Annotated in this window: 55 protein-coding genes and 3 riboswitches (1 of these 58 only partly in view); of the genes, 46 read left to right on the forward strand and 9 right to left on the reverse strand. The window is 35.2% G+C overall.

Annotated features, from left to right (window positions below; translation table 11 throughout):
- From AC1FXZ_RS10385 to tagD, 5 genes are all read left to right on the forward strand, one after another.
- A protein-coding gene (locus AC1FXZ_RS10385) for a bifunctional glycosyltransferase/CDP-glycerol:glycerophosphate glycerophosphotransferase (RefSeq protein ID WP_480053255.1) crosses the window boundary here: on the forward strand, nucleotides 1-1,377 show its 3' portion. 798 nt of this gene lie to the left of the window's left edge; 1,377 of the gene's 2,175 nt are visible here — the last part of the coding sequence; its start codon lies beyond the left edge, outside the window; its stop codon occupies nucleotides 1,375-1,377.
- On the forward strand, nucleotides 1,377-2,396 hold the full coding sequence (locus AC1FXZ_RS10390) for an NAD(P)H-dependent glycerol-3-phosphate dehydrogenase (protein ID WP_480053257.1): 1,020 nt from the start codon (nucleotides 1,377-1,379) through the stop codon (nucleotides 2,394-2,396). Before AC1FXZ_RS10385 ends, AC1FXZ_RS10390 begins: the two co-directional genes overlap by 1 nt.
- Nucleotides 2,397-2,423: 27 nt before the next feature.
- Entirely contained in the window at nucleotides 2,424-3,620 is a 1,197-nt protein-coding gene (locus tag AC1FXZ_RS10395) for a CDP-glycerol glycerophosphotransferase family protein (RefSeq protein ID WP_480053259.1), read from the forward strand.
- 49 nt (nucleotides 3,621-3,669) lie between these two features.
- A complete protein-coding gene (locus AC1FXZ_RS10400) occupies nucleotides 3,670-4,425 on the forward strand; it encodes a CDP-alcohol phosphatidyltransferase family protein (RefSeq protein ID WP_480053261.1) in 756 nt (251 codons plus the stop codon).
- Nucleotides 4,426-4,554: 129 nt separating this feature from the next.
- Nucleotides 4,555-4,950 carry a glycerol-3-phosphate cytidylyltransferase gene (tagD, locus tag AC1FXZ_RS10405; protein WP_480053263.1) on the forward strand — a complete coding sequence of 132 codons (396 nt, stop codon included), beginning with the start codon at nucleotides 4,555-4,557 and terminating at the stop codon, nucleotides 4,948-4,950.
- An 81-nt stretch (nucleotides 4,951-5,031) separates the two neighbouring features.
- Here the strand turns inward: tagD and AC1FXZ_RS10410 are convergent, their stop codons facing one another.
- Complete coding sequence (locus tag AC1FXZ_RS10410) at nucleotides 5,032-5,175, reverse strand: hypothetical protein (protein ID WP_480053265.1); 144 nt, start codon at nucleotides 5,173-5,175, stop codon at nucleotides 5,032-5,034.
- Between the two features lie 173 nt (nucleotides 5,176-5,348).
- Between AC1FXZ_RS10410 and cmk the strand changes: the two genes are divergently transcribed.
- Together cmk and AC1FXZ_RS10420 are read left to right on the forward strand one after the other, a co-directional pair.
- A complete protein-coding gene (gene cmk, locus AC1FXZ_RS10415; RefSeq protein ID WP_480053267.1) occupies nucleotides 5,349-6,029 on the forward strand; it encodes a (d)CMP kinase in 681 nt (226 codons plus the stop codon).
- 164 nt (nucleotides 6,030-6,193) lie between these two features.
- Complete coding sequence (locus AC1FXZ_RS10420; RefSeq protein ID WP_480053269.1) at nucleotides 6,194-6,787, forward strand: serine O-acetyltransferase; 594 nt, start codon at nucleotides 6,194-6,196, stop codon at nucleotides 6,785-6,787.
- An 85-nt stretch (nucleotides 6,788-6,872) separates the two neighbouring features.
- Here the strand turns inward: AC1FXZ_RS10420 and AC1FXZ_RS10425 are convergent, their stop codons facing one another.
- Together AC1FXZ_RS10425 and AC1FXZ_RS10430 are read right to left on the reverse strand one after the other, a co-directional pair.
- A complete protein-coding gene (locus tag AC1FXZ_RS10425) occupies nucleotides 6,873-6,995 on the reverse strand; it encodes a hypothetical protein (RefSeq protein ID WP_480053271.1) in 123 nt (40 codons plus the stop codon).
- Between the two features lie 41 nt (nucleotides 6,996-7,036).
- A riboswitch (cyclic di-GMP riboswitch) is annotated at nucleotides 7,037-7,125 on the reverse strand.
- Nucleotides 7,126-7,234: 109 nt separating this feature from the next.
- A complete protein-coding gene (locus AC1FXZ_RS10430) occupies nucleotides 7,235-8,134 on the reverse strand; it encodes an LCP family glycopolymer transferase (protein ID WP_480053273.1) in 900 nt (299 codons plus the stop codon).
- 178 nt (nucleotides 8,135-8,312) lie between these two features.
- Between AC1FXZ_RS10430 and AC1FXZ_RS10435 the strand changes: the two genes are divergently transcribed.
- From AC1FXZ_RS10435 to AC1FXZ_RS10595, 33 genes are all read left to right on the forward strand, one after another.
- A complete protein-coding gene (locus AC1FXZ_RS10435) occupies nucleotides 8,313-9,017 on the forward strand; it encodes a YveK family protein (RefSeq protein WP_480053274.1) in 705 nt (234 codons plus the stop codon).
- Nucleotides 9,018-9,716 carry a CpsD/CapB family tyrosine-protein kinase gene (locus tag AC1FXZ_RS10440; RefSeq protein ID WP_480053276.1) on the forward strand — a complete coding sequence of 233 codons (699 nt, stop codon included), beginning with the start codon at nucleotides 9,018-9,020 and terminating at the stop codon, nucleotides 9,714-9,716.
- A gap of 21 nt (nucleotides 9,717-9,737) precedes the next feature.
- Nucleotides 9,738-10,505 carry a tyrosine-protein phosphatase gene (locus AC1FXZ_RS10445; RefSeq protein ID WP_480053278.1) on the forward strand — a complete coding sequence of 256 codons (768 nt, stop codon included), beginning with the start codon at nucleotides 9,738-9,740 and terminating at the stop codon, nucleotides 10,503-10,505.
- 572 nt (nucleotides 10,506-11,077) lie between these two features.
- On the forward strand, nucleotides 11,078-11,980 hold the full coding sequence (gene galU / locus AC1FXZ_RS10450; RefSeq protein WP_480053280.1) for a UTP--glucose-1-phosphate uridylyltransferase GalU: 903 nt from the start codon (nucleotides 11,078-11,080) through the stop codon (nucleotides 11,978-11,980).
- Between the two features lie 120 nt (nucleotides 11,981-12,100).
- Complete coding sequence (locus tag AC1FXZ_RS10455) at nucleotides 12,101-13,921, forward strand: polysaccharide biosynthesis protein (protein WP_480053282.1); 1,821 nt, start codon at nucleotides 12,101-12,103, stop codon at nucleotides 13,919-13,921.
- 224 nt (nucleotides 13,922-14,145) lie between these two features.
- Complete coding sequence (locus tag AC1FXZ_RS10460) at nucleotides 14,146-14,778, forward strand: sugar transferase (protein WP_480053284.1); 633 nt, start codon at nucleotides 14,146-14,148, stop codon at nucleotides 14,776-14,778.
- A complete protein-coding gene (locus tag AC1FXZ_RS10465) occupies nucleotides 14,778-15,653 on the forward strand; it encodes an NAD-dependent epimerase/dehydratase family protein (RefSeq protein WP_480053286.1) in 876 nt (291 codons plus the stop codon). Before AC1FXZ_RS10460 ends, AC1FXZ_RS10465 begins: the two co-directional genes overlap by 1 nt.
- 1 nt (nucleotide 15,654) lies before the next feature.
- The gene (gene pssD / locus AC1FXZ_RS10470) at nucleotides 15,655-16,122 is read left to right on the forward strand and encodes a PssD/Cps14F family polysaccharide biosynthesis glycosyltransferase (RefSeq protein WP_480053288.1); all 468 of its coding nucleotides are present in this window, start codon (nucleotides 15,655-15,657) and stop codon (nucleotides 16,120-16,122) included.
- Nucleotides 16,119-16,598 carry a PssE/Cps14G family polysaccharide biosynthesis glycosyltransferase gene (gene pssE / locus AC1FXZ_RS10475; RefSeq protein WP_480053290.1) on the forward strand — a complete coding sequence of 160 codons (480 nt, stop codon included), beginning with the start codon at nucleotides 16,119-16,121 and terminating at the stop codon, nucleotides 16,596-16,598. The genes pssD and pssE overlap by 4 nt, the downstream gene beginning before the upstream one ends.
- Before the next feature lie 19 nt (nucleotides 16,599-16,617).
- Nucleotides 16,618-17,769: a glycosyltransferase gene (locus tag AC1FXZ_RS10480; RefSeq protein ID WP_480053292.1), complete on the forward strand. Its 1,152-nt coding sequence runs from the start codon at nucleotides 16,618-16,620 to the stop codon at nucleotides 17,767-17,769.
- A 55-nt stretch (nucleotides 17,770-17,824) separates the two neighbouring features.
- Complete coding sequence (locus AC1FXZ_RS10485) at nucleotides 17,825-19,024, forward strand: O-antigen ligase family protein (protein ID WP_480053294.1); 1,200 nt, start codon at nucleotides 17,825-17,827, stop codon at nucleotides 19,022-19,024.
- A 14-nt stretch (nucleotides 19,025-19,038) separates the two neighbouring features.
- Nucleotides 19,039-19,956 carry an ATP-grasp fold amidoligase family protein gene (locus tag AC1FXZ_RS10490; protein WP_480053296.1) on the forward strand — a complete coding sequence of 306 codons (918 nt, stop codon included), beginning with the start codon at nucleotides 19,039-19,041 and terminating at the stop codon, nucleotides 19,954-19,956.
- 23 nt (nucleotides 19,957-19,979) lie between these two features.
- Complete coding sequence (locus AC1FXZ_RS10495) at nucleotides 19,980-21,116, forward strand: CapA family protein (RefSeq protein WP_480053298.1); 1,137 nt, start codon at nucleotides 19,980-19,982, stop codon at nucleotides 21,114-21,116.
- A 285-nt stretch (nucleotides 21,117-21,401) separates the two neighbouring features.
- Nucleotides 21,402-21,929, forward strand: coding sequence for an acyltransferase (locus tag AC1FXZ_RS10500; protein ID WP_480053300.1), 528 nt, complete (start codon nucleotides 21,402-21,404; stop codon nucleotides 21,927-21,929).
- Nucleotides 21,930-21,979: 50 nt separating this feature from the next.
- Nucleotides 21,980-23,209, forward strand: coding sequence for a glycosyltransferase family protein (locus tag AC1FXZ_RS10505; RefSeq protein WP_480053302.1), 1,230 nt, complete (start codon nucleotides 21,980-21,982; stop codon nucleotides 23,207-23,209).
- A 109-nt stretch (nucleotides 23,210-23,318) separates the two neighbouring features.
- Nucleotides 23,319-24,599 (forward strand): UDP-N-acetylglucosamine 1-carboxyvinyltransferase, encoded by a 1,281-nt coding sequence (locus AC1FXZ_RS10510; protein ID WP_480053304.1) that lies wholly within the window; start codon nucleotides 23,319-23,321, stop codon nucleotides 24,597-24,599.
- The gene (gene murB / locus AC1FXZ_RS10515; protein WP_480053306.1) at nucleotides 24,589-25,467 is read left to right on the forward strand and encodes a UDP-N-acetylmuramate dehydrogenase; all 879 of its coding nucleotides are present in this window, start codon (nucleotides 24,589-24,591) and stop codon (nucleotides 25,465-25,467) included. The genes AC1FXZ_RS10510 and murB overlap by 11 nt, the downstream gene beginning before the upstream one ends.
- A 178-nt stretch (nucleotides 25,468-25,645) precedes the next feature.
- Nucleotides 25,646-26,959 (forward strand): oligosaccharide flippase family protein, encoded by a 1,314-nt coding sequence (locus tag AC1FXZ_RS10520; protein WP_480053308.1) that lies wholly within the window; start codon nucleotides 25,646-25,648, stop codon nucleotides 26,957-26,959.
- A gap of 79 nt (nucleotides 26,960-27,038) precedes the next feature.
- Entirely contained in the window at nucleotides 27,039-28,235 is a 1,197-nt protein-coding gene (locus AC1FXZ_RS10525) for an ATP-grasp fold amidoligase family protein (protein ID WP_480053310.1), read from the forward strand.
- 508 nt (nucleotides 28,236-28,743) lie between these two features.
- On the forward strand, nucleotides 28,744-29,757 hold the full coding sequence (locus tag AC1FXZ_RS10530) for an NAD-dependent epimerase (RefSeq protein ID WP_480053312.1): 1,014 nt from the start codon (nucleotides 28,744-28,746) through the stop codon (nucleotides 29,755-29,757).
- An 83-nt stretch (nucleotides 29,758-29,840) separates the two neighbouring features.
- Nucleotides 29,841-31,007 (forward strand): nucleotide sugar dehydrogenase, encoded by a 1,167-nt coding sequence (locus AC1FXZ_RS10535; RefSeq protein ID WP_480053314.1) that lies wholly within the window; start codon nucleotides 29,841-29,843, stop codon nucleotides 31,005-31,007.
- Complete coding sequence (locus AC1FXZ_RS10540; RefSeq protein ID WP_480053316.1) at nucleotides 31,007-31,483, forward strand: VanZ family protein; 477 nt, start codon at nucleotides 31,007-31,009, stop codon at nucleotides 31,481-31,483. Before AC1FXZ_RS10535 ends, AC1FXZ_RS10540 begins: the two co-directional genes overlap by 1 nt.
- A gap of 208 nt (nucleotides 31,484-31,691) precedes the next feature.
- On the forward strand, nucleotides 31,692-32,654 hold the full coding sequence (locus tag AC1FXZ_RS10545) for a ParB N-terminal domain-containing protein (RefSeq protein ID WP_480053318.1): 963 nt from the start codon (nucleotides 31,692-31,694) through the stop codon (nucleotides 32,652-32,654).
- Between the two features lie 208 nt (nucleotides 32,655-32,862).
- Entirely contained in the window at nucleotides 32,863-34,158 is a 1,296-nt protein-coding gene (locus tag AC1FXZ_RS10550; RefSeq protein WP_480053320.1) for a recombinase family protein, read from the forward strand.
- A gap of 367 nt (nucleotides 34,159-34,525) precedes the next feature.
- Entirely contained in the window at nucleotides 34,526-35,596 is a 1,071-nt protein-coding gene (locus AC1FXZ_RS10555; protein WP_480053322.1) for a dsDNA nuclease domain-containing protein, read from the forward strand.
- Nucleotides 35,589-37,271, forward strand: coding sequence for a hypothetical protein (locus AC1FXZ_RS10560; RefSeq protein WP_480053324.1), 1,683 nt, complete (start codon nucleotides 35,589-35,591; stop codon nucleotides 37,269-37,271). Before AC1FXZ_RS10555 ends, AC1FXZ_RS10560 begins: the two co-directional genes overlap by 8 nt.
- 186 nt (nucleotides 37,272-37,457) lie before the next feature.
- A complete protein-coding gene (locus AC1FXZ_RS10565) occupies nucleotides 37,458-38,429 on the forward strand; it encodes a hypothetical protein (RefSeq protein WP_480053326.1) in 972 nt (323 codons plus the stop codon).
- A gap of 53 nt (nucleotides 38,430-38,482) precedes the next feature.
- Nucleotides 38,483-40,177, forward strand: a complete 1,695-nt coding sequence (locus AC1FXZ_RS10570; RefSeq protein ID WP_480053328.1) for a hypothetical protein — start codon at nucleotides 38,483-38,485, stop codon at nucleotides 40,175-40,177.
- Nucleotides 40,178-40,363: 186 nt separating this feature from the next.
- On the forward strand, nucleotides 40,364-41,083 hold the full coding sequence (locus AC1FXZ_RS10575) for an ATP-binding protein (protein WP_480053330.1): 720 nt from the start codon (nucleotides 40,364-40,366) through the stop codon (nucleotides 41,081-41,083).
- 206 nt (nucleotides 41,084-41,289) lie between these two features.
- Nucleotides 41,290-42,291 carry a hypothetical protein gene (locus AC1FXZ_RS10580; RefSeq protein ID WP_480053332.1) on the forward strand — a complete coding sequence of 334 codons (1,002 nt, stop codon included), beginning with the start codon at nucleotides 41,290-41,292 and terminating at the stop codon, nucleotides 42,289-42,291.
- Nucleotide 42,292: 1 nt separating this feature from the next.
- A complete protein-coding gene (locus AC1FXZ_RS10585; RefSeq protein WP_480053334.1) occupies nucleotides 42,293-42,454 on the forward strand; it encodes a hypothetical protein in 162 nt (53 codons plus the stop codon).
- A gap of 77 nt (nucleotides 42,455-42,531) precedes the next feature.
- On the forward strand, nucleotides 42,532-42,723 hold the full coding sequence (locus AC1FXZ_RS10590) for a hypothetical protein (protein ID WP_480053336.1): 192 nt from the start codon (nucleotides 42,532-42,534) through the stop codon (nucleotides 42,721-42,723).
- Nucleotides 42,724-43,074: 351 nt separating this feature from the next.
- Nucleotides 43,075-44,676 (forward strand): tetratricopeptide repeat protein, encoded by a 1,602-nt coding sequence (locus AC1FXZ_RS10595; RefSeq protein WP_480053338.1) that lies wholly within the window; start codon nucleotides 43,075-43,077, stop codon nucleotides 44,674-44,676.
- A gap of 272 nt (nucleotides 44,677-44,948) precedes the next feature.
- On the opposite strand, the gene AC1FXZ_RS10600 is transcribed toward AC1FXZ_RS10595, so the two are convergent.
- Nucleotides 44,949-45,518, reverse strand: coding sequence for a hypothetical protein (locus tag AC1FXZ_RS10600; RefSeq protein ID WP_480053340.1), 570 nt, complete (start codon nucleotides 45,516-45,518; stop codon nucleotides 44,949-44,951).
- Between the two features lie 208 nt (nucleotides 45,519-45,726).
- Here AC1FXZ_RS10600 and AC1FXZ_RS10605 point away from each other — a divergent pair, with 208 nt between their 5' ends.
- A complete protein-coding gene (locus AC1FXZ_RS10605) occupies nucleotides 45,727-47,190 on the forward strand; it encodes a hypothetical protein (RefSeq protein ID WP_480053342.1) in 1,464 nt (487 codons plus the stop codon).
- A 389-nt stretch (nucleotides 47,191-47,579) separates the two neighbouring features.
- On the opposite strand, the gene AC1FXZ_RS10610 is transcribed toward AC1FXZ_RS10605, so the two are convergent.
- The 3 genes from AC1FXZ_RS10610 to AC1FXZ_RS10620 all read right to left on the reverse strand — a co-directional run bounded on the left by AC1FXZ_RS10610 (nucleotide 47,580) and on the right by AC1FXZ_RS10620 (nucleotide 49,340).
- The gene (locus AC1FXZ_RS10610) at nucleotides 47,580-48,416 is read right to left on the reverse strand and encodes a hypothetical protein (protein ID WP_480053344.1); all 837 of its coding nucleotides are present in this window, start codon (nucleotides 48,414-48,416) and stop codon (nucleotides 47,580-47,582) included.
- 37 nt (nucleotides 48,417-48,453) lie between these two features.
- Nucleotides 48,454-48,933, reverse strand: a complete 480-nt coding sequence (locus tag AC1FXZ_RS10615) for a competence protein ComK (protein WP_480053346.1) — start codon at nucleotides 48,931-48,933, stop codon at nucleotides 48,454-48,456.
- 101 nt (nucleotides 48,934-49,034) lie between these two features.
- Nucleotides 49,035-49,340, reverse strand: coding sequence for a helix-turn-helix domain-containing protein (locus tag AC1FXZ_RS10620; RefSeq protein ID WP_480053348.1), 306 nt, complete (start codon nucleotides 49,338-49,340; stop codon nucleotides 49,035-49,037).
- A gap of 335 nt (nucleotides 49,341-49,675) precedes the next feature.
- On the opposite strand from AC1FXZ_RS10620, the gene AC1FXZ_RS10625 reads away from it, so the two are divergent.
- On the forward strand, nucleotides 49,676-50,575 hold the full coding sequence (locus tag AC1FXZ_RS10625) for a hypothetical protein (RefSeq protein ID WP_480053350.1): 900 nt from the start codon (nucleotides 49,676-49,678) through the stop codon (nucleotides 50,573-50,575).
- A 226-nt stretch (nucleotides 50,576-50,801) separates the two neighbouring features.
- Nucleotides 50,802-51,968: a nucleotide sugar dehydrogenase gene (locus tag AC1FXZ_RS10630; RefSeq protein WP_480053352.1), complete on the forward strand. Its 1,167-nt coding sequence runs from the start codon at nucleotides 50,802-50,804 to the stop codon at nucleotides 51,966-51,968.
- 71 nt (nucleotides 51,969-52,039) lie between these two features.
- Here AC1FXZ_RS10630 and AC1FXZ_RS10635 read toward each other — a convergent pair whose 3' ends face one another.
- Together AC1FXZ_RS10635 and AC1FXZ_RS10640 are read right to left on the reverse strand one after the other, a co-directional pair.
- Nucleotides 52,040-52,195, reverse strand: a complete 156-nt coding sequence (locus AC1FXZ_RS10635; RefSeq protein ID WP_480053354.1) for a hypothetical protein — start codon at nucleotides 52,193-52,195, stop codon at nucleotides 52,040-52,042.
- Between the two features lie 40 nt (nucleotides 52,196-52,235).
- Nucleotides 52,236-52,320, reverse strand: a riboswitch (cyclic di-GMP riboswitch).
- 53 nt (nucleotides 52,321-52,373) lie between these two features.
- Nucleotides 52,374-52,847, reverse strand: a complete 474-nt coding sequence (locus AC1FXZ_RS10640) for a VanZ family protein (RefSeq protein WP_480053356.1) — start codon at nucleotides 52,845-52,847, stop codon at nucleotides 52,374-52,376.
- A gap of 280 nt (nucleotides 52,848-53,127) precedes the next feature.
- On the opposite strand from AC1FXZ_RS10640, the gene AC1FXZ_RS10645 reads away from it, so the two are divergent.
- The 3 genes from AC1FXZ_RS10645 (at nucleotide 53,128) to AC1FXZ_RS10655 (ending at nucleotide 57,566) form a co-directional block, all read left to right on the forward strand.
- On the forward strand, nucleotides 53,128-53,292 hold the full coding sequence (locus AC1FXZ_RS10645; protein ID WP_480053358.1) for a YwzD family small protein: 165 nt from the start codon (nucleotides 53,128-53,130) through the stop codon (nucleotides 53,290-53,292).
- A 361-nt stretch (nucleotides 53,293-53,653) separates the two neighbouring features.
- A complete protein-coding gene (locus AC1FXZ_RS10650) occupies nucleotides 53,654-55,258 on the forward strand; it encodes a tetratricopeptide repeat protein (protein ID WP_480053360.1) in 1,605 nt (534 codons plus the stop codon).
- Nucleotides 55,259-56,163: 905 nt separating this feature from the next.
- A riboswitch (cyclic di-GMP riboswitch) is annotated at nucleotides 56,164-56,247 on the forward strand.
- Nucleotides 56,248-56,324: 77 nt separating this feature from the next.
- Nucleotides 56,325-57,566 carry a DUF5667 domain-containing protein gene (locus AC1FXZ_RS10655; protein WP_480053362.1) on the forward strand — a complete coding sequence of 414 codons (1,242 nt, stop codon included), beginning with the start codon at nucleotides 56,325-56,327 and terminating at the stop codon, nucleotides 57,564-57,566.
- Nucleotides 57,567-57,671 lie beyond the last annotated feature (105 nt).

A 57,671-nucleotide genomic window follows, 5' to 3' on the forward strand; every position in this document is an offset into this window, starting at 1 on the left:
GTAGATGAGTTCTTCAATAACTATCTAAACGATTTAAGCGAGAGTATGAAAAAAATAGCGCCTTCAATTATTAGTAAGAAAGGTATTTTACCGAAATTAGAGATGAAAGCTGTCATCAATCAAAATAAAAGGGCTATCCTTAAATGGAATAATCTGAGGAAGACATCAAAGGATTGGATGAAGGCTGTAAAAGGTAAGCAAAATTTATATAAGGAAATCTATAAGTCTGTCCTTATTAAATTACCTATTAAGAATAAAACTGTCCTTTTTGAGAGTTTCGGAGGAAAGAGTTACGCATGTAATACTCGTTATATCTATGAAGAGCTAATTAAAGATAAAACCAATGATTATGATTATGTTTGGATCTTGAATGATACAAAACGGAATATTCCGGGGAATGCCAAAAAAGTAAAGAGAAACAGCCTCAAGTATTATTATTACCTTGCAACTTCAAAATATTGGGTTTCAAATGCCCGTATGCCAAATTTTGCAAAAAAACGTGAAGAAATGGTTTATTTGCAAACCTGGCATGGAACACCGTTAAAGAAGTTAGCTGGGGATATGAAAGAAGTTAGAATGCCGGGGACGACCACTGAAAAATATAAAAGAAACTTTTATAATGAGTCCCAAAAGTGGGATTATTTAATATCGCCGAATCATTACTCCACTGAAATCTTTAAACGAGCATTTAAATTTAAAAATAAAGTTCTTGATTATGGTTACTCTAGAAATGATATTTTACACAGTAATAAAAAGTTTAAAAAGGCTAAGAAACGTGAGATTAAAGAAAACCTTGGTATACCTGATGATAAAAAAGTTATTCTTTATGCTCCAACGTGGAGAGATGATGAGTTCATTGAAAAAGGTAAGTATAAGTTTGATTTAAAGTTGGAACTAGATAAAATGAAGGAAGAGCTTGGTGATGAGTACGTTGTTGCTTTAAGAATGCATTATCTTATTGCAGATCACGTTGATACAAAGGGCATGGATGATTTTGTGTTTAATTTATCTGACTATGAAGATATTGCTGAGCTTTATTTAATCTCGGATATATTAATTACTGATTATTCATCAGTCTTTTTCGATTTTGCTAATTTAAGACGCCCTATAATATTTTTTACGTATGACATTGATAAGTACCGTGACTCCTTAAGAGGGTTTTACTTTGATCTGCAAGATGATGCTCCCGGACCAATTCTAAAAACTTCCGATGAGGTTATTGAAAGTATTAAGAGTATAGGCAAGATTAACAGCAAATTTCAAAGAAAATATAATTCGTTCTATAATAAATTCTGTGGGCTTGAAAATGGAAATGCGGCTAAGAAGATTGTAGAAGAAGTATTTCTTAACTCTAGCGTTACAAAGGAGAGGAAATAATGGCCGTTAAAGAAAAAATTCTTGTAGTTGGTGCCGGTAGCTGGGGAACTGCTCTAGCTATGGTGCTTGCAGATAACGGAAATGATGTAGTTATCTTTGGAAAAGATGAAAAAGTAATAAACTCTATTAATGAAAAGAATAAAAATCCAAAGTATTTTCCTAACGTGGAACTCCCTGCTTCTATTACAGCAACAACCAATTTAGAAATAGGATTACAAAACGTGAATTCTGTCTTGTTAGTTGTGCCAACTAAAGCAATGAGAGAAATTTTGAAACAGATAACAGTGTTTGTTCATACTCCATTAATGATTATGCATGCGTCTAAAGGAGTTGAGCCTGGAAGCTATAAAAGAATTTCTGAAATCATAGAAGAGGAAGTACCTAGAAATCTAATTGAAGATATCGTGGTCTTATCTGGACCTAGTCATGCTGAGGAAGTATGTATGCGTATGCCGACCACTGTGACTGTTTCATCGCACAATATAGATTCAGCTACAAAGATACAGGGAATGTTTATGAATTCATACTTCAGAGTTTATACAAATCGGGATGTTATTGGCGTAGAACTAGGAGGCTCATTAAAAAATGTTATTGCTCTTGGAGCAGGAATTTGTGCCGGTTTAGGTTATGGCGATAATGCAAAAGCAGCCCTTATTTCTAGAGGGTTAGTAGAGATAACTAGGCTCGGTTGTGCAATGGGGGCAAACCCCCTTACGTTTGCTGGTCTTGCAGGAATTGGCGATTTAATTGTTACGTGTACGAGTGCTCATAGTAGGAATTGGCAAGCGGGTAACCTGCTTGGAAAAGGGCAAAAGCTTGATGATATATTAGAGCAAATGGGAATGGTTGTTGAAGGTGTAAGGACAACAGAAGCTGCATACCATTTATCCAAAGAGTTAGGGATTGAAATGCCTATTACGACAGCAATATATGATGTTTTATATAACAATAAAGAGGTTAAAACTGCTGTTGATGAACTAATGGGTCGTACTGGGAAAGTTGAATCAATGGCTTTTTAATAAACACATGATGAGGAATATTGTTCAATGTTGAAGAAACTTTTATCAAAGAGAATATTAGTCATTAAACTATTATGTGGAATGCTTTTAAAGGTACTGTTTTTCTTACCAAAAAAAGAAAAACTAGTAATATTTGAAAGCTTCTCTGGAAAACAATATAGTTGTAATCCAAGAGGTATTTATGAGCATATGACTCAAGAAAATTTAGATTATCAAATGATTTGGAGTGTAAAGAAACAATTTCAAACCCCTTTTGAAGAAAAGGGGATACCTTATGTTCAGCGCTTTTCACTTAGTTGGTTTATTTTAATGGCACGAGCGAAATACTGGGTAACTAATAGTAGGATGCCAAACTGGGTACCAAAATCTAAAAAAACGATTTATATACAAACATGGCATGGAACTCCGTTAAAGAAGCTTGTTGCAGATATGAAAGAAGTTCATATGCCGGGAACTACAACAGAAAAATATAAAAGAAATTTTCTGAAAGAGGCTCGTAATTGGGATTATTTGATCTCACCTAACCGATATTCAACAGATATTTTTAAGCGTGCTTTTCAATTTAATGGGGCTGTGTTAGAAACCGGTTATCCTAGAAATGACTATTTAGCCTTAAGACATAACTTAGTTCATACTAATGATTTAAAAGAAAAGCTTCAAATTCCAAAAGAAAAAAAAGTTATACTTTATGCACCAACCTGGAGAGATAATGAGTATTATAGAGCTGGCCAATACAAATTTTCATTGGAGTTAGACCTATCACTCTTAATGAAAGAGTTGAGTGATCAGTACGTTATTTTAATAAGGATGCACTCTTTTATCTCTGATCAAATTGATTTTAAAAAATATAATGGATTTGTTTTTGATTGTTCTAAGCATGTTGACATTAATGAGCTCTATCTTGTTTCGGACCTGTTAATTACTGATTATTCATCCGTATCGTTTGATTACGCAAATTTAAAAAGACCAATTATCTTCTTTACTTATGATCTTGAAACTTATAAAAGTAAAGTTAGAGGTTTTTATTTTGATTTAGAGACAAATGCTCCTGGTCCTGTAGTATCGACAAGTGAAGAAGTATTAAGAGAAATTGTTAATTTTGAGACGAATGGGTTAGAGCCATACGAAAAAGAGTACTCACAGTTTATTAATCAATTTTGTTACTTAGAAGATGGACATTCAGCGAAAAGAGTAGTTGATGAAATTTTTACGGAAAATCGCTGATTGTTGTTATTAAAGTGGTTTTCAGCTTATTAATTAAAGGAGTATATTAATGCAGACAACAGATACTAAACTACCAACAACTCCAATAGACTCTAGCTATATTATTCAAATTAGAGAGAAAACCCAATCTTACAGCAGCAAAGAAGATGTTTGGTCTTGGTTTGTTTTAAGACGTATTTCCGTTTACTTTGTGGTAGTTTTTAAATGGCTAAAAATAAGTCCTAATGTGGTAAGTTGGTTAAGTGTACTGTGTATCTTGTTATCAGGATTGTGTATGTTAGCACGAGAACCTCTTTATTTTATTCTTGCCTTTGTTTTGTATAATATGGGTTATTTGTTTGATTGTGTTGATGGTGAATTGGCTAGGTTAACGAGAAAAGAATCTTCCAAAGGGTACTTTATTGATTTATTAATCCAAGCGGCAACATTACCTGTATTTATTTCATTTGCACTAACTTATTTATTGATAACTGAAAGAATCGAATTAACAAGTTTAGAAATTTTCTTATTATATGCAGTTATAGTTGCTGTCATTTATTCTTTATTAATTCCCATTTCATATCAATTAACTAAAAGCAACGCATTCGAACAAGATCCAGTTAACCAAATTAGGGAAAAATCAATTTTTTATGATATTTTAGGATTTGTTCTTGGTATTCCAGGCTTTTACTTTAACTTAGTTCTTCTAGTAATCCTTGAGCTTATTATTAATATTGAACTTATTCATGTATATATAGTGTTATTCTTAGTAATCTTGGTTCTTAAAGTTATATTTCGGCTATATGTAACGTTGAAATCATTATAATTTAAAAATTTTATATCAGTTTATAACATTTTTACAGATTTTGTTATTTTATATATGGTAGGAACTGTGATATACTTTACAAAAAGTTTACAAATAATTAATATTTATTTTATATACATGGAGGTTAAAATGAAAAAAGTAATTACTTATGGGACTTTTGATTTATTACATTGGGGTCATATTAATTTACTAAAACGTGCAAAAGATTTAGGGGATTACCTAATCGTTGCTATCTCAACTGATGAATTTAATGCAATCAAAGATAAAAAAGCTTTTCATAACTATGAAAACAGGAAAATGATACTAGAAGCAATTCGATATGTTGATGAAGTTATTCCAGAGAATAATTGGGACCAAAAAATCCAAGACGTAATCAAAAATGATGTCGAGACATTCGTGATTGGTGATGATTGGGAAGGGAAATTTGACTTCCTAAAAGATTATTGTAATGTTGTATACTTACCAAGAACAGAAGGTATTTCAACTACTCAAATTAAAGAAGAATTATTAGTGGGGAATCATTAATTCTCTCATAAAGGTTCAGGGCATAGCCTCCTAATGATTGTTATTAGGAGGCTTAAACATTGAAGGTATCCCTTTTGTAAATCACATAAACTCATATTGGTATATATCGGGGATATTCTCTTCATCTTCATATTCTTCTCCTAAATCAAATTCTAGTTCTGATTCAATCAGTTCATCTTCGTTTAACGAATTTCTAATCACGATATCCCATAACGAATTAAGCAAAGCATTCACCTCTAGAGTATAGTTTTGCCAAACATTTATTTCTCTATAACTGAAAGATACCATTCGCTAATTAAGTGAGTATAAATAGAATATTAAAAGATTGTAAATGGAAAATCAGTGGCCTATGTCTTGATTTAAAAAGCGATAATGATTAATAGTTGAGGTGAAAATGCATGAATGAAGTAAGATCAATAGCAATTGACGGACCTGCAGGAGCCGGGAAGAGTACAGTTGCAAAGATGGTCGCTGACCAATTAGGTTTTTTGTATATTGACACAGGAGCCATGTACCGTGCATTAGCATACAAAGCATTAGAAACTGGTGTTAATTTAGATGACGGGAAACTGCTTAAAGGCCTTCTTGATAAAATAGATATACAACTTGTAAATGAAGATGAAGGAACAAAAGTATTAGTAAATGGAGAGGACGTTACTTTAGCCATTAGAACAGCTGAGGTTAATAAATATGTCTCGCGTGTTGCAAGCTATGCCGAAATACGATTAGAAATGGTGGACCGTCAACGCAAATTAGCAAAAATGGGTAACTCCATTTTAGATGGAAGAGACATTGGAACCTATGTATTACCCAATGCAGAGGTTAAAGTATTTTTAACAGCTTCGGTGGAAATTCGTGCTAAGCGCCGACATGCAGAACAAGTTCAAAAAGGGATCCCCTCTAATCTTGAACAATTACAAAAAGATATTGCAAAACGTGATGAACTCGATTCAAAAAGAGAGTTTGCACCTTTATTAAAAGCTAGTGATGCAATAGAGATTGACTCCTCTACATTAACAATTCCTGAAGTTGTCGAGGCTATTGTTAAACTTGCAATGAGTCATGTATTATCCAAATAAAGAAAAAATAAAAGCAGGATGATTTTATTTTTGAATCATTCTGCTTCTTTATAATATACAAAAATTGATTTTAATTCTTTGAACGTTAATTTGTCAATTGAAAGAGAATAAGATAATACTATAAGATATCAATGTGAAACGTAAAAAGAAAAGGTGAAATATGATTGATAAAAAATAAGAAGGATTACATATATTATCTAGAGGCAGATTTAGCGGCTAGAGGCTTAAAGAAGTGGAGATTAAATCTTAAATATAAATATCCTGAACTCTATTATCAACGCCTTCTCAGAAAAGTTGAATATTTACACACGTTAAAAAAACAACCGATTAATAAACTGCGTTTAAATATAGCGAAAAGAAAATTACAAAAAGTTGGGCTAAATATGGGTTTTTATATACATCCAAAAAATTTCGGTCCTGGACTTAAAATTTCTCATTATGGAAGCATTGTTGTAAATAAAAGGGTCCGAGTTGGAAAGAACTGTGTGATTCATTCAGCTGTCAATATTGGCCAACATAAACGTAAAGTACCTATAATCGGTGACAATGTATATATAGCTCCTGGAGCAAAAATTTATGGAGATGTAAAAATTGGGGATAATGTAATGATTGGTGCTAACGCTGTTGTGAATAAGGATGTTCCTGATAATGTGACAGTTGCAGGTGTACCAGCAAAAGTTATATCTAAGAATACGTCACTTAACAAAATCATGAAAGGTGCCGATATCGTCTTAGAGAGAGGGGGAAGGAAGTTTTAAGTGGAAAATGATTGAGTAGTTTTTATGTTGAACAATAGAAGACATAAAAAAGGCATGCTGATAGCTTCTCAACATGCCTTTTTCATTACAAGCTTCCGAGCAATGACGCTAATACAGCAATAGAAATACCAATTATCGATACTGATACTGTAAGGAACGCCTTTTTGATTTTCTTCTTTCTTTGGATCTCTTCAGGTGTATAAAACAATAGAATCTTCCCCCTCTAGATTACTATCATACAAGGCCATCGTTGGCAGCTGGCTGACATAGTGGTCTTCACCACTGAAGTCCCTCTAGCTTTGCGTCATCAGCTTTCACTGATTTTGCCTTTCTCATATGAATCTTTATTATTATCGGTTAAGCGAAGAGAAAAGTGAAGAACATTTTACAAAAAAATAAAAAGAAGTTGTTTCAATTTTATGAAACAACTTCCTATCTAATTACCGATCAATCTAAATCTAAATGCTCACGTAATTCCCCACGAACACGCTCTAATTCCTCATTCGGCACCTCTAAATAATAAATCCCGTTAATACGAGTTCCATTACCTGAGATCTCCATCTGATCAACAGTATGACGAGCATCACGATATTTTGACATGACCTTCCACATGCCATCTAAATCAAGGTCGGTACGGACTGATCTTCCTACTTCATCTAAAATACTGCCGACTCGAGTGACCGAACTAATTTGAGCACCCTCTTGAATTACCGCTTCAACAATTTCACGTTGACGGTCATTTCGTCCAAAATCACCACGTGGATCTTGTTTTCTCATTCTAGTATAAGCAAGTGCTTCATCTCCACTTAAAAAGATTTCTCCTTCAGGAAAATGATGGCCTTCAGAGGAAAATTCAAACGCATTAGTAACGGGTACACCACCAAGCGCATCAACCAAGCCTTTAAACCCTTCCATATTAATACTCACATAGTGATCAATTGGAATATCAAGAAAATTCTCCACTGTATCCATTGTCATACTAACCCCACCAAACGCATAAGCGTGGTTGATCTTATCAATGGTACCTCTACCAATAATTTCAGTACGAGTATCACGAGGAATACTTAACATCTTAACCGATTCATCCTGTGGGTTTACGGTCATAACAATAATCGTATCGGAACGTCCTTCATGATCATCGCCTCTAGAATCGACCCCAGCAATCAAGAACGCCAGTGGTTCTCGTTCATCAACATTCACTTCCCGAGTTGGAACGCGGTCAAGTGGTTCATGCATTTCTGTAACTGTATCTGTAACTGATTTATATAAGTAAAAGCCGTATGCTGCCACTGTTAGTAATACAACACCGAAAACAAGGCCAAGCGTAATGAGTAGCTTTTTTTTCATTAGTATATGCCTCTTTCTATTTAGAGTTAGATAATTACCAGAAATCTAGTATAGAATTCTTAGGTCATTATAGTAAAATTGTAGCTAACTAGCAACAAATAATTTCAACAAGATCTGACAATCTGTGATATAATCCACTTTGTTGTCAGTTACTTAATTTAGGAGGTTCTCGAATAGAATGGAAGAAACGATTAGCTTAAAGGATATATTCCTCACATTAAAAAGACGTTTGAAACTTGTTATTATTATTCCAATTATTGCTGTGTTAATAAGTGCTCTAGTTAGTTATTTCCTATTAACACCCATTTATCAAAGTGCAACGCAAATTCTAGTTAACCAGACACAACAAGACAATATATATACACAAAATGACATTAGAACCAATGTAGAACTAATTAATACGTATAGCGAAATCATCAAAAGTCCTATTATATTAGAAGAAGTTATAGAAGAAGCGAATTTATCAGAATCAGTCGGGGCATTAAACAACTCAGTCTCTGTTTCAAGCCAAAACAACTCACAAGTAGTCAGCATTTCTGTACAACACGAGAACCCAGCTACGGCAGCTACGATTGCCAATACGGTCGCATCTGTATTCCAACGCGATATCGTTTCAATTATGAATGTAGATAATGTTAGTATTCTCTCGCAAGCAGGAGTTCCAACATCTCCAGTAGCACCAAACCCTACATTAAATATCGCAATTGCATTTGTCGTCGGGTTAATGGCAGCTGTTGGTCTAGCATTTTTACTTGAATTCCTTGATACAACGATGAAAACGGAAAAAGACATTGAAGAAGTACTCGACATACCAATCTTAGGTGTGGTTGCGGCGATGGATGATGGCACTAATAGCAAGAAACGTGGAAGAGGTGACAAATAAATGTCTCGTAAAGGAAAACAATTTCAAGCAAAGCTGCAACGTAACTTAATTACTGACGGTGGGAAAAGTTCACCGATCTCTGAGCAGTATCGTACAATCCGAACGAACATTGAATACGCTTCTGTCGATCGCGAGGTTAAAACGATTCTTGTTACATCTGCTGGTCCTGGAGAAGGAAAGTCAACAACTGCAGCGAATTTAGCAATCGTGATGGCGCAAAACGGACAATCGACATTATTACTAGATGCCGATATGAGAAAACCGACAGTACATCATACATTTGGCATGCCGACTTTACAGGGCTTAACAAGCGTCCTAGCGAGGCAAATGAGCTTAGAAGAAACAATTCAACAATCAAAAATAAATAATTTAGCAATTTTACCATGTGGTCCGATTCCACCTAACCCAGCCGAATTATTAAATTCAAGAATGATGGGACTAATCCTTGAACGAGCACAAGAAATGTTTGATACGATTATCATAGATTCACCACCTGTAATGGCAGTGACTGACGCACAAATATTAGCTGGTAAATGTGACGGAACCGTTCTTGTTGTCTCAAGTGGAAAAACCGAACGTGAAGACGTGAAAAAAGCAAAAGATCAACTGGTAACAGCAAAAGCGAACATATTAGGCGCAGTGTTAAATAATAAAAAGATCGAATCAGGCAGCTACTATTACTATTACGCTACTAAGTAAAAAAATTAAGGGGGTTGCAAGATGATTGATATGCATTGCCATATACTTCCGGGTGTCGATGATGGTCCGAAAACTCTAGCAGAAAGTATAGAGCTTGCTAGACTGGCAGAATCAGAAGGAATTACAACGATTATTGCAACCCCTCACCACCAGCACCCGATGTTTGAAAATGACGGCTACTCTGTCTTAAGAAAAGTAGACGAACTTAACGTGGCATTAAAAGAAGCAGGTAGTACCATCACAGTGATCCCGTCACAGGAAGTTCGATTACACGGAGAAATCTTGCGACAAATCGAACTTGGCGATGTGCTCCCTATGACACCAGGAAGCTCTTATGTATTAGTAGAGTTCCCATCAAGCAGTATCCCACACTACACAACGAGATTATTTTATGAATTGCAGATGCAAGGCTACACACCGATTATCGCACATCCCGAACGAAATAAAGTGTTAACAGAGAAACCTGAAAAGCTTTATGAGCTAGTGAAAAACGGTGCATTAACGCAAGTAACGGCAGCGAGTGTCACAGGACACTTAGGGAAGAAAATAAAGAAGTTCACCGAACAAGTCATTGAAGCGAACTTGACTCATTTTGTCGCATCAGATGCTCACAACAATAATGAGCGACCGTTCAGGCTAGAAGAGGCGTACTCAAGTCTCGAGGGTACGTTTGGAATGGAAGCTGTGTACTACTTTAAAGAGAATGCTGAATTACTCATTAACAATGATCACGTACAAACACTCCCAGCAGAACAAATCACGAGAAAGAAACGTTTCTTTCTATTTTAAAAAGCCAATAATAGGCTTTTTTTTATAACTATTATCACAGCAACTATTTCTTTAGACCTGCGAAATATGTCGAATGGTCATACACGGTTTATGTTGAATCTTGTAAAAGAAACTAGTAGACTAGTTATTTGTAGAGAGTGCAACAATTGTCAAATATATTTGATATACAAGGCTTTCAAGGTTAATTACCAAGTTTTTGGTAGTCTTTTGTCGTTTGTATATGTGTTACACTGCTCTATGAGCATGTCGAAACTGTTGGGAATTAATTAAGACTTTGGTCTTAGTAAAAAGTAGGTAACTTTAATTATCTATATGAGGGCGTAAATTCATATTTTAAGGTAAGGACAACGAAAAAGTAATTGGGCAATGCCTCCTTGCCGTTATCGACGGAGGTACTCGGTCATGCTGTGGGTTGATAGTAACCTTAGACGTAGTTTCGTCACTGGTATGATGTGAGGAGGGGTTGGATGCCCTTTTTATATTTACTAAATGGATAGAACTCTAAGCTATGTGTCTTATGAAAAGAAGTATAGCTTAGAGTTTTTCTTTACTATGAGCATTTATTTTCTTTAATGGGGGTTTATACATTGAATAAAAAAGTACGAAAAGCGATCATCCCAGCTGCTGGTCTTGGAACGAGGTTTCTTCCGGCTACAAAGGCGATGCCAAAAGAAATGTTACCAATCGTTGATAAGCCAACAATCCAATACATCATTGAAGAAGCTGTTGAATCTGGAATTGAAGACATTATTATCGTAACAGGGAAAGGGAAGCGTGCGATTGAGGATCATTTCGACCATGCGTTTGAATTAGAGCAAAACTTAATTGAAAAAGAAAAGTTTGCTCTCTTAGATAAAGTACAAGCAGCATCAAAAGTCGATATTCACTACATTCGTCAAAAAGAACCAAAAGGACTTGGACATGCCGTTTGGTGTGCGCGTAAGTTTATCGGCGATGAGCCGTTTGCCGTATTACTTGGAGACGATATTGTGCAGTCAGAGACACCTTGTACAAAGCAATTAATTGATGTGTACAACGAAACAGGCTCTTCTGTTATTGGCGTTCAAACAGTAGCAGATGACCAAACCCACAGATACGGGATTGTTGACCCGATTTCTCAAGAAGGTCGTACGTATCAAGTAACCAATTTTGTTGAAAAACCAGCACAAGGCGAAGCTCCTTCTAACTTAGCAATTATGGGACGTTACTTATTAACTCCGGAGATTTTTACTTTGCTAGAAAATCAGGAAACAGGCGCTGGTGGCGAAATTCAATTAACAGATGCGATTCAACGCTTAAATGAATTACAGTCGGTATTTGCCTATGATTTTGAAGGGGAGCGCTTTGATGTTGGCGAGAAATTTGGCTTTGTGTTAACGACGTTAAAGTTCGCTTTGCAAGATGAAGAGTTAAACGGACCATTGCTTAAAGAAATGGAAGAACTGATCAAATCAAGTAAGCTAGTAAATAGTTAAAACAGACGAAGGGGATTGCCTCCCCTTCTACAAAGCACTCCTAAAAAGATAAACTATTATACAAACGATAATAGTTTATCTTTTCCTTGAATGCTTTTTTCATAGAAAGGGGAAAACCGAATGTCATATCGAAAACGGATAGCTGCTTTGATGACTGTTGATTCGTTGATTGTAATTACGGCCATATTTATTAGTAATTTTTTATTAATTCCATTAGCGAATCCATTTACGTTATTACTGCTTGTAAGTTCAGTCACACTGTTAATTTGCCACCACTTATTTGCAGCTAAATACAAGTTGTATAAAAAGGTTTGGCAATATGCTAGTATTTCGGAACTGAACGGAATCTTTAAAGCTGTAACACTATCGATTATCGTTACAGGGGTCGTTCAACTTGTCTTCTTCCAACAGATAACCTTACGTGCGCTAGCGATTACGTGGATGATGCACATCCTCTTTATCGGAGGTTCACGCTTCTTTTGGAGATTATATCGAGATTATTATATTCAACCGAAAAACAATAAAAGAAATACTTTAATTATTGGTGCAGGTGCAGCTGGAACCATGGTAGCACGACAGCTACAGCAAAGCCAGGAATCAGACTTACATCCAGTTGCGTTTATCGATGATGATGGATTAAAGCAGAACTTGGAAGTACTAGACTTGCCTGTTGTTGGAGGCGTACAAGAAATTGCGCCTACGGTAGAAAAATTAAAGGTTGAACATATCATTATAGCTATCCCTTCCCTAAGTAGAAAAGAATTAAACACGATTTTTGAAGAATGTTCAAAAACAAAAGCAAAAACACAAATTCTTCCCCGGATCGAGGATATTATGTCTGGGAAAGTATCAGTCAATCAGTTCCGTGATGTTCAAGTGGAAGACTTACTCGGACGTGAACCGGTTGAACTTGATGTTGCTGGGATTAAACAGTATATCAAAGGAAAGACAATCCTTGTTACCGGTGCTGGAGGGTCAATTGGTTCAGAAATTTGCCGCCAAGTAGCAGGCTTTGAACCACAAGAGCTTGTCTTACTTGGACACGGTGAGAATAGCATTTACTCAATTGAAATGGAGCTAAGAAGAAACGTACCAGACGTTAACATTTCAACAGAAATTGCCGATGTTCAAGATCGCGAGAAGATGTTCTCGATCATGTCTTCTAGAAAGCCACATGTCGTCTTCCATGCAGCAGCACATAAGCATGTTCCGTTAATGGAACGCAATCCTGAAGAGGCTGTAAAGAATAATGTCATTGGAACGAAAAATGTCGCAGAAGCAGCGTGTGAAGCTGGTGTGAATACATTCGTGATGGTTTCGACGGATAAAGCTGTTAACCCGACGAGTGTGATGGGGGCAACGAAACGGATTGCGGAGATGGTTGTGCAGCATATGGATATGATCAGCGATACACGCTTTGTCGCTGTCCGTTTTGGGAATGTACTTGGCAGCCGTGGTAGTGTGATTCCTTTGTTTAAAGAGCAGATTCAAAATGGTGGGCCTGTAACGGTCACACATCCTGATATGGTCCGTTACTTTATGACGATACCAGAAGCTTCAAGGCTCGTACTTCAAGCTGGAGCGCTCGCTGAAGGTGGCGAAGTGTTTGTGCTTGATATGGGTGAACCGGTGAAGATTGTTGACTTAGCTCGTAATCTTATTAAGCTGTCTGGTTATACCGAAGAAGAGATTCCGATTGTATTCTCTGGAATGAGACCTGGAGAGAAGATGTTTGAGGAATTGCTTGGTGAGGATGAAGTTCACAGTGAGCAGGTGTATCCGAAGATTTATCGTGGGAAGACGCCTGAGGTGAATATTAATGTGACGTATAACTTGGTGGAGAGGTTTGAAGGGTTGAGTAAGGATGAGTTAAGAGGAGAGTTGTTGGATATTGCGAATTTCCGGGTGAGGGAGTTGGCGGTGGTCGGGAGAGTTAAGTGAATTATTTGAAAATAGATGTACTCTCTTTAACACCAACACTCTACATTAAAAAATAGAAGAAGGAAAGGTTTGTGATTTCCTTCTTCTATTTTTATCTAGATCATGAGGATCAAAATAGGCATTTAAATACCATTGAAGTTTAGAGGGTTAGCATTTTATTGGAAAATTTCAATTCCAATTAAGTTCTAACAAACTAAATATTATCGGGGAGTGGGAACAGAGAGATGTATTTGAAAATAAAAAGGTTAATAGATATTATTCTTTCATTATTTGGTCTAATTATTTTGTCACCATTTTTTTTAATTCTAATCTTAGGTATTAAGGTAGATTCGAAAGGACCAGTGTTCTTTAAACAAAAACGTGTTGGAATTAACAAAACGCACTTTAATATATTGAAGTTTCGAACAATGAGAATTGATACTCCAAAGGATACTCCGACGCATCTCTTAGATAATCCGGATCAATATATTACGAAAATGGGTAAGTTTCTTAGAAAAACATCATTAGATGAACTGCCTCAGATTTGGAATATTTTTGTTGGACAGATGAGTATTATCGGTCCAAGACCAGCGTTATGGAATCAATACGATCTTATTGCAGAGCGTGATAAGTACGGTGCAAATGATGTCCCTCCTGGATTGACAGGTTGGGCTCAGATTAATGGTAGGGATGAGCTTCCCATTGAAGTAAAAGCTAAATTAGACGGCCATTATGTAAAAAAGATAGGTATATGTATGGATATTAAGTGCTTTTTTGGAACGATAGTGAGTGTTGTTAAAAGTGATGGTGTAGTTGAAGGTGGTACAGGATCGGCGTCTAAAAAAGAAGTTGCTAGCACTAAGGAGAAGGTTAATTAATGAAAAGAATTTTAATTACTGGAGTAAATAGCTATGTTGGTAATAGCTTTGAAAAATGGTTAGAAAACTACCCTGACTGTTATTCAATAGACTCAATTAGTTTACGAAGTGATAAGTGGAGGGAGAAGAGTTTCTCTGGTTATGAGACTGTTTTACATGTAGCAGGAATAGCACATGTCTCATCGGATCCAAAGATGGAAGGTTTATATTATAAAGTAAATCGTGACTTAACGATTGAAGTCGCTGAGAAGGCTAAAATCGACGGCATAAAACAGTTTATCTTTTTAAGTAGTATCATTGTATATGGTGATAGCAGCAACGATCAAAGAGTCATTAATAAGGATACAAAGCCTATACCAAGTAATTTTTATGGAAATAGTAAGTTGCAAGCAGAGGAAGGTATCAAACCTCTAGAAAATGATGAATTTAAAGTTGTAATTTTAAGACCACCAATGATATACGGGAAGGGATCTAAGGGTAATTATCAAAAACTTGCAAAAGTTGCTCAGAAACTTCCTATATTTCCTGACGTTGATAATCAACGTAGTATGCTTCATATAGATAATCTTTGTGAGTTTATTAGATTAATGATTGAGAATAAAGAAAGAGGACTGTTCTTTCCACAAAATAGTGAATATGTGAAGACTAGTGAAATGGTAAAACTCATAGCAGAGGTGCACGGTAAAAATATTAGACTGACAAAGGTGTTCAACCCACTATTGCGAGTGCTTGGCTGGAGAATTAGGCTAATTAATAAAGCATTTGGTAATTTGGTTTATGATCAAAGTATAAGTAATTATAAGAATAATTACAGGGTTAGAAATTTGCGTGAAACAGTTAGAATTTCCGAAAAAACTATGCTGGAAGGGAAATAAGATGAAAAAGTTACAGGAGAAACGAAAGAAGATATGTTTAATATCCTCTTCTGGAGGCCATTACGAACAATTAAAAATGTTGGCTCCATTAGCTAAGGATAACGATATTTTTTGGGTAACAGAAAGAGCAGATTATTCATCAAAAGCCGATTATTATTTGATTCAAACAGGTATGAAGGACAAACTATTCCCCTTAAAAATGTTAGCCAACACTTTTAAGACTTTATGGATTTGGTATAAAGAAAAACCTGATTATGTTATAACCACTGGAACTATGATTGTTTTACCAATGGCTTTTTTTGCAAAGGTTTTTCGAAAAAAACTTATATATATAGAAACTTATGCCAGAGTTTATGATGGAACAAGGGCTGGGAAATTGATGTATAAGTATGCTGATTTATTCATAATACAATGGGAGCCATTAAAAGAAGTGTATCCAAAGGCAGTTTATGGGGGGAGTTTATATTGATTTTCGTTTGTGTGGGATCAAGAGAATATCAATTTAATCGACTTTTTAAAAAGCTTGATGAATTAATTAGTAACGGATATATAACTGAAGAAGTATATGCTCAAATTGGACAATCTTCATATCTACCTAAACACTTTGAGTATACACGTTTTATGTCAGTTGATGATTTTAAATTATACCAACAAAATGCAAGTTTAGTAATCTCACATGGAGGTACAGGAGCTTTAATTGGAGCATTGAAGATGGAAAAGCAAGTAATAGCTGTACCTAGATTAGCTAGATTTGGCGAGCATATTGATGACCATCAAATCCAAGTGGCAAGCGTTCTAGAAAAAGAAGGGTATATACGGTGTGTATTAGATATGGGTGATTTGTATAACTGTATTCATGCTTCCAAAAGTGATCCTATAATAAAAAAATACAATAAGCCTTCGCAAACTCTTCATATTATTCAGCAATTTGTTGAAAATTTTTAGAGAGGAGAACAAATGTTAAATGAAAAGTATTTGTATTATTTCAAGTAAATACCCTAATAAATATGATCCAGCTGCATTAGTTTTTGTTCAACAATTTGTTTGGTCTTTAGCTGATATGGGAATAAAATGTACTGTTATATGCCCGATAGCTTCTAATATTAATGTTGTCCAAGGAGTAAAACTACCTTATGAAATTGAAGAGACTACAAAGAACGGATCAAAGGTAACTGTATACTTCCCTAGGTATATTGGTTTTGGGCAACAAGATTTAAAAGTAATGAATACCGCAAAGATAACCCTAGAAGGTTTTGCACAAGCTGTAAAAAAAGTAATTAAATCATTTAGAATGAAACCAGACATAGTATACGGACATTTTATTACTCCTGCTGGTATTACAGCCGCTAGAATAGGAAAGGAATTCAATATTCCATCTATTTTAGCATATGGAGAGAGTTCGCCATGGTCAATTAAAAATATAGGTTTAGAAAAAGTGACTAGAGAGTTAGAAACAATATCAGGTGTGGTTTCTGTTTCAAGCAAGAATAAAAACGATTTGGTAGACCTTGGTGTAGCTAATGAGGCTATAATTGAAGTATTCCCAAATGCTGTTAGAACTGAACATTATTATCAAAGAGATAAAAGGGAATCGCGAGAGAAATTGGGATTACCTATGGACAAATTTATAGTTGCATTTGTAGGTCACTATATCAAACGCAAAGGAATAGATAAAGTTATTAATGCTGTTAATCATTTAGATGGAGTTTATGGGATCTATGCTGGGAAAGGATCAATATCTCCAGTTGGTGCTAAGACAATGCATAGTGGCATAGTCGACCCAAATGATTTACCATGGTTTTATAGTGCTGCTGATGCCTTTGTGTTACCAACCCTGAATGAGGGTTGCTGTAATGCTATTATTGAGGCTATGGCATGTGGGTTACCCATTATATCGTCTGATAGAGAGTTTAATTATGATATTTTAAATAAAGATACGGCCATTTTGATTGATCCTTATAGCCAGGAAGAAGTTAATTCAAGTATTAAGTTGCTATCCAATAATGATTTATATAGGGAAGAGTTAAGCAAAAAATCTTTAATTAAATCCAAAGAATTTAATTATGAAAGAAGGGCTCAAAATATTGTAAAGTGGATAATGGCTCTTACAAAATAGTAATTTACGTTAAAAGTATATAAGATGTTTAGATGTATATAGGAGGTAAAAAGAAGTGCTTCTTAGTCCTCAAGAACAGGAAACACAATATAAATTTATATATTTGTTTTTTTTCCTTACGGTTTGTACAGTCTATGCTTACTCTACTAGTAGAAATTTATCTATTGGCATGCAACTAGTTTTTGTAAGTTTAATACTATTATATGCTGTAAAAACTAATAAATTTAGGTTAACAATACATTTTATTTGGATGGGGCTATTTATAACTTGGGGGCTATTTATCTCTTTATTTGCTTTTGATGTTCAAACCTCTTCAATAGATGTAATTAATCTAGGTTCAAAGTTAATGTTTTATACTGCTGTTATATCATTTATCAATGATGAAAAGAAATTTCATTTTGCATTAAAATGTATTGTGTTTGCTGGGGGTGTACTCACTTTAAGAGTCTTAATTTCTACTCCTTTTGACGTATGGGGTACGGAAAGGTTAGGTGGGAACTTAGACTTAAACCCAAATAGAATTGGGCTGGTATTGGCATATGCAAGCATCTCAGCTGCATATTTAGGGAAAGAGCTCAATAAAAAACAGTATTATATTTACATTATTCCTTTTATTATTATAGGCTTACTAACGGGTTCTAGAAAAGCGTTTTTGGTAATAGCAGGGGGGGTTTCGTTGGTATTCCTTCTCATGGCTAGTAAAATAAAGCATAAGATATTAACCGTCCCTATAATTCTCTTATTTATATGGATATTATATGAAGCTACTATGAATATTCCAATGCTTTATGATGTAATAGGAAAAAGACTTGAAGGTATGAACATATTAACTGGAAACCTTAATGCCTCTAGTCTTACAAGGTTATCGTTGATAGAAGAAGGATGGCTACTTTTTAAGCAAAGTCCTATTGTGGGTTATGGTTTTGAAAATTATAGGTTAATAAGTTCCTATGGTTCTTATGCACATAATAATTATATAGAGTTATTAGTTGCAACGGGTGCTGTTGGCTTTATTTTGTATTATAGTCTTCTGTTCGGTATATTAATATCTTCGGTTATAAGGAGAATAAAAGGGAATAAAAACTATAGTGTAATTATTGTGTTTATAACAATTATATTGTTTATGGATACCGCATTAGTTTCATACAAACATCTAATAACGCATGTAATAATAGCATTGTGTGTAAGTTATTATATCTATCTAAAGCGTGACGAAAGGTATTACAAAGGTAAACGTTATTATGATCAAGGTTAGAGGTGGTAAAAATAGTGGTTAAAAAAATGTTACGTGTTATTAGAAATCCATTTAGGTTAATACGTATCTTAGGTGATCGTAATTTATTAAATTGGATTCCAGATAAAATCTATTTAAAATTAGTTTACTTTGGTGAGTTAGGAAGAGGGTTGGATTTAGAAAATCCTAAGACATTTAATGAAAAAATACAGTGGCTAAAGCTTTATGATAGAAACCCAGAATATTGCATATTTGTTGATAAGTATGCTGTTAGGGCACATATAAGTAATACCATTGGGGATAAATACCTTATTCCACTTCTAGGTGTTTATAGTAGCGTTGAAGAAATAGATTGGGACAACCTTCCAAGTAGATTTATAATGAAATGCACTCATGGTTCGGGATCTAACATTATTTGCAAAGATAAAAGTAAGTTCGATATAAAAAATTCTAAAAACAAACTAAAAAAGTGGATGAATAAAAATTGGTTTTGGTTTGGAAGAGAATGGCCATATAAAGACCTTAAACCTAAGATTATTTGTGAACAATTCTTAATAGAAACAAATAAAAGTATAGGACTAACAGACTTTAAATTCTACTGTTTTAATGGGGAACCCAAATATTGTCAAGTGATAAGGGGAAGAGGTAGTCATGAAACCATTGACTTTTATGATACGGATTGGAATCATATGTCTTTTAATGGATTGAGACCCCTTCCTAAGTCAAGAGAGGCTCATTTAAAACCAGAAAAGTATGAGTTGATGTTACAGTTAGCCAAAAAACTTTCTGAAAATATACCTTTCGTTAGGGTGGACTTTTACCTCGTAAAAGGAAATATATTTTTTGGAGAATTAACCTTTTATCCTACAAGTGGTTTTGGTACATTTAAACCTGTTAAATTTAATAGGGTTATAGGAGACTTATTGAAATTACCTAATAAAAGTGTGAATTAATTCAATTAGAAGGGTTGATTAATATGGAAATAATTTTTGGTGGTGACGTAGTTCCGACAAATAAAAATATAGATCTGTTTTTTAAAGGCGATAAGATTAATTTATTGGGAGAAGAGTTAAGCGAATTTTGGAATAAGGCTGATCACCGTATTTTTAATTTAGAAGTGCCATTGGTAGATTGGGAAAGGCAAATTACTAAATGCGGCCCCAACTTAATAGCTTCAACTAAGACATCTAGAGGGATAAAAGCTCTTCAACCTAGTTTAATTACATTAGCAAATAATCATATTATGGATCAAGGAGAGCAAGGTCTTAAATCCACTAAAAAAGTATTGGAAGAAAAGAACATCCCTTTTATAGGTGTTGGAGATAATATTCATGAAGCGATTAAACCATATATACTTTATAATAATGGATTGAAAGTCGGGATATATGCTTGTGCCGAGAATGAATTTTCAATTGCTAGTAAAGACAAGGCTGGAGCTAATCCTTTTGATCCTTTAGAAAGTTTAGATCATATAAGGGAACTAAAGGAAAATTGTGATTATGTAATTGTTACTTACCACGGTGGAAAGGAACATTACCGTTACCCGTCACCATATCTACAAAAAGTCTGTAGGAAAATGATTGAAAAGGGTGCTGATTTAGTTCTATGTCAACATAGTCATTGTGTGGGTTGTTACGAAGATTATATAAGAGGGAAAATAGTCTATGGCCAAGGTAATTTTATATTTAATAAACACGATAATGACTATTGGAATAATAGTTTTTTGATTAAAGTTAGTCTTTCAAAAGATATAAATGTTGATTATATTCCTATTGTAAGAACTGAAAAGGGGACACGCTTTGCAAATCCTAAAGAATCAAAAACTATTCTAGAAGGCTTTTTAAAAAGGTCAGAGGAAATTTTGAATGATGGTTTTATTGAAGAGGAGTACAAAAAATTATCAAAAGATTACCTTGGGATATACCTTAGGAAACTATCAGGTTATGGAAAGTGGCTTTCTCGTATTGACCGAATTATATTAAAAAATAGACTAATTAAAAATAAATATAGTAAAGAACAATTAGCAGCTATACAAAACACGATTGAATGTGAAGCTCATAGAGAACTTATAATTAAAGGTTTGGATCTGGAATTAAATAAATCAAAGATATAATACATCATTATATAAAAAATTTTAACATGCATATTGTTGTGTCTTCTTTATCCAATATAACTAAAGTTAAAAATAATAAATTCTTGTGGGCCTTCCGTTTGAAAATATATTTGGTTATTTGAAATTAAATAGTACAGTTATATAGTAAATTTAAATAAATAAACATTTTGCCTTTGGAATTGGATGATTACCTTAGTTCTCCACAGGTGGAATGTTTTAAATTTTTAAAGTGGAAATATAATTCATGGATTCTATTTTCGAGGTATGAGAGGGGCATATGTATTTATGCTTAAAAAACTAGTCAGTATTATAAAAATTTTTATTTTGAAATTTAAATATCAAAAGTTGTTAAAAATTAAAGGTTTGAAACATGTAATTAACTATGATACTAAGATAAAAGTACAAAGTCAAGGTAGTTGCTATCTAGAGGGTGTTCGTACTCAATCTAACGTACATTTAGTTTGTGTAAATGGTAATTTGGAAATAGGAAAACATGTTAGTTTTAATAGAAATTGTATTGTTATTTGTAGACAAAAGATTTCAATTGGTAACAATTGTTCTTTTGGTCCGAATGTGTGTATATATGATCATGATCATATCTTCAATAATAAAGGATTTGAAGCCAATAAGTACAAATGCTCTGATATTACTATTGAAGAAGGTTGTTGGATAGGAGCTGGTGTAATAATTTTAAGGGGTACACATATTGGGAAAAACTCTGTTATAGGTGCAGGTACCGTTGTAAAAGGTGAAATTCCTTCTAATTCTCTTGTAACAGCGAATAATACAAATAATATAGTCCCTATTAAATAATTACTTATTTATCCATTCAAGGTTCTGTTATTATGTGAGGAGATTTTATTATGAAGATACTATTTAAGATAGCAGGTTTTGGGGGAGGAGCTCCATTATCTATTCTCCAATACGCGAATATTTTCTTAGGGACTGGAAATGTAGTAAGGGTTGATGGTTCTAAAAATAACGAAGCTATAGAACTGAAGTTTAAAGAAGCTGGTATCCCTATAAAATATTCATCAAATTTGGAAAAGTTGTTTGCCAAAAAAAACCTTTTTCAATTAGTTAAATCAGTCTTTAAATTTTATGACGATGTTGTTTTAGAAGAAGTAGATACAATAGTATCAGTTAGCCCAATTAATATTTTTTTCTGCTCATATATTAGTAAGGTCTTAGGTATTAATCACCTTATTGTAGTAGCTGGAGGAGATATGTCTAATAAAATAAATACTATAAAGTATTGGTCAGCAAATAAGGTTATTTGCTTTAGTAGTGAAAATATAGATTCTGTGTTATCTGGAGGTTACCCTGGCAGTGAAATTTCCATTATCTCAAACAGAATTTCCTGCGTTGAGGATACAAAATGGAAAATGCACTATTCTGAAGTTGAAAGTAAAGTACCACTTAATCTATTAATTGTCTCAAGGTTAGACTCTAACAAAGTCAAATCTGTTAAAGCTACCATGGAGTTAACAAAATGGTTACATTTAAATAATCAAAATGTTGTTTTAAGAATTGCTGGAGACGGTAGCCATTTTGGTAGTATAAAATCAATTGCACATGAAATAAACAGAGAAGTTGAAAAAGAACTTATTATCGTTTTGGGTCACGTGAATAATTTAAATAATGAATTCTATCGGGCGCATTTTGTCTTTGGGAAAGGAAGAAGTGTTGTTGAACCTATAATGGTTAATAGGATAGGGTTTGTAGTCGGTGAAGATGGAAACTTTTCAATTTGTAATGATGAAAATATTGAAAACCTCTATCATTATAATTTTAGTGGTAGAAATATTTCTCACATTACTTCAAAGGAAGATATATTGACTATTATTAAAAAAGTTAGGGAGAAAAATATTAATTTTGATGATTATTATAGTACTTTTGAAAAAGTTAGGTATAGATACCACACGGACTATTTAAAAGATAAACTTTATCCGATGTTTGAAGAAGACTATATGAGAAGTAACAATAAGAAAAAGGAAAGCAAAAAAAGAATTAAACATAAAATAATATTATTATCTGCAACAATAAATTACTTCAGGTTAGCATTAATAAGTAAATTTCAAAAAACTAAATAATAATAAATTTCTTTGATTCTAATTATTTTCCTTAGAGATCCAGCTATATAAATTTAGGTTTATTAAAATACTTGATAATATTAAATTAAAAACTAGAAGGAGTTATATAATGTCATTAATTTTAGATAGAACCCAAGTCAAAAAAGAGTATGTGATTAAGGGTGGAAATAAGTTATTTGGAGAAGTGAAGTTATCAGGTGCTAAGAATGCAGCTTTACCGATGATAGCAGCAGCATGTCTAGGAGAAGACTTTACTGTACTTAAAAATGTTCCGACAACTTTACGTGATGTAAATATTTTAATTGGTATTTTACAAGAGTTAGGCGCAACTATTGAGATAGATGGTACAACTGTCTCTTGTAAGCGAGGAAGTTTTCCAAATCAAAAAGTTGCACCACAAAGAGCAAGTGAAATTAGATACTCATTATTACTATTGGGTCTCGCCGCAGCATTTGGTGAAGAGTTAGAGTTGCCACTACCAGGTGGATGCAAAATTGGTGATAGGAAATATGATCTTCATATTCTAGGGATGGAGAAACTTGGTGCACACGTAAAAGAAAATGAGCGCGGTTTACATTTAGTTTCACATAAATTAATAGGTAATAATATTGAATTCTACCTCCCGACGACATCAGGTACAGAAAATGTTATGATTGCTTCAGTATTGGCTGTAGGAAACACAACTTTATTAAATGCCAATACTCGTCCAGAAGTTATTCAATTAGCAGACTTACTTAACGCAATGGGAGCAAAAGTTTCTTGTAGTAATCGAGTAGTTTCTGTAGAGGGGCAAACTAGAATTCGTGGGGGTGTTGAAGTTTCCGTAATGCCAGGGTGGGACGAGGCTGTGACATATGCAGTTGCTGCTGGAGTCACTGGTGGAGAAATATGCATCCCTAATTTTAATACAACATTTATTAAAGAAGACGTTCGCTATCTAAACCTTGCGGGTGTACAAGTATTTGAATGGGGTTCTTCAATTTATGTATCTGGTAAAGGTGAAAAGAAGACATTTGATTTATTTACAGCACCTTACCCTGGAATTAACTCTGATATGCAGCCTATATTTGCTACGTTAGCTCTTGCTGCAAAAGGTACAAGTACAATTGCTGACTTACGCTTTACAGATCGCTTCCAGTATGTAGAGGAATTAAAGAAGTTTGATGCCGATATTACTGCCTTTGGAAATACAGCAATAATTAAGGGTGGGAAACCTTTAAAAGGGACTAACGTAAGGGCAACAGATTTACGTGGAGGTGCAGCTTGTATTTTAGTGGGGTTATTTACTGAAGGTGAGACTGTTATTACTAACATTGCACAGATAAGTCGAGGTTATGAAAATATTCATCAAAAATTATCTAGTTTAGGTGCGGATATCGATGTTAGGTGACTTATCATGCAAGGTGTTTCTCGATACTCATTTGGCTCCATATACCTCATGGAAAGTTGGTGGGAAGTGTAGAGCTATTGTTTTTCCCGAAACTATTGAAGAAATTAAGTCCATTATCAAATATTGTAAAGTAAAACAATTACCCTATTTTGCTATGGGTAATGGTTCAAATATATTAAAGAGTGATGATTATTATGATGGAGTTATAATTAATATCTCAAAGACATTAAATTTTATTACTATTGAAAAAGACAAAATAGTAGTTGGGAGTGGGTGTATGCTTCCAAAACTTGCATTTCATTTAGCTAGAAATGGAATAGGTAACTTTGATTTTTATGCTGGAATACCTGGTACTGTTGGTGGTGCAGTTATTATGAATGCTGGTTCAGCAGGGAAAGAAACTAAAGATGTATTGCTATCTGTTACTTATCTAGATGAAGAAGGTGACATACAACACGAAATCGTTGATAGTATTGGGTTTGATTTTAGATTGAGTAAATTTCAGAGAAGAAATGTTGTTATTTTATCAGCTGAATTTAAAAAAGAATTGGTGGATAAAGAACAAGCTTTAGCCTTGACAAAGGAAATAACGGATCGTAGACGAAAGAAATTTCCTCTTAATGTTCCAACTGCAGGTAGCACATTTAAAAGTCCACTAGGAGGACCTTATCCAGGAAAGGTAATTGAACTGCTAGGGCTAAAAGGTACAGTAATTGGTGGAGCAAAAATAAGTCTAATTCATGGCAATTGGATCGAGAATGTTGGAAATGCTAGTTCGGGAGATATAGAAGGATTAATTTCATTTATCCAAAAGGAAGTAAAGGATAAGGCTAACATTACTTTAGAATTAGAAGTAATTAAGGTATAGAAACATTTGTGCAAATGGGTGATTGTAATCTCATATATTATTTTTCAGTGATCCTCCTTTTAGGGGGATTTATTTATTTTGCTGGTTATTTAATTGTGAGATTCAATCCACTTAAACTATAGTAATTATATAAAGATTAAAAATGAGTACGCAAAGTTAGTAGAGGGGAAGGGTATGATTGAAAAATAAAAAAAGAAGCTTTGCTTTTAATATAGTTACCTCATTTATTACTAAGTTTGTGGTTTTATTTGGGGGATTTATTGCCTCAATTTTACTGGCTAGAATACTAGGACCAGAGGGAAAAGGTATTATTGTCTCACTTTTAGTGGTCCCTACGTTAGTAGCAACCTTGGCCCAATTAGGGGTGAAAAGATCAATTGGCTATTTTATCGGCCAGTCACTGTATAAAAGGGATGAAATTCTTTCCTCTGCGTTTATTTTGTGGTTAGTTACAAGTGCAATTTCAACATTTATTGTTGGATTTTACTTTTTTGGATTACTATCTTCAGATTATCATTGGTTACTATTGTTAATAATATTAATAACGGTACCATTAAGACTTATATATAACTATGCGAGTGGAGTTCTTGAAGGACAAGAGAAAATAGGAAAAATTAATATTAATCAACTGCTTAAAATTTTAATAAGAATTTTAGGTATCATTTTATTTATATGGTTACTAGATTTAGATGTTTTAGGTGCTGCATTTGTTGAATTAATAATTTATATGACTGTTTGTGTTTATATTATATATATAATAATTAAGAATAATCCTATCAAACTTAGATATATTGCTCCAATACCACAGAAATTAGCTAGTTATGGAATGCGTTATGCTTTTGCATTTTTCGTATTGACACTTAATTATAAAATTGATTTAGTAATGTTGGAACGAATGGTGGCTGCTAGTGATGTTGGGATTTATGCAACTGGAGTAAATTTAGCTGAATTAATATGGCAGGTACCTGCTGCAGTTACATTTGTACTATTTGCAAGGAGTGCAAATAGTAAAACGGTGGAAGAGGCGGTAAATCGTTCTACCCTCTTATTAAGAATTGTTTTGCCTATTTTATTAGGTGTGTGTGTTGTACTTTTTTTAATAGCTGAAGTTTTTATTACCTTATTATATGGAGAAGCTTTTAGTGATGCATCTAAGATACTAAGAATATTATTACCTGGTGTATGGATTATTGTAATTTCGAAAATATTACATTCAGATTTACAAGGTCGTGGACAACCCTTATTTGCAGTGTGGGCGTTTTTGGCTCCCGTAATTATAAATATTATGCTAAATATTTATTGGGTTCCGTTATATGGTATTGAAGGGTCAGCATGGGCTTCAACAATTAGTTATACAATTGGTGCTATTACACTAGGTATTATCTATTCACGAGTCCATAAAATTCCCCTTTCACAACTAATCTTATTAAGAAAAAAAGATATAGAATTGTTGAAAAGTAAAATAGTTTTATTAATGCGAAAGAAGCTATAATGAAATTGAACCTATATTAAATGTTAACATTCCAAGGAGCATCTAGATTTTTTAGATAGCAAAAAGGAGAATGGTTGTATTGAAAATAATTAAACTGTTAAGATCCACCCTTAAAAACAAAATAAAAAAACGGAAATTATATAAATTTTCATACGGTTTTCTAACAATACTAAGATCTAAATCTATAAATTCGGTTTGGCAAAATGTTGTTATTTTATTTTTAATGGCATCGGATAAAAGGCTACTTAGACATCTAGATAGGGTTGTAAAAAAACAAAAACTCAGAAGTCAAGAGAACCAAAAAACTTTAACTTCTATAGCTAGAATATATAAAAATGAGCCTCATAATTTAAAAGAAGAGATTTATTCCAAGATCTTAGAAGGTCTCAATATTGAAGAGGTACCTCAATTCATTACAAGGCAATGTAATGACAATTCTATTTCCTTGCAGCAGTTTGGCTCATTTAGAGTAAGTCTTAATTCACGGTCGAGAAAGCGCCAAATGTTTAATCACTTGCCTGAGTGGATACTTGAAGATAAGGAAAAAGGGTATTTTTTCGTTGATAAACTTGGTGTTAGAAGACCTTGGTATTCCAAAAGAAGTGTAAGCTATTCTGAATTACCATATGAAGAAGGTATTGTAATTAAACCAGCGAACGCAAGTGGTTCAAGGGGAGTGTATATAGTTCATAATGAAAATCAGATATATGATATTAAAAGAAGTACTACTTTAAATGGAAGAGAGGAACTCTATAAGAATATAAAAGCTGACTTGGAGAATAATAAAGTAAAACAAGATCAATGGCTCTACGAAGAAATTATTTATGAAGATAAAATTAGTAAGCTTTCGGGTCGGGATTTTAAATTTTATTGTTTTTATGGAAAAATAGCTCTAATACTCGAAATAGTTAGGTATCCTGAGGTAAAACATTGCATGTGGGATGCAAATGGTCAAAAAATGAATACTGGTTTATACAAGGAGAGTCTTTTTGAGGGATCTGGAATTTCAAAGGAACAAATAAATGAGGTTTCGAAAATTAGTTTAGAAATACCTGCCCCATTTATAAGAATTGATTTTATACAGTCATCTAATGGATTAGTTTTTGGTGAATTTACACCCAGACCAGGAACTTACGATGCTCATAATAATGAATCAGATAGATGGCTAGGGCAACTTTTTTTAGAAGCGGAAGAGCGTTTATATATGGATTTACTTAATGGGAAAAAATTCGAAAAGTACAATGAATTTTTATCAGGGATCAATGTCGAAAAATAAAGGGTTTTAAAACTTACTAATTAAGTTTATAGTTTGTTAGATAAGAAGGTTAAATATTTGATTTTTAGAATTTGTTAATAATCATCTGAATAGAGTGTAAAATGCACTGACCTTTTTAAGTTAACTTGTAAATTCTAAAAATTAATAACTAGATTAGTAAGTTGTTTTCCTAAATCTACTACTTCACTTTATAGCTTAGATAGGGTGAATTTTTTTATATTTAAATAACTCTTCCTTTAATATCACAGTAAGAAAAAGATGTTACAATAGATAAGTATTTCTATGTAATGAGTAATGTGTGTATATCATTATTTAAGATTTATTTATAGAATAATTGAATTGAGAGAATGTTATTAGAAGAGTATTTATATATATTAATTAAAATCGTATCCAAAACAAATATTCTATAAGGAAGAGGGCCTGCTCCTAATACGCAATAGTAGTTCATCTACACATTCTATGGAGTCGGATTAATTTTTTTTAATAAAGTATAGAAGGAGTGATAAAAATGAAAGTTTTCATAACTGGTGCAGCTGGCTTTGTCGGTATGCATCTTTCAAAAAAGTTATTAGAATTAGGATATAACGTTTTCGGGTATGACAACTTGAATGAGTACTATGATGTTAAATTGAAATATGATCGGTTAACAATATTGAATAAGTTTGACTCTTTTGTATTTTATGAAGGAGATCTGGCTAATCATGATATGCTAAATAAATGTTTTAATAATGAACAGATTGATGTTGTAATTAACTTAGCAGCGCAAGCCGGAGTGCGATACAGCCTAGAAAACCCTCATGCTTATATTGACTCAAATATATTAGGCTTCACTAATATATTAGAGGCTTGTCGTCACAATGACATTAAACATTTAATTTATGCATCTTCAAGCTCTGTATACGGAGCCAATGTGAAGATGCCTTTTTCAACTTCAGATGAAGTAAATCATCCAGTAAGTTTATATGCTGCTACAAAAAAGTCAAATGAGTTAATGGCTCATACGTATAGTCATTTATATGGTATTCCTACAACTGGGCTTCGTTTCTTTACCGTTTATGGTCCGATGGGAAGACCTGATATGGCATATTTCTCTTTTACTAAAAACATTGTTGAAGGAAATACGATTAAAGTTTTCAATGAAGGAAACATGCAGCGTGATTTTACCTATATTGACGACATTGTTGAGGGAATTGTACGTTTAATTGATCAACCACCTGTACAAAATGAAAATTGGGATCGTGAAAATCCAGACCCAAGCTCAAGCTATGCACCATATAAAGTTTATAATATTGGTAACAACCAACCTGTTAAATTAATGGACTTTATCTCTACATTGGAAAAACATTTAGGTATTGAAGCAAAGAAAGAATTTTTGCCAATGCAGCCAGGAGATGTGCAGGCGACGTTTGCAGATATTGAAGCATTAAACCGAGCAACAGGCTTTAAACCTACTACTTCAATTGATGAAGGACTAAAAAAGTTTGTTGAGTGGTACAAAGATTATTATAATGTAGGTAATTGAAGCTAATCCCCTCTTGGTGAAAGAGGGGTTATTTTTTTTATAAAGAGGTAACAAAAGTACCTTAAGTAAGGGAGTATATAAAGATGAAGATTGCTATTGCAGGGACGGGCTACGTAGGCTTATCTAACGCCGTACTATTAGCTCAACATAATGAAGTTATTGCTCTTGATATTATTCAAGAAAAAGTAGATATGATCAATAATAAAAGATCGCCGATAGTAGATAAAGAAATTGAAGAGTTCTTAGCAACAAAAGAGCTGAATTTAACTGCAACTACTGACCCTACTGAAGCGTTTAAAGAAGCCGAGTTTGTTGTCATTGCGACACCAACAGACTATGATCCTGAAACAAATTATTTTAATACAAGCTCAGTAGAAAAGGTAATTGATAATGTGCTGTCAATTAACCCAGATGCAGTAATGATTATTAAATCTACAATCCCAGTAGGATATACAAAAGAAATAAAAGAAAAATTCCAAACGGAGAATATCATGTTCTCTCCTGAGTTCCTTCGAGAAGGAAAAGCTTTATATGACAATTTATATCCTTCGAGAATTATCGTTGGTGAGAAATCTGAACGAGCAGAGAAGTTTGCAGCGTTATTAGCTGAAGGAGCGATCAAAGAGGATGTTCCTGTACTGTTTACAGATTCAACAGAAGCAGAAGCGGTAAAGCTCTTTTCTAACACATACTTAGCCATGCGTGTGGCGTATTTTAATGAGCTAGATTCTTATGCCGAAGTTCATGGACTGAATACAAAGCAAATTATTGAAGGAGTTGGATTAGACCCTCGTATTGGTGGTCATTACAACAACCCATCATTCGGATACGGTGGCTACTGCCTACCAAAGGATACAAAGCAATTAAGAGCTAACTTTGAAGGTGTCCCTAATAATATTATTGGTGCAATAGTAGATGCAAACGATACTAGAAAAGAGGTTATTGCATCTAGAATTATCGATCAGAAACCAAAAATGGTAGGAATCTATCGACTAACAATGAAAACAGATTCTGATAACTTTAGAGCATCTGCTATACAAGGGATTATGCAACGTATTAAAGATGAAGGTATTGAAGTTGTTATTTATGAACCAGTGTTACAAGAGGACCAGTTTGATGGTTTTACAGTAATTAAAGATTTAGATGAATTCAAGCGTGTATCTGATATTATTGTTTCAAACAGACTTGAACCTACTTTAGTTGATGTAGAAGACAAAGTTTATACTCGGGATTTGTTTAATAGGGATTGATGTTTAGGGTATTTTCATGGACAGCTGTTATTCTTTGGGCATCGTTAATCTTCTATCTATCTCATCAACCAGCAGAAGCATCTAGAGAATTAAGTGGTGGCGTAACTGAAGTGATAGCTCAAGCAGTAGAAAAAGTTGCCCCTAATATGGAATTTGATATTCGAGACTTCCACGGTGAGGTCAGAAAGAACGCTCACTTTTTTATTTATCTAATTCTTGGTTTTTTGGTGATTAATGCTTTAAGGTCAAGTAGCTATCGAAGCATAGGCTTGGCACTACTGATCTGTATACTCTACGCCATATCTGATGAAGTCCATCAGCAGTTTATTCCAGGGAGATCTGGTGAAGTAAGAGATGTCATCATTGATACTGCTGGTGCGAGTATTGGGATTGGAGTGTATTTGTTGTTTAGTAGGGTAGTGAAAAAGAGACGGAGAGCTGATATCTACAGTATGAGAGATGAAAAAGTAAGTTGAGTTTTGGGAGCGTGGGAAGGAGCGCGGGGACGGTTCTCGCGCTTTCAAAAATAAACTATACCTCTTATTATACCTATACATGTAATTGTATTTAATGGTAACGCTTGGTTGGCTTTTTAAGCGTGGTTTGAAAAATTCTGTAGAATATTGTAATAGTACAATTTACTCACTGAATACCCATTAATAAAAATGAAATGGGTGGTTCAACATGAGCAAGCAGCCAAAGAAGATAAAACTTTCCCAGATAAGGTTGGAAACAAGTTATCGAAAAAGTGAGAAGGATTTAAGTTTAGAATTAAACATTAATAGACAAGGACTAAAAGTGCCGTTAATTGTTGAGGAAGAAGGTAAAAATCAATATGTGTTAGTGGATGGGTACCGTCGCTTTTATGCCCTTGAATTTTTAGAAATAGAAGATGCCGAATGTAATGTAGAAAAGCAATCATCAGAAGAGGAAAGAATAGTTAAAAGGTTAGGGATAGAGTTACACACTAAGAAGAGAACTGCATACCAGCTGGAAAGAATGATTAACCGACTATTAGAAAATGAAAATTACGATGCCAGATTAATTGCGAGCCTTTGTGATGTCACTGTTGAGACTATAAACAAATATATACGTGGCTCCGAAGTTAATCCGGAATGGATAAGAAGAGGAGAGCAAACTGGTGCTGGTAGGCATGCATTCACTGATATTCATAAATTAAATATAAGTGAAGAAACAAAAAATTACATTGCTGATAAATATATAGATCGACAAATCAATAAGTCCACTGTTGATATCATAAGAAAAGCTACCAATGAAAATGCTTTTAAGGATATACCGGAGGAAAATACAAAAGAATGTATTGACCAGATAATCGAGCAGCACACTAAAAACTATGAAACTGTGGAAGAGATTGTCAGTGAAAGTAGTTTGCAAGCTGGATACACTAAAAGTAATCATACATTCATGCATAATGTAACATTGGTCTTAATAAAGAAAATAGAGAGAATATTTCGCAACCGATATTACGCGGATTATCTATCAGAAAAGGAAAAAGGTAAACTGACTAAATCACTCAGGAACTTAATATTAATATTGAACCCTCCACTAAAATGGTCGGATTTTCCTAAGGATGAACAGGCTCGTGAAAATCTAGAAGATGAAGACGGTGAAAGCTTGGAACATTAATAAAGTCTCAAAGCTTCATACGTTAAAATAATAGGTTTATATTATAGAAGAAACTCGTATCAGCTAGCTCATTACTTAAATAGGTGGTGGGCTATTTTGGTTGCTCAAAAACAAGGAGCTCACAATATATAGATCCTTATTTTTTATCCATTTCCTATATTAAAATTTTTATCTATCCGTCTCCACGGCGGTTCTTGAGACGGTGCGAATGCTAAAAGCACTGAAGCCTCCGGTAGAGGTTGTGTTTCAAAAAGAGGACATACGGACCTTAGATGCAGATGGTGAAGTAATGCTGACGGTATATAGTGGATTGGCCCAAGAAGAAAGCAGAAGCCTTGCAGAGTTAGTATCTTGGGGAAAGTGCCGATTAGCAGAACGAGGACAATTTAAAACCAAGTATGCTCGATATGGCTATGATTACGATGAAGAGGGGAACCTGGTAATCAATCATGAACAAGCAGAAGTAATACGCAGGATTTATCGTGAGCTTTTGGCAGGTAAAACAACAAATCAAATAGCAAATGAATTAACCGAAGACGGCATTGAAACCGCCAGAGGCAAAAAGAAGTGGCATAGTACTTCCATGGATAGCATGATTACCAACCCGATTTACTGCGGATACTTTGTTTACCAAAGATATTATGTCAAGGATACGATAACAGGGAAAATGACTGAAAACAGGGGTGAACTTCCTCAATACACAATAAAAGACGATCATCCAGCCATTGTGAGTCGAGAAGATTGGGATGCAGCTCAATTGATTATGAATAATCGAAGTGAAAATAGAAAAGGAAGTAAAAAAAGGCGTCACGATCGCAAAGAGTTTTTTAACATATTTCATTGCTCCGAATGTGGAGCACCAGTCATTCACGTAAGGAGTTCAAAAGGTGGGGTTCATTACTGGCGATGTAGAACGGCAGAGAAAAAGTATCTAGAAGAAACGTGTGAAGTGCGAGGGTTTAGAGAAGTATCCATTGAACATACTTTTATGGCCCTCTTGCAGGAAATGAAAAAGGACGATGGTTTCAGGGATAATATCGGGCAAGCACTCAAAGGACTTATTCCAAACGATAGTGAACGCAAGCAGATAGAACGAGTTAAGGAAGACATGCAGCAGCTTTACTATAAACTCTACGATACCGTAGAGGAAGGTGAACAGCAGGGTGGCGATCCTACCCAAATAAAAGAGATAACAGATCAGATCGTTTTGCTGCAAAATCAAATTTACGACTTTGAAGATAGAGAACAAAACTGTCTTAAAGCGGAAAAGGACCTGGAATGGTTTCTAGAAGAATTAGAAGGGATCCAGGAATTCAAGCCAGATAAGGAACGGATTGAATTCCGACCAGATATTTTCAGCAGGGTTATTGAAAAGGGAGTCATTCATCCAGACGGAAGAATTGTCTACGATTTAAAGTTTGGGATGCAGCTCACCGCTTTCGGAAATAACATGATGGCATGGCGGTTGAAGATGAAGCGTAAGGCTCGGAAGAAGAAAAAGTGATTAGGGAGCTGGGGGATTTGGTCACACGGTTTTCAGATGGAACAATTTGTGATTATTGTGGTAATTTAGTTCTCACTAAAATTGGGTTAGAGTATGTGAAAGACGGTCATATATTTTGTTGTAAAGAGTGTGCTGATGATTTCAAAAAGAAGTACTTTAATAATAAATAGCAGTATTAAAATAAAAAACCCACCGAGTTAGCGTACGGAGTTTACCGTATAGCAGCTTGGTGGGTTACACTGTTTTATTTAATATAAAGACTATTTCACTTCGATATATTATACCTATAAATATTTCATTTAGAAGGATTTGAATTCCTATATGTTATATTATGGATAGAAGTAATATATTGTGGTGGTGGTCTAAAGTGTCTGAAGCTGATTATTATATGAATCTACCGTTCGACTTATCTGGCTCAAGGTCCAAAAATAGATTCCGTAATGAAATACTCTGGGGATTAAAAAGAATGCTTGAGCTATACAAAGAAGATAATGAATTCACAATTGTATTTGATTACGTATGTGATGTGGAAGTCCATAAAGAAGATGGAATGGAATTTTACCAAGTTAAGACTCAAAATAATGATGGAGCATATACGGTAGATAAGCTAATTAATAAAAATAAAACAGGCGATTCAGTATTTGGGAAGTTATACAAGCTGAAATTTAACATTAAAGGTGAAGAACGTGACGAAATAAAAGTGTCTTTAGTGTCGAATGCAGCTTTTAATGATGGAAAAAGAACACACAATAATGTTGAGATAGTAGACTTTAATAATGTTGATACTGCTGCCCAGTCAAAAATCAAAAAATCTGTAAAGGAAGAGTTAAATTTAAAAGAAGATATAAAGTTGAAAAATGCTAGCTTTATAAAAACAGGTATGGATCTTATTGATCCGCATACTACATTAGTAGGGGAAACGGCATTATTTTTTGAGGAGACTTTTAATTGCGAACCAATAAAAATTAATTCACTTTACAGGATGTTATCAAGTGAGGTAACTAACAAAGCATCTTTTGAATTAAAGCTTCCCTCATATGATGAAGTTTTGGAGAAAAAAGGGGTAACTAGAGCCTTTCTCAAAGGTGTTTTAAGTAAATACATTGTATACACTGATACAGCAACAGAAAAGGTAAAAGACTTTATTAATAAGAATTATGAAGCCGATTTTAGAAGCAGACTTAAATTAAATCAAGCGCTGACACAAGTGGTAGCAAACTTACGCGAAAGCAGACAATTGCAGAAGATGGAAAAAGAGATTGTTGATTATATTAAAGAAAACCTAGAATCTCTTCCTCAGTCTGATATGGAAATAATTGAAGAAGTAAGTAAAGTTGTACATGGCCAAAAACCAATTGAAATGAGCAATGAAGAGGTCCAAGTGTTGGTGTTATTGGTACTCAAGAGGTTTGAGGAGGGCTACGTTGGTTATGAATAAATTAATTGTAAAAAAATTATATATTTTTGAGTTAAGCAATAAACTAGGAAAAAGAGTGGATTTTGAAGAAGGTATTAATATTATCACTTCTGATAAAGAAAAAGGAAATGATGTGGGGAAGTCTATTATACTAAAAAGCATATATCATACATTAGGTGCTGACAGTATATTTGACGATAAATGGATATCTAAATCTAAGATATATCTTCTCCATATAGAAGTGAATTCATCCGAATACTATATTTATAGAAATGAAAAAATGTTTAAAGTTTACTCAGGGGATTTCAAGAAAAAATTTAGCACAATAAATAGAAAAGAATTATCAGACTACTTTGAAGATTTATACAAGTTTTCTGTAAAGCTGCCGAACAGAAATGATGAAGAGTTAGAATTAACCCCTCCAGTATATAGCTACTTACTTAATTATGTTGACCAAGATCATATGAATGGTTCAAAATTTGATTCTTTTATGTCGCTTGGTCAGTATCCAAATTTTAAGGAAAATGTATTATACAACCATTTTGGAATTCTTACAGATGAATACTTTGAAGCGGCAAAAAAAATAGAAGAACTAAAAAGGGAAGAAAAATCGCTAGTAGAAGAGAAGTTAATTGTTGATAAAATGCTTAAGAAAATAAGGGCTTACTTAGAAGGTGTAGATGCACCTGGTGATGAAGAAACATTAAGGATAGAATTGAACAAAAGCAAAAAAGAATATACAGATATAGTTGTGAGTTTAAAAAAGGCAAAAAATAGACTAACAAAATTAAGAAATGAAAAAATTGAGTTGGAAAGCACAATTAAAGACCTTTTGGATTTTAAGAAAACTAGAGAAGTTGAGGTTCAAAAAGTAAATAAAAATGTTTGTCCCTCATGCTCACAACAGATAGAAAATATAGGTGTAAGAATTTCGGAAAACAGCCAATTAGAAGATTTGTACATTATAAAAGATGAACTTGATGAATTACTATTAGAAGTAAATAGAAAGCTAATGTTACATGAAGAAAAATATATGAATTTATTAAGTAAGTATGAGCAGTTTGAAAAGGATATTGGTTTTAACAACCATAATATAACTGATGTTTTTAAACACAGAGGATATCTAGAGACACAGGACAATTTGGTAAAAGAATATGGATCCCTAGAGGCTAATTTAAGTGCTAACAATGAAAGCAAGAAGGAAAAGGAAGCAATACTAAAGAAATACAAAAAGCTAAAAGATCAAGCAAATTCGTTATATGAACAATATATGACTGAATCAATTGATGAGTTTGGTTTAGAAGAGATAAATTCAAAAAGTGTTAAACATATCACAAATAATTTAAAAGCAAGAGGAAGTAATATTCCGATTACAACAATTATTTGGCATTTCAATTTATTAAAGATAAAAAATGAATTGAACGAAGACAGTATAAAATTCCCAATAATCCTTGATAGTCCAAATAATGTGGAATTGGATGATAACAAAGAAAAAGCATTATTTAACTATATTTTCACTAACCGAAATAAAGACACACAGCTTATCGTATCAACGTTAGGTTTTGATGCAAAGGATTATGAGGAAGTTGAAATTGATAAAGTTATAGAACTTAACAATAAAAAATACAACTTACTAAATAATAAAGAGTATGAAGAGAACAAGGGGATTTTGGAGTTTGTCTTTGACAATAAATAATTTTTCATGTAGATGAAATTGCCCCCTGATAAATGGAAGTATAATAATACAACCACCGAGTTTGCATATGAAAGTTCATATGGGTACTTGGTGGTTTTTTAATTTTGTTAGTGACAAGCGTATTACTTGAATTTATGATATGGTAAAATTATGTAAAACACTTGTCCTGTTTGGGAGGTAGAAATTATGTACCATGTATCCAATGATAAGACGGTTAAAGTAGGTGCTACCACTTTTTCGGAGCTGAATTACAAAGAAAGTGATATCGAAGAATTATTACGAAAAAATATTGATATGATATGCGATGAAGAGGAATCGATGCTTATTGTCGGTAAACAAGTTAGAAATGCCCAACATGGCATTAGTGATCTTACTGCTGTTGATAATAAAGGGAATGTTGAAATAAAAAGGGATCGTAAAGACATTGAAGGTCGAAAAGAAGCCTTTGAATTTCAGGCGATTCGATATGCCGCCAGCTATGCAACGATTGAAGATCCAGAGGATCTAGTGAATAAAATTTACGCTCCCTACATTGAAAAATATCGTAATGAGTTTGAAGGTGGTTCTTTAACAAGCGCTGAACTTGGGGCACGCAAGTTAACTGAGTTTTTACGGGAAAATGGTGCTGAGAGTAACTTTAATAAGAGTCAAAAAATTATACTGGTAGTTTCCGATTATGATGAGCAAACTTTATCGGCAGTAGCTTGGTTGAATAGTAATAGTGTTGATATTAACTGCTTTAAATTAACCCCATACAAAATTAATGATGAAGTGTACATAAACATCGAGAAGGTTTTGCCTTTAAACACATATAAAGATTACTACGTTAATTTCTTAGAAAGTCCTTTAAAAGGTAACACACAGAAAAAAGGATTTACACGACGAGCTCTTCCAAAAATTGATGAAATGCTCGAATGGGGTGTAGTAAAAGCTGGCGATGTAATCGTTGCAAAAGGTCGTGACGATGAAGGTGTATTATTGATGAATGGAAATGTTGAAGTAAATGGGGAAGAGGTCTCAATGCAGAAATGGTTAAAGGAGCTCTTTGGCTGGTCTAGTATTCAGACTTATGTGTTTGCTGTTCATAAAGAGACGGGTAAGACACTTTCTCAAATACGTGAGGAATATATGGAGAAGGAGCAGGAGAGTAGTATTTGAGTTTACTCATTACCTCCAAGCCAGGCTAGCGGCGTTATGCCAGGACATTATGATTGGATAAGAAATATACTGTTTTTAATCAGTTAGGCTTGAAAGAAGGTGATTGTTTGGGAGGGAAGGAAGCTATAAGAGGCTTTTTATATCAAGGTTTTGCAACTATCCTCGAATCTCTTACCCAAGAATATTGGGATAAAATTTACGTTGAATACCCAAGTGATGCTGATAAGGTTGATATTGCATTGGAGGTGAATGGAAATATTAGTAAGTCAATTCAGGTGAAATCTTCTATAAATCTCTTTCAAAAAAGTGATGTTGCAAAGTGGATAAAAGAACTTACTAACGATATTAAAGCTGAAGAATACGAGGTTGTATTAATAGGTTCGTGCGATAAAAATACAAATGATTTTATAAACTCTATTGGTAAGTATAGAAGTGGTATTAAAGACAAAAAGTCGGAAGAGGCTTTAAAAGATTTTGATAAAGACATACTGGATAACCATAATATAAATATAAAAACCTTACCCATAGAGGAAGCCACACTACTAGGTATTGTAAGGGATTCTCTACACCGCTATTTATCGTATAAAGGGTATATGTTGGATTTTGAGGTATTAAATCTATTATCACAATCTGCTTTAACGACTCAAATGTTATTGGGGACAAAAGGAAGTAGTCAATCCAAAACTGATTTTGACTCCAAGATATTTCAATGGGTTGAATTAACAAGTGGTGGATTGAAGAGCAAAAGCCAACTTGCTAGGCATAAGTTAATGTTTTATGAACAGGAAAGTAAGAAGTTTTCAACATTTTCAGATGCGATTTTTATAGATGAATTCTATAACTATAAAAAATATATGGCTGAACTAAAAATGGCTTGTATTGACCTCATAAATAAGATAAGCTTCATAAAATTAAAACCATATGAAAAACAACAGCCAAAGCAACTATCAAACCCTTTAGGCATTAACTCGATATCGGATCTTTTTACTAGATTTGCAGAAACAAAAGATAACGAAAAGGATGAAATAATTACTCAGGTTAAATCATATTTCAATATAGATATAGAGCGTGAATTTTTCTTCGTAGGTAATCTAAAGGAAGAGAAAAAATTAGAGGTGTTTGGGAATTACAGATACATATATGAAGGTACAGAAGCAGAAATAGAAAAAAATGAACTGCTAAACGATTTTAAATATAAATTGCTGAAATATGAAGTGGTATTAAGCTTTATAGAAAAAATAAAAATGTGCTTTGTACTTCCTATCGTTATTCAAAATGTAGGGGAGGTTCAGGATGAAAATATAACAATAAAATTATTTATTGATAGATCAGTTAAAGTTTTTCAAGGAGAGGATTATCCGGTAGATGATTATACACCAATCTATTCGAGTTTTTCCAATGAAGAGGATAATTTTATTGAAAGCATTTGTAAATTTAAGTCAGATAGTAAAGTGAAATCAGAAAATCAAAAAAGAAATTTTCATTCTACAACTAATCAAAGTGAATTTGACATAAACAATTTTTATAATGAATTAAATATGTATATTGCAAAACCGCAATATGAGGATAACGATTATTATATTATTGAATTAGAAGTAAATAATATTAGACCAAGTGAAAATAAATTTGTGAACAAGTTAGTGTTAATGAATTCTTTAAGTAGAGAGCTTGAAATAAAGTACATGATTATTTCTGATAAATCGGACGGTAATAATGAGGGGATTTTAAGAATCCACTATCCAAGCTAGGTGCAAATTTATTTGAGTCTATATAATAGAAGTTTCTAATTGAAATCATTGCTCATTGCCTTAACCGGTGGTGGGCTTTTTTATTTGCCTTCTTTTATAAAAACATCTACCACGCATAGTGTTCAAAATTGCAAAAACATCATTATATAAAGATAAAAAAGACGAAGTAGATACAATATCTAGTGTTTGAAAACAGATATAATTCTAGATTTAGATTTTTTATCTATCTCGACTCTTGGGGTTCTGTTCCTAGATGAACTGGCAGAATTCTCAAAGAAAACGTTAGATATGTTGCGACAACCGTTAGAAAACGAAAAAGTAACGATCAGCCGTGTTCACTCCACCGTTACATACCCGGCAAAGTTCATTTTTATCGCAGCAATGAATCCGTGTCCGTGTGGATATTTCGGTTCAAATGTACAATATTGCCGTTGTTCCGAGAAACAAATCAACACATACCGAAACCGTGTCTCAGGACCTATCCTCGACCGCATTGATATTTTGTTACCACTAAGACCCGTAAAGCTAACAGGAACTGATTTCAAAGGAACAGAATCATCAGAAGAAGTAAAAATAAGAGTGCAAGCCGCTAGAGAGAAGCAATATGAACGGTACGGAAAGGAAATCTGTAACGGAAGCGTACCTTTTGAGCAATTAATGGCCGACTCACCTATGACAGCTGAACAGCAACAATATGTACAGCGTTTATCGATAAAAGAAGGACTAAGCAACCGGGTCCAAATCAAAATCATCCGCTTAGCTAGGACCATTGGAGACTTAAAAGGGGAAAAATCAATAAGCAATGACAGTCTGTTAATGGCAATGAAGTTAAGGAAGGTAGAAGTGGATTCTACGACTGCTAGGGATATGTTGACTGGGGAGGAGGGGGCTAGGGAGTACCGATGATTAGTAAGTATCATTTTCCTTAGTATCGCGTTTATAATTTATAAATGGTAGAGGATACAATAAAACATCTTACTATTAAAGTTTTTTGGTCACTGTCCTTTTAAGTTAATAAAAATGATGATCTTCAAGTGTAGGATTAATGTGTTTATCTTCATATTTTCTTCTATGTTATGTGGTAGTATAGTAGAGATGGGTAGGTGCGAAAAGTGAAATCTATTTATATTTTTCTGAGTTTGATTTTTCTACTGGTTTTTAATTTATGGGTACAATACTCAGAACAATCTAAATTGTTTTATGACAACTGGATAAAGCCATTCGTAGATGAGCGAAAAATATCATTGATATGGTTTCTATTATTAGTGGTATTATTTATTATATTATTTAGGCATTGGTTAAAAAGAAAAGACAATGAAATAACCTCTTTGAAAACGAAGTTAGAGTCGGAAATGGAAATTTTGGTGAATGCCAATACACAATTGAGCAATTATCGTTTACAAGATAACCTTTCAGTATTATTAGACCGATTTGTAAAAAAACACCCATATGTTATAGCTGTCCAGCTATATAAATTCTCTGAACAAAACTTGAATAAGGACACTACTTTTAAAGCACAATTTATAGCTGGAACTGTAGTAGAAAATGTAAATATTAATGCAGTACATCAAATATATTATAGGTCAAAGAGCAGGTTAATAAGTAAATTTAGAAGAGCGAAAAGAACCTTAAAAGAAGAGAATGATCCCAATTTACTTTTGGATTTTGTGCTGGACATAAACAGTATCTTAAGTGAAAAAACAGAGTCTGATATGAATGAGGAGGATGCGTGTTTATGCTCACTTATGGTTATTGGATTTGAGATATTAGAGAAGGATTTCCAATTAGGAATTGAATCGCTAGGGAGTGAGGAGAAAAAGTTTGATTCACTTTTGAATGATTACCGGACAGGGCTTTTAAGAGGTGCGTTAATGAATGATGTCTTTTATACGTTTACACATACAAGAGATAATGAAAAATTAAATAGACAGTATTTAACAAGATTAATTAAAGTTCGAAATGAAGAAACACTGTTTTTAATTGCTTTGGATTCAAGTATTTTAGATGATGAAGCGTATGATACCATTATGGATGGCATAGGTGATGACTTTGAAAGTCTTTTAAAAGATCTAGAAAACGTATATAATAGAAATATAGAGAGGGTAGGTGATTAGTATGGTTAAAAATACAGGGGCGCAAAATAGTAAACAAACTGAGATAATGAGTCGTTTACAGAGTGCTGGTATAAAGGTATTGCCAGGTAGAAAATCACCTAAAAACGGAAAGTACTCGGGAATAGTCGGAAGCGAAAGAAAAAAACGAGTTTTGAATGTTTAAAAGGCCGAAATGGTCTTTTTTTATTTTGATTAACATAAGCATACATTGGGAATACAAATAAATGAGGTGTTCTAACAATGTATAATAATAAACAGCAGGATGAAGCTTTTCGAGAAAAGCAACAAACAATCATCAAACGGTTAGGAGAAGTTGGAATTAGAGTATCTATCGGAAACAGAGTACCTCAAGATGGAAGTTATTCAGGTATTGTAGGGCATAAAAGGGAAGTTCTAAATGTAAATTTACCAGGTGTTGACGGTTATTATTAAACCAAATAAATAATCATAAATAGAACAAGTTCTTGCTCATTGCTTTATGGTATGGGCTTATTTTTGTGAATTCGCGCCTGCCCCCAGTACGGTAGTGAATTAAAGTATAGAGAGTGGTGAGTTGCTTTTTAAGTTGCGCAAATGTGTAAATAATGATGCTACGTATTCGAAGTTTCTCCCTAAACGGAACCTGTCCTTTGTTGGCAAGGTTCTTTTTTTAGACATAAATAATTTATTTGAATTTTCCTTTTATTGTATCCAATTCATTGGAAGATTGTGATATAGTTTAGGATGGTGACTTTTGACCTATATAAATAATTTTAATCAAGGGATTCAAAAGGAGGAATACGTGTGAACGTGAAAAGGCTTTGGATGGGTTTGATCCTTGTTCTGCTGGCAGCTTGTTCGCAGCAAACCATTGCCGAACAAGTGGATGAGAAGTTGGAGCTCGGTAACAAGTATTTATTGGAAGAGAATTATGAGGAAGCGATATTGGCTTATGAAGAAGCCATTGAAATTGAACCTCGTGCTGTAGAGGCTTACTTAGGTTTGGTTGAAGTATACACAGCGTTAGAGGATGACGATGAAGTTGTGAATACATTGACGGCTGGGATTGAAGTTGTGGAAGAGACCAATGTCTTGCGCGAGGAGCTGGCCGGCCATTATAAGAACAGAGAGATGCTGAATGAAGCGATCGATGTTTATTTAGAAATCGTGGAGTTTGACGTGGATAACCGGACGGCAATTGAAGAGATTATTGATTTATACAGAGAGCTAGATGACATTGATGGGTTACGGGAGTTTTTAGAAAACATTTATGAAGAGACTGGCGATGAAACGTATCAAGACTTATTAGATGAACTCTCATCGATTACAGCAGGAGAGCTGTTGCCTGAGTTTGATGAAAGTCTTGCCAGATTTAGTACGGTAATGAAAGACCGTAACGGCCATGAAAATAATGTTTTTATTTATTCTGAGAATGAGGATGTCTCGACAATTGAACACACCTCGGCATTTGGGAATGAAGGCGATGTTGTTTTTACTGGTGATTACCGGGTTGTGATTCAGAATGAGGCTGGCGAGTATTATCTTCAAGACACAGTTTTAGAAGGGCAATCGATTAATACGGGTTCGGCTATACCTTATGTGATCGAAAACAGACCTGAGCTATTAGTGTTTTCAAGGGTTGAGAGACAAGATGTGCATGTTGTTGATGTGTATGCTCTTACGAATAATGGAATGGAAAAGGTGCACGGACTGGTTGCAGCAACTCCTAAACTAAAATTAGTAGATGAGGATCAACTTCAATATGTCTATTATTTTAGGGATAATCATGAATATACGGTGACAACTGTTGAGTTAGATGTGATGAGAGGGACAGTGGAAACCCTGGATGAACAAGTGATGACGTTTGAAGAAGGACGTGAGTTGCACGAGTTATTTGTCACAACTGATGATCATGTCATTGTTGGAGAAGAGACGTCGCAGTACAAGACACATTATATCGACGTTCAGCTTAACGAAGAGGACTTAGCTGATGAAGTAACGCACTATTTACAAGGGTTACGCGACTACGCGAGCAGAGGAACACTCGGTGAAGGCATAGCTCCAGTCGGGACATCGGCAGAGGAGTTAGTAAACATGTTAGGGGAACCTGTCGAGATAATGGGGTATTCAGGGACAGAGTTATATTCCTATGAACACGCAGACTATCCAATGACTTTTCGAGACGGAGTCCACGTCCTATCAATCTATCAATATGAACGGCATATCGAAACAGTAAGCCGGAGCGAGATTATCGATGTGTTAGGGACGCCGGATGAAGAAGGAGAAGATTTTAATATATTGATGGGGTACTATATTAACTACCATGTTGGAGATCATGTGTTGCAGTTTGTATTCGAGAGTGATGGGGAGAATGCTTTAGCGAATCAGATAAGGATTGCGTATTAAGGGGGGCACGGGGTGAACCGATCCCGTTTGCCCTGCAAGAATTAGAAAACCTATCTTATCAACCTGGTTTATCGGAATAAAAGCGCATCCGTTCATACACGGACATATATTCAAGCATTAGAGCAAGTGGCTTGCGAGAAAAAGGGAAACCAATGACTTTTCACATTAGTTCTGAAAACATTCCTATCATTTGTTCCATTCACCTTTAACGAATTTGTAAATAGCGAAGGAGTACAAGAGGCAATCCTGTACTCCTTAAAAACTTTATTATTTTAAAAATTAACTTGAGACTCCTGAGGATTGTTCGAACCTTTGAAACTCTTCACTGTATCAAAAACTTTATCGTTTTTTTGACAATGCCAAAAGTGAGTCTCTCCATTTGCCTGAAAATAGAAGATGGGAGATTTATTTTCACTCGTACCACTAACGTGGAATCCACCAGCAATAGGTGCAGTCGTTGTTACAAAATCCCCTGTGCCCAATGCTCGCGAGCCGTATTTCCCAACATCTCTTAAATTGAATTTTAAAATACTACCTTGTTTAGGAACAAAAATGATAGATGAGTTCGATACTGCTAAATATCCCCATTCACTCCCTGGATGATACGCTTCTGCTATGTACTTAGGATTTTCTTTATACTTTCCTGTGATGAGAGAGGTACATTTGTTCTTATTTTTGTTATTGGTATAAAGAATATAAAGTGGGTATGCGAACGGTAGTATAAATGTTGAAAGTGCAGAAATAATTGGATGGATCATATTCGTAATAATCATGCCTCCAAGTACTACCCCAAAAAAGATAAAAATACGATTTCGAAACCTATAACCAAACGGATCCTTCATTCTTTCTCCTCCTTTTTTAACACAAGTATACAGATATCCTACTATAGAACTATTTAGTCGTAAAGATAAAAATGGATGTTTTGTGATTTTTTCCCAAGAAATACGAATTATACCTTGATTCCTTTCAAAATTCACTTAATTAATGTTATTCTAATTACTCCAATCAAAAATTTGATAAAATAAGAATAGTATAAAAGGAGGGGTTATTTTGAAAGGTTTTCTATTGTTTTTTTTGCTATTGATTGTTTCTGGTTGTGGTGGGGAATCGCAATCTGACGTATATCAGGATCAGAATATTGATTCGAATAGTGCAGGTGAAACATCCGTTTCAACTGACTCGCCAGATTCATCAGATTCATTTAAACGAGAGACTTCTGATTCGGACTTTTCTGACGACAGTATTACGTTTGTCAAAAATATTGAAGAGGACTTATTAAATGGTTATTATTCTCTTAAAACTCAGGAGTTTCGAGACTATTATTTTGAAAAATACGGTGAAAATGAAGACTTGACAGAGGCAGAGGCAAATATATTTCATGTAATCATGACCTATCTTCTATCCTTGTTAAATAATACCGATGATGAGGCAGGGGGACAATATTATGTGACAGATGGTCCAGTTCCCTTTCATACTTTTGAATACATTGGGACCACCCCAGCACTTACTCTCCGATCGTCAAGGCATTTCCTAGAAGACCAATTCGGTTCCGATATCTTCCATGAGGATATATCTCTAGATTTTTCGAGTCTAGGTATTAATACATTATTTTCAGATTACTCTATTGAGGGTTTTTATGAAGATGCTGTCGCTTTAGCGTTGCTTCGAACTGAGGTGCTAGAAGAAGGTAGAAACTACACGGAGGATGAAAAATCTTTTATCGAAGACATCAATGGGCATTATAACGATTATAGGGAATCCATGCATCCTGCTGAAAAACAGGTATTCCAATACTACATAGGGGATATGGTGCATGAAGCAAATAATATCGATTTTGAAACAATGTCTGGAGAGGAATTAACTGAATTACAAGCAAGTAATCGTGTCGACGTGCGAACTTTTCTATTAGATAAAGAACATTTAGAGTTTTACGGGACAGACGGTGGTACATACATTCACTTATTTACATTAAACTATCATCCCAAAGAAATGGAAAGGGAAATTGATTCTCTTCTACCATCCTCCCCAAGCAAAATGGTTTTTGACCGTTATTATGGACCCGATGAAGTTTATGAATACATTATAGAATATCAATACTTTCTAGATGGTTTTGTCCAAGTTTATGAATATAACGAGCGAACCGAACGGGGGAACACAACTTTTATGTATGAAGACGAAACTGGATTATACAGTCTGGACCATATCAACATGGATCCCACAGACGAGAATTTGCTAGAGCTTCATATAGATGATTTACTGAAAGAAAAAGAATCGATGAATACAATACTTGCCTATCCAATAAATAAGTGGTCGAACAAGGAGGGTGTTGATGTAAACATTCAATTAGAAACGTTTGTGCAAACTCCTTATCAACTCTTTGAAGATGCGGTACGAATTGACTACCATTCTTATAATAGCGACCATATAATAACAGAATACTATCAACCGGGGTACGGACTAGTAGGAACCTTTACTGGATTTGAAGAAGTATTAAGAGAAGTTCATCCAAACTAAGTGAGGGGAAGCGTGGGGACGGAACGAGACTGGTGAAAAAGAAGTAACTCGAAGAAGCGCAATGGCTCCACACGTTACGCGCCTTACTATGAGAAACACACTTATAGTAAGGCCTTCAAAAGAGGGTGGCGGCTACGCACATTGCCTATAGGTAGTGAAAAAGGGGAAAACGTCCTTTTTCCCACCTTCAAAACTGTGGATGAATGGAAATGAATCTATCGAAAACATTGAGCCGTTATGTACTAAAAAGTGAATAACCTATACGTTATACACGTAGTTCTCCACATTGCATGAGATATTCACAGGGAGGCCACGTGTTTTTTTCTTCAAGTGGTTACATATCCACAGAATGGGGGAGAGCTATCCCCACTTCGCATTCTACTCCTTCCTCAATCCAACCAATACCTCCAAGCCAAAGGCCTCTCCTCATCTCTCGTGATTCTTCTCTTTTTCTGTACCATCATTGCACAAAGTGTTCCGTAATAATATTGCTCAAAGCTTGTTCTTATGGTCCCTTTTTTATATTTATATACCGTCTCTTTAAACGCCTGAATGATAACCGAATGATACGTTTCAATCGGCTTGTCGTTAACTCTCATCGAGCGATAGGCAATCGCTGCCTTGTCCCAAAGCTTGCAGATTTCTTTGGCCGTATTAAAAAATGGTTTCACGGCTTTTGTGAAAGCAGTTGGGACATAGGATGGTACGAATGTATGATCAAGTGATTCCAACGTTTGCTTACGTAGGTTTTTATTTTTATGTTTTTTAATAGTTTTATGATGTTTAGTTTCTGGTTCGTGATTATGGGTTTGAGGGCTTGGTGTAGCTGGGATTTTCGGTTCTTGGCGCTGTGTCATTTTTTCGTGTGACGGGGTGTCAAAACGAGTAAAGACGTAGACATTATGGGAGTTGCCACCTTTCTTTCGGATCGTCGTGAGGGTGGTGAAGATCCCTAGTTTCTTTGCTTTTCGGACCATACGGAAGAAGGTAGACCTTGAGATTCCCTTTTGGTTAGTGGCTGTTGCGCTTAGGATCGTCTCAATCTTGGCGTTGCAGATGCCGGGAACTTTGGCGCTGAATTGGATTAGGGTAAGGAGAGCGAGTTGCTCTCCTTTTGAAAAATGGTCTTTATATAATCTAAGAGCTTGTCTATTGGATGCGTTGAATTCTTTAACGGATTTGAACTGGCTAAGGGCTGCATATTGTTTGATGTTACCTGGCTGCATGAAGCGAGGCCTCCTTTTGGGGTGGGGGTCTGACCCCTTATTTGTGGATGTCGCGATGGCTGAAGCGAATGATCGTGTAAGACGTGCGTTGCAATTGCTTTTCAAGGGTGCGATAGGAAACATTAAGGATTAGTTCTCTATAGTTTTTAAAGGTAATAATCGATTGGCTGTAATTGTTCCGGCGTGGTTTGATCGTTTTAATGTGGTGATAGAAGATCCAGCTGCACTCATGTTGTTTCGGTGAGTGGGTCGGGAATGCGTAGATTTCTTCAAGTGGGTTAATCGGAATCGGAGCTTTGCTTAACACACCGGTTTTATGGGTGACGGCTGCGCGCCTGCCATCGTAGCTGGCGCCTCCTTCGAGACACGCGTTTTTGATAATTTGGAATGGTGTTTGTTTGACGAAGAACAGTTGATCACGTTCCCAGACTTTTGTGTAGTACTCGATCTCGTTAGCTGGGAGGAGGGCAAGTGTGTCGGGATTGATTTCGTAGTGAGAGAGGATGTTCAGATTCATGGGCAGGACTCCTTTTTCGGGGATATTTAAATAGAATGCGTAATCTATATGAAGGTCATGGATGATTGAGGATAAAGGTGTAAAGGTGGGGGATGTAGTGGTTATAAATCGTGTTTATATAAAAAATCGTTAATCCCACTTTTTGCATTGGATATGGCAGTGTCAAATTCTTGCCCGAATAGGCAGCTGAGGGTTAGTAAGATTTGATAATTCATGGTAGCTTCGCCTCGCTCGATTTTCCCGACATAGGCACGTGAGATTCCTAGTGTATAGGCTAAGTCGACTCTTGAAATGTTGTTTTGCTTCCTAAGTGCATGTACGACTCTGCCAATTTCTTTGTCGATGTCTTTTCGTAGCTTGTCCCTTTCCATTCTCATTTTTTGCTCTGGCGTTTCGTTATTGCTCAAGAGGTCTAGCTCCTTTTTAAGACTATAATCAGCCAAATAAAAGGTTTGAGCGACGTACTACAGTAGACAAAATTACATTTAATGGAATATATTATGATTTTTTTTGGGAGGATTTCTGACAACACGCGAAGTTTGCTAGATTTTTCTGTGGGATGTGTAGTAATTTGATAACAAAATGTCAGGGCTAAAATAAAATAATGAGAGAAGATGGTGGCACCATATATTGGAAACGTTGTTTTTCGAGAACAATCATTTACATTTCCAGCGTTTCTCCCTAAACTTAGAATGTCTAGTATTTTAGTATAATAAAGCGACATAGATGGAGGAGTTCAAAGATGAAGAATTGGAAGTTTTCACTTGCTTTGCTATTGGGGGTGCTTGTCAGTTTAGCTGGTTGTGGATCTGCGTCAGAAAACGAAGAACCTGCTCAAGATTCTGATACTAGTGAAGAGATTCTAGTGGAGGAAACAGAGATTGAGGAAACGGTTATTGAGTACGATGAACCAGAAGTGCCTTTTGAGTTGAATGATTTTGTTGTTGAAGTGACGCCGACTGGTGAGATTAATTCGGTTGGCGCCGTAGAGTATACTTATAACGTTGAGAACAACTCAGACATTCCAGTACGCCGATTTGAAGCAGATATTCGCTTTGATTTTGAAGATGGCCAATCGTTAGTATCAGGGATTACGATGCGTAATACGATTATGGACGGAGAGATGATCGGCAGTACTAGTCAGAGAGTGTATCCAGAGCCTGCAAGCGAGATCGAATCATATCGTGTGATTGCCTATTCTGTTTATGACCAAGAAGGGAATCAGTATGAGGTAGATTTGCAATTAGAAACAGTAGAAGTGTCACAGTACCGTTTATCAGAAATTGCAGATGATGCAGAATTCAACATCGAAGATTTCAATGTTGAAATCACTCCTAGTGGAAACATTAATTCAGTGGGTGCAGTAGAGTACAATTACAATGTAGAAAATAACTCTACTATTCCAGTGAAAAGAATAGAGTTAGATGTGAAGATGACGTTCGAAAATGAAGTTACTCTCGTTGAGGGAATTACGATTCGTGATACGTTAATGAACGATGATTCGATTGGTGGTAATGCTAGAGTGTATCCCGAGCCGGCTGCAAAAATTAGCTCATATCAACTAATTGGATATGAAATAACAGACCGTGATGACAATACGTACAAAGTAGACACGCGATTAAACATCATTGAGCATAACTAGAAGCGCGACGGTTGCTTTCCGGACTAGATTTAGATAACGTGCCACTAGTTTGTACAACAAAAAGAAGTAGCCACCATATCTGTTAAAGAGTTGGAGGTTACTTCTTTTTTTAGCAATAATCCCTTATCGAAATTCCAGATAGTCTTTTTCCTGTAACGAAAAATTTGATATGATATCATAGTGACATATTATTCTAATTCCAATTAACTTAAGGAAGTGCAAATACATGAAAATAGCAGTAGCTGGTACCGGTTATGTCGGTTTATCAAATGCCGTATTATTAGCACAGCATACAGAGGTCGTCGCTGTTGATATCATTCAAGAAAAAGTCGATATGATCAATCGCAAAGAATCTCCTATCGTAGATGCCGAGATCGAGGAGTTCTTAACGACAAAAGATTTAACGTTGAAGGCGACAATAGATCCTGTTGAAGCTTACAAAGGGGCAGAATTTGTCATTATCGCAACACCGACAGATTACGACCCAGATAAGAACTACTTCAACACAAAATCAGTTGAAAGTGTAATTGAAACCGTTTTGGATATTAATCCAGACGCTGTTATGGTAATTAAATCAACGGTCCCAGTAGGGTATACAAAAGAAGTGAAGGCTAAGTATCAAACAGAAAATATCATCTTCTCACCGGAATTTTTACGTGAGGGAAAAGCATTATATGATAATCTTCATCCTTCTCGAATCATTGTCGGAGAACAATCCGAGCGTGCCGAGAAGTTTGCTTCATTATTATTAAAAGGAGCAATCAAGAAGGATGTATCTGTTCTTTATATTGATTCAACCGAAGCAGAAGCCGTTAAGTTGTTCTCAAATACGTATTTAGCACTACGAGTTGCTTACTTCAATGAGTTAGATACGTATGCCGAAGAAAAAGGGTTAAATACAAAACAAATCATTGAAGGGGTTGGATTAGACCCTAGAATCGGCAGCCACTATAATAATCCTTCCTTTGGCTATGGTGGGTATTGCTTGCCGAAAGATACAAAGCAACTAAGAGCTAACTATGAGGATGTACCGAATAACCTTATCAGTGCGATTGTAGAAGCGAACACAACAAGAAAAGATCACATTGCAGCAAAAATTATCGAGAAAAGGCCGAATGTCGTCGGGATTTACAGACTCACAATGAAAACTGACTCCGATAACTTCAGAGCATCTGCTATTCAAGGGATTATGAAACGAGTTAAGGCAGTAGGCATCGAGGTCGTGATCTATGAGCCAGTGTTGCAAGAGGAGACGTTTTATAATTCAAAGGTGATTGGTGATTTGGAGGAATTTAAGAAAGTGTCTGATGTGATTGTGTCCAATCGCTTAGATGCGAATTTGGCTGATGTGGAGGATAAGGTTTATACGAGGGATTTGTATAACCGGGATTAAAATAGAAATACAAGAGGGGCCATCTCAAAAGGTAAAAAACAACCTTTTGGGATGGCCCCTTTTTTTGTTCATTATGAACGTTCTTGATATTCTTGTAGTTTGTTTTTATGGTATTGCGCTTTTCGCTCAATTTCCATTTTCATGTTCGTGTCTAAGCAGTCCTGGTAAGAGATCTTATGTAGATGATACTTAATCGAGTGCCATGTTCGTTTTGCTTTTTTTAACATATTGTAACCTCCTTGGAATCATCGTACGGAGGAGCCGTTTTTCGGTAACTGGCTGGCATAGCAATTTTGCTGAAGCCCCTATAGCTTTGCGTCACCACTTTTCAGTGATTTTGCCGTTTCGTACGATATGTATATTCCTATTCTCAATCAATTTACAGTGTTATGAAAGGGTCTTTTGTCACACTTTTAGCCTTTCTTTATAGGTCACTGTATCTATGTGAGGTCGTGATAGAGTAGGAACAATGGTTTGGCTTTTGATGATTTTGACCATTACCAAATAGATGAAGATCGCGCATAAGACCCCGGACCAGTTGATCCACACGTCAAGCATTCGTCCTCCTCGACCAAAGAAAGGCTGAACCACTTCAATCACAAGTCCAAACATATGACCACAGGCTGCAGTCTTCTGAATACTTCTGAAGCAATACATTAATAGAATGCCGAACAATAGAAACGAAAGAAAATGCCCCAGCTTTTGCGAAAACATCGGACTAGATACACTAATCTCATAGAAAACAAAGAAATTCGAGAAACTCGGGTTTTCTGTAAAAGAAAAAGTAATGTCTCCATGGTGGATCAATCCTCTGAAGCTAGCAGTTAAAGAAAAGATTACAATAATCAGTGCCCAACCAATTAGTAGAATGTACTTCATATACGTCACACTCACTCATTTATTTTTTACTAGCTTTACCAGTTTGGTTGAGTTGTATACGGATGGTCCCCTGCAGCCGAGAAAGGTATGTATATTTCTATCACGCTACTTTCGCTTTTTAGTGCAGCAACTCCTACAAGCGCTTTTGTCGAAAAAAGGAGATTTGTTACTATAGAATTGTAGAAATGGGAATGATATACTAATAAAGTCGTTACTAAATGTATTTTTTATCCTTTTATAGGAAGATAGTCACTGTTTTGTAGGTGGGTGGAAGCAAGAGATGAATACGGTTAAAGAAGTCGAAAAATTCACACAAGAGAAATTGACAAAGATATTAGAAAACGCCTATAAAAAAGGCTCAGAATCTGCTAACATCAGTTCAAAACAACTAGTTGAAGATATTGCAGCATCATTAAAGCCATATGTTAGTGAGAGTGGGAAGTAAAATAGTAGAACCCTAAACGATGGAACTTTTGAGTGAGCTTTGTTGTTTAGGGGTTTTTGTGTTTTGGGGAGGGGTTAGACGGTTCTCGCGCTTCCGAAGCCGTCCCGTTGTTTCCCACTCCTCTTGAAGCTTTTTTACCTATTACAGTATGAGAAAATATGTGGTAATATTATGAAAAAGCGATTGTGGAAGCCGGACGACCATATAGAGTAAGAAGACAGTAGTGAAAATATCATACTGAAACGGGGAATATATGGGCAGTTCCCCAAGAAAACCAGGAGCTTTTAGCGCTCCTGGTTTTTCTTAGGGATGGGGCTATTGGCAGAGAGGGTGTAAGGCACCCGGAAAAGAGGAGGAACATATGAAAACGAAGAAACTTTTTTACCTAAGCTTGATCTTACTTTTTCTAGCAGCTTGTTCACAGAAGACGATCGCTGAGCGAGTCGATGAAAGGCTGGCGCTTGGACAAAAGTATTTGCTAGAAGAAAATTATGAGGAAGCGATTTTGGCGTATGAAGAGGCGATTAAGATTGCGCCCCGTGCAGCAGATGCTTATTTAGGCTTGGCTGAAGTATACACAGTGTTAGAGGATGATGATGAAGTTGTAACGACTTTGACTGCCGGGATTGAGGTTGTGGAAGAGGCTAATGTGCTACGTGAGGAACTGGGCAGCCATTATCAAAATAGAGAGATGTATGCTGAAGCGCTTGACGTTTATTTGGATATTGTAGAGTCGGATGAAGGCGACCAGTTGGCCGTAGATGAAGTGGTTGATTTATATCAACGGTTGAATGAGTTAGAGAAATTACAAGAATTTTTGGAAGAGATGTTTCAACGGACTGATGATGAATCCTATCAGCATTTACTAGATGGTTTGTCTTTGATTACGGCAGGAGAACGATTGCCCGGGTTTGATGAAGAGATGGCAAGATTTCAAACGGTGATGAAGGATCGCAATGGCCATGAATACAATATTTTTCTATACGCCGAAAATGAGAGCAGAGAAGTCGTCGATCTTCCATCTGCTTTTGGAAGCGTGGGCGATGTTATTTTATCAGGTGATTACCAGGTTGTGATTCAAAACGAACTTGGCGATTATTATCTGCAAGATCTTGTTTTAGAAAACCAAAGCATTAATACGAATACACATATGCCGTACGTGATTGAAAATACGCCTGATTTGTTTGTGTTGTCTTGGGTAGAAGCAACCAATTTCAGTGCTCACGAAATCTATGCTTTAACGAGCCAAGGGTTAGAAATGATCGATATTACAGGTATGTCGAGTCCACGGTTAAAATCGGCAGGTCCGAATGCCTTCCAATATGTCAATTATAACAATGCAGAAGGAATTTGGACGTACAGTACGGTGGAGTTAGAGGTAGATAACTGGACGATGACGTTAACCGAGGAGTATGAGTTTGGTTTTGATGAAGGCCAGGCTTTGCGTGAGCAATACGCTGCTTCGGGCGATATGATCATCGACGAAGGGGGAATCACCCAATATCCGACTGAGTATATCGACGTCATCTTAAGAGAAAGTGGCTCTGCCAATGAGGTTGCGAATTATTTACATGAACTGATGAACTTGGGAGCATACGGGATCATTGCTGAAGGCATGGCTCCAATTGGGACGGTGGAAGAGGAAGTTCTCAGCAGATTCGGAGATCCGATCGATGATACGATGGGCTTTCAAGGAACAATCTTTTATGAGTACGACGACGCCACTTATATGATGGGATATCGAGACGAGTTTGAAGTACTAAGAAGTTTTCAGTCAGAGGGACAAATTTTACCTTTTACACAAAAGGAACTGATTGATGTGTTAGGTGCGCCAGATACAAGGGGGGAAGATCAGTACTTTCTGATGGGATACTACCTCAATTACAGCGCCGGAGAGTATACGGTGCAATTCGTTTTTGAAGAAGATCATGATGGTGCTGTGGTGAGGCAGATTTTTGTGCAGTAGTTTTGGGGATGGCGAGAACTGCGATCATTTTCTCTTGGCTGATTGCAGATAACCCTAGTAAAATTGCTAATAAAAGCTAGTTGCTATTAAATTGGGCAAATTTGCCGTTATATTTACAATTTCGCTATTATATTGCGAAATTCACCGTTATATCAGCGAATTCGCCGTTATATTTGCAAAATTGCTATAAAACGTGATTTTGTAAGGGTGTTGATAGGTTATAATGAGCGTTTTGAAGGCGATATTTGCTTGAGAAGTGGAAAAATACATTTTTAAACGATTTTTGAGAAGAAGTGTGTTGTTTTTATCGTTCTTATGATTAGTTTTTGTTGTCAAAAAAGCATGGCGGCGGTTCTTACATGGGAATTCGGAAGTTTTTCTCAAATTTTTAAGCTCTATGTGTAGTGTAAATGCCTAATATCGGTAGAACATATTATTGCTGTTACTTATCGCAAAAATTTTTGAATTCCCTAGCAAGAAGGAAGTTTAAATTTTTGGGTTTTATATTCTACACTTAGATTAAAATTTCCTTCTTCGAGGTACTTTTTCACCAGTCCCGGACGGTACTCGCGCTTCCTTCAAAACTGTGGATGAAGGAAAATGAGTCTATCGAAAACATCGAGCTTTTTGTACCCAAAAGTGAATAACCTATACTTTATACACGTAGTTCTCCACATTGTATGAGATATTCACAGGGAGGCTACGTGCTTTTTTTATCAATTGGTTACATATCCACAGAATGGGGGAGTTATCTCGCCACAAGCACTGTGACCATTCTCGTGATTTTCCTCCTTCTACCTCTCCCTCTAAAGTCCCTATTTGTTCATTTGTTTTTAGAGTATAATTTATATCAGAAGAGCGTTGTATGAACCTTAGTTAAATCATACACCCATCTTCATTTGTCATTTCAAAAAAGGCAAATCTTTCGAAAGGGAGAGACGCAAAGTCACAGACCTAAAGCGCTATGCTATGGTGGCTGGACCGCTGAAGAATGGAGAATGAAGCCGATACGATAGCTTTCAAATCTTTCTCAGCAAAATTTAAATTGTAGGAGAGGATTTTTTTTATGTTTAAGATTGAAAAATCAGTTAGGACATTATTGGTAGTTGGACTAGTAGCATTTGGAAGTACGTATCCAGCCGGGGCAAATCTAGCTTACGCAGATAGCCATGATGAAGATATTATTCAGGAAGAGACGGCTGAGGAAATAGAGAATGTGATAGACGAGAGCCAAGTGGAAGAGGCTGAACCAGCATCAGAAACAGTCATTGATAGCGAAGAAAGCGAGTCATCACTGCTTCCAGGGGATTTCTTCTATTTTGTTAAGAAGATCCAGGAAAATATTCAGCTCCTTTTCACGTTTGATGATTTAAAAGAGGCTGAATTACTTGCTTCTTTTGCAGAGGAGCGTATTAAAGAAGCTGAAGCCTTATTCGAACTTGGTGAAGAAGAGGCAGCAATGAAGCTTCTTCAAGAAGCAATCGATCAACAGGAAGCAGCTTTTGTAAAATATGAGCAACCAGTCTTATCAGACCAAGAGGAAGAGGCTGCTGAAGAAGACGATGCAGCTGAAGAAAACAAGGAGAATACTGAGAGCACAGAAGGCGTGGAATCGAAGGATCAAGAAAACAGTGAAGAAAATTCGGAAGAGGCAGTATCCGAAGAAACGGCCTCTGATGAGGAAGTTACTGATTTAACACGTGCTGAACTAGAAGCGAAATTCTCTTCTAACCTATTAGCCTTGCAAGCTGCGTTAGAGAAAGTACAAAACCCGCAAGCAAAAGCAGCTCTTGAGAAAAATGTTGCCAAAGCCCAAGAAAGACTTGAAACGAAATTAACGAAAAAATTAGCTAAACTTGATGGTGATGGTACAGATTTAGAAGATATGATGGAAGAAGCGACAGAGGAGCCTCTAACTGAGGAAGAAGTTAAAGAGGTTACTGAAGAACTAGTGAGAGAAACAAACGAAGAAAATCATGAAGAGGTACTAGCTGCTAGCAACAATCTAGAAGAGCAGGCAGATAAAGACGAGTCTATTAGCGAAGCGCCAGTCAAACCAGCCAAAGAGAAACAAATCGAAAACGTAACGAAGGAAGCAGAAAAGAAGCCTGAAAAAGCAGCTAAAGCAGAAGAAAAGAAAGCAGAAAAACCGGCTAAGGCAGAAGAAAAGAAAGTAGAAAAAGCAGCTAAAGTGGAAGAGAAGAAAGCAGAAAAAGCAACTAAAGCAGAAGAGAAGAAACCGGATAAAGCACAAGAGAAACAAAATGGAAATGCTAATAAAGCTGAAGATAAGAAAAATAAAGAGTAGAAGCACGGGGACGGTTTGAACTACTCCCTGTTAAGTAGACAGTGGAATAATAAATAACATTAAACGGCCATAGTCCTATATTCTAAAGGGCTATGGCCGTTTAAT

This window comes from Halalkalibacter sp. HAAS-P014, assembly GCF_056619965.1.

What these genes read in the sequence shown, in the direction of transcription:
- AC1FXZ_RS10545 (WP_480053318.1), top strand. Translation starts at nt 31,692, where the DNA reads ATGAGCAAGCAGCCAAAGAAGATAAAACTTTCCCAGATAAGGTTGGAA.
- AC1FXZ_RS10465 (WP_480053286.1), top strand. Translation starts at nt 14,778, where the DNA reads ATGAAAAGAATTTTAATTACTGGAGTAAATAGCTATGTTGGTAATAGC.
- AC1FXZ_RS10610 (WP_480053344.1), bottom strand. Translation starts at nt 48,416, where the DNA reads ATGCAGCCAGGTAACATCAAACAATATGCAGCCCTTAGCCAGTTCAAA.
- AC1FXZ_RS10505 (WP_480053302.1), top strand. Translation starts at nt 21,980, where the DNA reads ATGAAGATACTATTTAAGATAGCAGGTTTTGGGGGAGGAGCTCCATTA.
- AC1FXZ_RS10550 (WP_480053320.1), top strand. Translation starts at nt 32,863, where the DNA reads ATGCTAAAAGCACTGAAGCCTCCGGTAGAGGTTGTGTTTCAAAAAGAG.
- AC1FXZ_RS10585 (WP_480053334.1), top strand. Translation starts at nt 42,293, where the DNA reads ATGGTTAAAAATACAGGGGCGCAAAATAGTAAACAAACTGAGATAATG.
- AC1FXZ_RS10640 (WP_480053356.1), bottom strand. Translation starts at nt 52,847, where the DNA reads ATGAAGTACATTCTACTAATTGGTTGGGCACTGATTATTGTAATCTTT.
- AC1FXZ_RS10615 (WP_480053346.1), bottom strand. Translation starts at nt 48,933, where the DNA reads ATGAATCTGAACATCCTCTCTCACTACGAAATCAATCCCGACACACTT.
- AC1FXZ_RS10655 (WP_480053362.1), top strand. Translation starts at nt 56,325, where the DNA reads ATGTTTAAGATTGAAAAATCAGTTAGGACATTATTGGTAGTTGGACTA.
- murB (WP_480053306.1), top strand. Translation starts at nt 24,589, where the DNA reads ATGTTAGGTGACTTATCATGCAAGGTGTTTCTCGATACTCATTTGGCT.
- AC1FXZ_RS10480 (WP_480053292.1), top strand. Translation starts at nt 16,618, where the DNA reads ATGAAAAGTATTTGTATTATTTCAAGTAAATACCCTAATAAATATGAT.
- AC1FXZ_RS10430 (WP_480053273.1), bottom strand. Translation starts at nt 8,134, where the DNA reads ATGAAAAAAAAGCTACTCATTACGCTTGGCCTTGTTTTCGGTGTTGTA.
- AC1FXZ_RS10455 (WP_480053282.1), top strand. Translation starts at nt 12,101, where the DNA reads ATGTCATATCGAAAACGGATAGCTGCTTTGATGACTGTTGATTCGTTG.
- AC1FXZ_RS10540 (WP_480053316.1), top strand. Translation starts at nt 31,007, where the DNA reads ATGTTTAGGGTATTTTCATGGACAGCTGTTATTCTTTGGGCATCGTTA.
- AC1FXZ_RS10590 (WP_480053336.1), top strand. Translation starts at nt 42,532, where the DNA reads ATGTATAATAATAAACAGCAGGATGAAGCTTTTCGAGAAAAGCAACAA.
- AC1FXZ_RS10445 (WP_480053278.1), top strand. Translation starts at nt 9,738, where the DNA reads ATGATTGATATGCATTGCCATATACTTCCGGGTGTCGATGATGGTCCG.
- AC1FXZ_RS10435 (WP_480053274.1), top strand. Translation starts at nt 8,313, where the DNA reads ATGGAAGAAACGATTAGCTTAAAGGATATATTCCTCACATTAAAAAGA.
- AC1FXZ_RS10565 (WP_480053326.1), top strand. Translation starts at nt 37,458, where the DNA reads ATGTACCATGTATCCAATGATAAGACGGTTAAAGTAGGTGCTACCACT.
- AC1FXZ_RS10460 (WP_480053284.1), top strand. Translation starts at nt 14,146, where the DNA reads ATGTATTTGAAAATAAAAAGGTTAATAGATATTATTCTTTCATTATTT.
- AC1FXZ_RS10400 (WP_480053261.1), top strand. Translation starts at nt 3,670, where the DNA reads ATGCAGACAACAGATACTAAACTACCAACAACTCCAATAGACTCTAGC.
- AC1FXZ_RS10395 (WP_480053259.1), top strand. Translation starts at nt 2,424, where the DNA reads ATGTTGAAGAAACTTTTATCAAAGAGAATATTAGTCATTAAACTATTA.
- AC1FXZ_RS10560 (WP_480053324.1), top strand. Translation starts at nt 35,589, where the DNA reads ATGAATAAATTAATTGTAAAAAAATTATATATTTTTGAGTTAAGCAAT.
- AC1FXZ_RS10535 (WP_480053314.1), top strand. Translation starts at nt 29,841, where the DNA reads ATGAAGATTGCTATTGCAGGGACGGGCTACGTAGGCTTATCTAACGCC.
- AC1FXZ_RS10390 (WP_480053257.1), top strand. Translation starts at nt 1,377, where the DNA reads ATGGCCGTTAAAGAAAAAATTCTTGTAGTTGGTGCCGGTAGCTGGGGA.
- galU (WP_480053280.1), top strand. Translation starts at nt 11,078, where the DNA reads ATGGGGGTTTATACATTGAATAAAAAAGTACGAAAAGCGATCATCCCA.
- AC1FXZ_RS10625 (WP_480053350.1), top strand. Translation starts at nt 49,676, where the DNA reads ATGAAGAATTGGAAGTTTTCACTTGCTTTGCTATTGGGGGTGCTTGTC.
- AC1FXZ_RS10645 (WP_480053358.1), top strand. Translation starts at nt 53,128, where the DNA reads ATGAATACGGTTAAAGAAGTCGAAAAATTCACACAAGAGAAATTGACA.
- AC1FXZ_RS10635 (WP_480053354.1), bottom strand. Translation starts at nt 52,195, where the DNA reads ATGTTAAAAAAAGCAAAACGAACATGGCACTCGATTAAGTATCATCTA.
- tagD (WP_480053263.1), top strand. Translation starts at nt 4,555, where the DNA reads ATGAAAAAAGTAATTACTTATGGGACTTTTGATTTATTACATTGGGGT.
- pssD (WP_480053288.1), top strand. Translation starts at nt 15,655, where the DNA reads ATGAAAAAGTTACAGGAGAAACGAAAGAAGATATGTTTAATATCCTCT.
- AC1FXZ_RS10630 (WP_480053352.1), top strand. Translation starts at nt 50,802, where the DNA reads ATGAAAATAGCAGTAGCTGGTACCGGTTATGTCGGTTTATCAAATGCC.
- AC1FXZ_RS10510 (WP_480053304.1), top strand. Translation starts at nt 23,319, where the DNA reads ATGTCATTAATTTTAGATAGAACCCAAGTCAAAAAAGAGTATGTGATT.
- AC1FXZ_RS10495 (WP_480053298.1), top strand. Translation starts at nt 19,980, where the DNA reads ATGGAAATAATTTTTGGTGGTGACGTAGTTCCGACAAATAAAAATATA.
- cmk (WP_480053267.1), top strand. Translation starts at nt 5,349, where the DNA reads ATGAATGAAGTAAGATCAATAGCAATTGACGGACCTGCAGGAGCCGGG.
- AC1FXZ_RS10440 (WP_480053276.1), top strand. Translation starts at nt 9,018, where the DNA reads ATGTCTCGTAAAGGAAAACAATTTCAAGCAAAGCTGCAACGTAACTTA.
- AC1FXZ_RS10600 (WP_480053340.1), bottom strand. Translation starts at nt 45,518, where the DNA reads ATGAAGGATCCGTTTGGTTATAGGTTTCGAAATCGTATTTTTATCTTT.
- AC1FXZ_RS10500 (WP_480053300.1), top strand. Translation starts at nt 21,402, where the DNA reads ATGCTTAAAAAACTAGTCAGTATTATAAAAATTTTTATTTTGAAATTT.
- AC1FXZ_RS10650 (WP_480053360.1), top strand. Translation starts at nt 53,654, where the DNA reads ATGAAAACGAAGAAACTTTTTTACCTAAGCTTGATCTTACTTTTTCTA.
- AC1FXZ_RS10530 (WP_480053312.1), top strand. Translation starts at nt 28,744, where the DNA reads ATGAAAGTTTTCATAACTGGTGCAGCTGGCTTTGTCGGTATGCATCTT.